Source organism: Anaerosinus sp. (assembly GCF_965318445.1).
This window is the reverse complement of sequence record NZ_CBDNNH010000025.1, coordinates 57,672-115,342: the sequence shown is the minus strand read 5'-3', so window position 1 is coordinate 115,342 and position 57,671 is coordinate 57,672. Positions and strand designations below refer to the sequence as shown.

Annotated in this window: 58 protein-coding genes, 1 tRNA gene and 2 riboswitches (2 of these 61 cut by a window edge); of the genes, 17 read left to right on the top strand and 42 right to left on the bottom strand. The window is 35.7% G+C overall.

Going from position 1 to position 57,671, the window contains the following annotated elements:
* Both ACWZFG_RS12475 and ACWZFG_RS12470 read right to left on the bottom strand, forming a co-directional pair.
* On the bottom strand, positions 1–2,984 hold the 5' portion of the coding sequence (locus tag ACWZFG_RS12475; protein WP_455577737.1) for a dynamin family protein. Its footprint begins 673 nt before the window's first position; only the first 2,984 of its 3,657 coding nucleotides appear in the window; it begins with the start codon at positions 2,982–2,984; its stop codon lies off the left edge, out of view.
* A gap of 405 nt (positions 2,985–3,389) precedes the next feature.
* Positions 3,390–3,977 carry a GNAT family N-acetyltransferase gene (locus ACWZFG_RS12470; RefSeq protein ID WP_455577736.1) on the bottom strand — a complete coding sequence of 196 codons (588 nt, stop codon included), beginning with the start codon at positions 3,975–3,977 and terminating at the stop codon, positions 3,390–3,392.
* A 329-nt stretch (positions 3,978–4,306) separates the two neighbouring features.
* On the opposite strand from ACWZFG_RS12470, the gene ACWZFG_RS12465 reads away from it, so the two are divergent.
* Positions 4,307–5,077: a GNAT family N-acetyltransferase gene (locus ACWZFG_RS12465; RefSeq protein ID WP_455577735.1), complete on the top strand. Its 771-nt coding sequence runs from the start codon at positions 4,307–4,309 to the stop codon at positions 5,075–5,077.
* Positions 5,078–5,135: 58 nt separating this feature from the next.
* Here ACWZFG_RS12465 and ACWZFG_RS12460 read toward each other — a convergent pair whose 3' ends face one another.
* From ACWZFG_RS12460 to ACWZFG_RS12450, 3 genes are all read right to left on the bottom strand, one after another.
* On the bottom strand, positions 5,136–6,023 hold the full coding sequence (locus ACWZFG_RS12460) for an AraC family transcriptional regulator (protein ID WP_177505102.1): 888 nt from the start codon (positions 6,021–6,023) through the stop codon (positions 5,136–5,138).
* A gap of 86 nt (positions 6,024–6,109) precedes the next feature.
* Positions 6,110–6,382 (bottom strand): helix-hairpin-helix domain-containing protein, encoded by a 273-nt coding sequence (locus ACWZFG_RS12455; protein ID WP_177505103.1) that lies wholly within the window; start codon positions 6,380–6,382, stop codon positions 6,110–6,112.
* Positions 6,383–6,511: 129 nt separating this feature from the next.
* The gene (locus ACWZFG_RS12450) at positions 6,512–6,925 is read right to left on the bottom strand and encodes a cupin domain-containing protein (RefSeq protein WP_455577734.1); all 414 of its coding nucleotides are present in this window, start codon (positions 6,923–6,925) and stop codon (positions 6,512–6,514) included.
* A gap of 125 nt (positions 6,926–7,050) precedes the next feature.
* Between ACWZFG_RS12450 and ACWZFG_RS12445 the strand changes: the two genes are divergently transcribed.
* Entirely contained in the window at positions 7,051–7,395 is a 345-nt protein-coding gene (locus ACWZFG_RS12445; RefSeq protein ID WP_455577733.1) for a winged helix-turn-helix transcriptional regulator, read from the top strand.
* A gap of 319 nt (positions 7,396–7,714) precedes the next feature.
* Positions 7,715–8,845 (top strand): acyltransferase family protein, encoded by a 1,131-nt coding sequence (locus ACWZFG_RS12440; RefSeq protein ID WP_455577732.1) that lies wholly within the window; start codon positions 7,715–7,717, stop codon positions 8,843–8,845.
* Positions 8,846–8,969: 124 nt separating this feature from the next.
* Here ACWZFG_RS12440 and ACWZFG_RS12435 read toward each other — a convergent pair whose 3' ends face one another.
* The 4 genes from ACWZFG_RS12435 to ACWZFG_RS12420 all read right to left on the bottom strand — a co-directional run bounded on the left by ACWZFG_RS12435 (position 8,970) and on the right by ACWZFG_RS12420 (position 12,397).
* Positions 8,970–9,689 (bottom strand): MIP/aquaporin family protein, encoded by a 720-nt coding sequence (locus tag ACWZFG_RS12435; protein WP_177505106.1) that lies wholly within the window; start codon positions 9,687–9,689, stop codon positions 8,970–8,972.
* Complete coding sequence (locus ACWZFG_RS12430) at positions 9,686–10,753, bottom strand: sigma-54 interaction domain-containing protein (RefSeq protein WP_177505107.1); 1,068 nt, start codon at positions 10,751–10,753, stop codon at positions 9,686–9,688. The genes ACWZFG_RS12435 and ACWZFG_RS12430 overlap by 4 nt, the downstream gene beginning before the upstream one ends.
* 267 nt (positions 10,754–11,020) lie before the next feature.
* Positions 11,021–11,872 (bottom strand): aldo/keto reductase, encoded by an 852-nt coding sequence (locus ACWZFG_RS12425; RefSeq protein WP_455577731.1) that lies wholly within the window; start codon positions 11,870–11,872, stop codon positions 11,021–11,023.
* A gap of 18 nt (positions 11,873–11,890) precedes the next feature.
* Complete coding sequence (locus ACWZFG_RS12420; protein ID WP_455577730.1) at positions 11,891–12,397, bottom strand: nitroreductase family protein; 507 nt, start codon at positions 12,395–12,397, stop codon at positions 11,891–11,893.
* Positions 12,398–12,547: 150 nt separating this feature from the next.
* On the opposite strand from ACWZFG_RS12420, the gene ACWZFG_RS12415 reads away from it, so the two are divergent.
* Positions 12,548–12,979, top strand: a complete 432-nt coding sequence (locus ACWZFG_RS12415; RefSeq protein ID WP_177505110.1) for a MerR family transcriptional regulator — start codon at positions 12,548–12,550, stop codon at positions 12,977–12,979.
* Between the two features lie 63 nt (positions 12,980–13,042).
* Positions 13,043–13,243: a small, acid-soluble spore protein, alpha/beta type gene (locus ACWZFG_RS12410; protein WP_147669603.1), complete on the top strand. Its 201-nt coding sequence runs from the start codon at positions 13,043–13,045 to the stop codon at positions 13,241–13,243.
* 178 nt (positions 13,244–13,421) lie between these two features.
* Here ACWZFG_RS12410 and ACWZFG_RS12405 read toward each other — a convergent pair whose 3' ends face one another.
* Positions 13,422–14,591: an iron-containing alcohol dehydrogenase gene (locus tag ACWZFG_RS12405; protein WP_455577729.1), complete on the bottom strand. Its 1,170-nt coding sequence runs from the start codon at positions 14,589–14,591 to the stop codon at positions 13,422–13,424.
* 205 nt (positions 14,592–14,796) lie between these two features.
* Entirely contained in the window at positions 14,797–16,068 is a 1,272-nt protein-coding gene (gene serS / locus ACWZFG_RS12400) for a serine--tRNA ligase (RefSeq protein ID WP_455577728.1), read from the bottom strand.
* Between the two features lie 222 nt (positions 16,069–16,290).
* On the opposite strand from serS, the gene ACWZFG_RS12395 reads away from it, so the two are divergent.
* On the top strand, positions 16,291–17,367 hold the full coding sequence (locus ACWZFG_RS12395; RefSeq protein WP_177505113.1) for a hypothetical protein: 1,077 nt from the start codon (positions 16,291–16,293) through the stop codon (positions 17,365–17,367).
* A complete protein-coding gene (locus ACWZFG_RS12390) occupies positions 17,342–17,617 on the top strand; it encodes a hypothetical protein (protein ID WP_177505114.1) in 276 nt (91 codons plus the stop codon). The genes ACWZFG_RS12395 and ACWZFG_RS12390 overlap by 26 nt, the downstream gene beginning before the upstream one ends.
* A gap of 39 nt (positions 17,618–17,656) precedes the next feature.
* Here the strand turns inward: ACWZFG_RS12390 and alr are convergent, their stop codons facing one another.
* Together alr and ACWZFG_RS12380 are read right to left on the bottom strand one after the other, a co-directional pair.
* A complete protein-coding gene (gene alr, locus ACWZFG_RS12385) occupies positions 17,657–18,763 on the bottom strand; it encodes an alanine racemase (RefSeq protein WP_177505116.1) in 1,107 nt (368 codons plus the stop codon).
* Between the two features lie 37 nt (positions 18,764–18,800).
* On the bottom strand, positions 18,801–18,977 hold the full coding sequence (locus tag ACWZFG_RS12380; protein ID WP_177505119.1) for a Spo0E family sporulation regulatory protein-aspartic acid phosphatase: 177 nt from the start codon (positions 18,975–18,977) through the stop codon (positions 18,801–18,803).
* A 245-nt stretch (positions 18,978–19,222) separates the two neighbouring features.
* Between ACWZFG_RS12380 and ACWZFG_RS12375 the strand changes: the two genes are divergently transcribed.
* Positions 19,223–19,435: a small, acid-soluble spore protein, alpha/beta type gene (locus ACWZFG_RS12375; RefSeq protein ID WP_177505120.1), complete on the top strand. Its 213-nt coding sequence runs from the start codon at positions 19,223–19,225 to the stop codon at positions 19,433–19,435.
* A 44-nt stretch (positions 19,436–19,479) separates the two neighbouring features.
* Here the strand turns inward: ACWZFG_RS12375 and ACWZFG_RS12370 are convergent, their stop codons facing one another.
* A complete protein-coding gene (locus ACWZFG_RS12370; protein WP_177505126.1) occupies positions 19,480–21,441 on the bottom strand; it encodes a penicillin-binding protein in 1,962 nt (653 codons plus the stop codon).
* 213 nt (positions 21,442–21,654) lie between these two features.
* Between ACWZFG_RS12370 and ACWZFG_RS12365 the strand changes: the two genes are divergently transcribed.
* Positions 21,655–22,101, top strand: coding sequence for an Lrp/AsnC family transcriptional regulator (locus tag ACWZFG_RS12365; protein ID WP_177505128.1), 447 nt, complete (start codon positions 21,655–21,657; stop codon positions 22,099–22,101).
* Positions 22,102–22,133: 32 nt separating this feature from the next.
* Here the strand turns inward: ACWZFG_RS12365 and ACWZFG_RS12360 are convergent, their stop codons facing one another.
* Positions 22,134–22,652, bottom strand: a complete 519-nt coding sequence (locus ACWZFG_RS12360; protein ID WP_418627432.1) for a methyl-accepting chemotaxis protein — start codon at positions 22,650–22,652, stop codon at positions 22,134–22,136.
* Between the two features lie 915 nt (positions 22,653–23,567).
* Here ACWZFG_RS12360 and ACWZFG_RS12355 point away from each other — a divergent pair.
* Positions 23,568–24,494 carry a polysaccharide deacetylase family protein gene (locus ACWZFG_RS12355; RefSeq protein ID WP_455577727.1) on the top strand — a complete coding sequence of 309 codons (927 nt, stop codon included), beginning with the start codon at positions 23,568–23,570 and terminating at the stop codon, positions 24,492–24,494.
* Positions 24,495–24,520: 26 nt separating this feature from the next.
* Here ACWZFG_RS12355 and ACWZFG_RS12350 read toward each other — a convergent pair whose 3' ends face one another.
* The 10 genes from ACWZFG_RS12350 to ACWZFG_RS12305 all read right to left on the bottom strand — a co-directional run bounded on the left by ACWZFG_RS12350 (position 24,521) and on the right by ACWZFG_RS12305 (position 36,536).
* Positions 24,521–25,222: a response regulator gene (locus ACWZFG_RS12350; RefSeq protein WP_147669591.1), complete on the bottom strand. Its 702-nt coding sequence runs from the start codon at positions 25,220–25,222 to the stop codon at positions 24,521–24,523.
* Positions 25,219–27,903, bottom strand: a complete 2,685-nt coding sequence (locus ACWZFG_RS12345; RefSeq protein WP_455577726.1) for an ATP-binding protein — start codon at positions 27,901–27,903, stop codon at positions 25,219–25,221. Before ACWZFG_RS12345 ends, ACWZFG_RS12350 begins: the two co-directional genes overlap by 4 nt.
* Positions 27,904–27,995: 92 nt before the next feature.
* A complete protein-coding gene (gene kdpC / locus ACWZFG_RS12340) occupies positions 27,996–28,592 on the bottom strand; it encodes a potassium-transporting ATPase subunit KdpC (protein WP_455577725.1) in 597 nt (198 codons plus the stop codon).
* Between the two features lie 21 nt (positions 28,593–28,613).
* Positions 28,614–30,650 carry a potassium-transporting ATPase subunit KdpB gene (kdpB, locus tag ACWZFG_RS12335; protein ID WP_455577724.1) on the bottom strand — a complete coding sequence of 679 codons (2,037 nt, stop codon included), beginning with the start codon at positions 30,648–30,650 and terminating at the stop codon, positions 28,614–28,616.
* Positions 30,651–30,663: 13 nt separating this feature from the next.
* On the bottom strand, positions 30,664–32,403 hold the full coding sequence (gene kdpA, locus ACWZFG_RS12330) for a potassium-transporting ATPase subunit KdpA (protein ID WP_455577723.1): 1,740 nt from the start codon (positions 32,401–32,403) through the stop codon (positions 30,664–30,666).
* A gap of 168 nt (positions 32,404–32,571) precedes the next feature.
* Positions 32,572–33,951: an aminopeptidase gene (locus ACWZFG_RS12325; protein ID WP_418627427.1), complete on the bottom strand. Its 1,380-nt coding sequence runs from the start codon at positions 33,949–33,951 to the stop codon at positions 32,572–32,574.
* Between the two features lie 208 nt (positions 33,952–34,159).
* On the bottom strand, positions 34,160–34,771 hold the full coding sequence (locus ACWZFG_RS12320) for a manganese catalase family protein (RefSeq protein WP_177505146.1): 612 nt from the start codon (positions 34,769–34,771) through the stop codon (positions 34,160–34,162).
* Positions 34,772–34,782: 11 nt separating this feature from the next.
* On the bottom strand, positions 34,783–35,040 hold the full coding sequence (locus ACWZFG_RS12315) for a spore coat protein CotJB (RefSeq protein WP_147669584.1): 258 nt from the start codon (positions 35,038–35,040) through the stop codon (positions 34,783–34,785).
* A 17-nt stretch (positions 35,041–35,057) separates the two neighbouring features.
* Entirely contained in the window at positions 35,058–35,240 is a 183-nt protein-coding gene (locus tag ACWZFG_RS12310; protein ID WP_147669583.1) for a spore coat associated protein CotJA, read from the bottom strand.
* Positions 35,241–35,354: 114 nt separating this feature from the next.
* Entirely contained in the window at positions 35,355–36,536 is a 1,182-nt protein-coding gene (locus tag ACWZFG_RS12305) for an FtsW/RodA/SpoVE family cell cycle protein (RefSeq protein ID WP_177505147.1), read from the bottom strand.
* 121 nt (positions 36,537–36,657) lie between these two features.
* On the opposite strand from ACWZFG_RS12305, the gene ACWZFG_RS12300 reads away from it, so the two are divergent.
* The gene (locus ACWZFG_RS12300) at positions 36,658–37,599 is read left to right on the top strand and encodes a YncE family protein (protein ID WP_455577722.1); all 942 of its coding nucleotides are present in this window, start codon (positions 36,658–36,660) and stop codon (positions 37,597–37,599) included.
* Between the two features lie 36 nt (positions 37,600–37,635).
* On the opposite strand, the gene ACWZFG_RS12295 is transcribed toward ACWZFG_RS12300, so the two are convergent.
* The 3 genes from ACWZFG_RS12295 to ACWZFG_RS12285 all read right to left on the bottom strand — a co-directional run bounded on the left by ACWZFG_RS12295 (position 37,636) and on the right by ACWZFG_RS12285 (position 41,709).
* Positions 37,636–39,069: a DUF2935 domain-containing protein gene (locus ACWZFG_RS12295; RefSeq protein ID WP_455577721.1), complete on the bottom strand. Its 1,434-nt coding sequence runs from the start codon at positions 39,067–39,069 to the stop codon at positions 37,636–37,638.
* Between the two features lie 63 nt (positions 39,070–39,132).
* The gene (trmB, locus tag ACWZFG_RS12290; RefSeq protein ID WP_455577720.1) at positions 39,133–39,783 is read right to left on the bottom strand and encodes a tRNA (guanosine(46)-N7)-methyltransferase TrmB; all 651 of its coding nucleotides are present in this window, start codon (positions 39,781–39,783) and stop codon (positions 39,133–39,135) included.
* Between the two features lie 15 nt (positions 39,784–39,798).
* Positions 39,799–41,709, bottom strand: coding sequence for a sigma 54-interacting transcriptional regulator (locus ACWZFG_RS12285; RefSeq protein ID WP_177505150.1), 1,911 nt, complete (start codon positions 41,707–41,709; stop codon positions 39,799–39,801).
* 152 nt (positions 41,710–41,861) lie between these two features.
* Between ACWZFG_RS12285 and mgsA the strand changes: the two genes are divergently transcribed.
* Both mgsA and ACWZFG_RS12275 read left to right on the top strand, forming a co-directional pair.
* Positions 41,862–42,230, top strand: coding sequence for a methylglyoxal synthase (gene mgsA / locus ACWZFG_RS12280; RefSeq protein WP_147669577.1), 369 nt, complete (start codon positions 41,862–41,864; stop codon positions 42,228–42,230).
* Positions 42,231–42,405: 175 nt separating this feature from the next.
* Positions 42,406–42,687: an FGGY family carbohydrate kinase gene (locus ACWZFG_RS12275; protein WP_455577719.1), complete on the top strand. Its 282-nt coding sequence runs from the start codon at positions 42,406–42,408 to the stop codon at positions 42,685–42,687.
* 192 nt (positions 42,688–42,879) lie between these two features.
* On the opposite strand, the gene hydE is transcribed toward ACWZFG_RS12275, so the two are convergent.
* The 3 genes from hydE to trhA all read right to left on the bottom strand — a co-directional run bounded on the left by hydE (position 42,880) and on the right by trhA (position 45,756).
* The gene (hydE, locus tag ACWZFG_RS12270; RefSeq protein WP_455577718.1) at positions 42,880–43,896 is read right to left on the bottom strand and encodes a [FeFe] hydrogenase H-cluster radical SAM maturase HydE; all 1,017 of its coding nucleotides are present in this window, start codon (positions 43,894–43,896) and stop codon (positions 42,880–42,882) included.
* A 43-nt stretch (positions 43,897–43,939) separates the two neighbouring features.
* Positions 43,940–44,878 (bottom strand): homoserine O-acetyltransferase MetA, encoded by a 939-nt coding sequence (gene metA, locus ACWZFG_RS12265; RefSeq protein ID WP_177505153.1) that lies wholly within the window; start codon positions 44,876–44,878, stop codon positions 43,940–43,942.
* Between the two features lie 75 nt (positions 44,879–44,953).
* A riboswitch (SAM riboswitch) is annotated at positions 44,954–45,055 on the bottom strand.
* Between the two features lie 56 nt (positions 45,056–45,111).
* Positions 45,112–45,756 carry a PAQR family membrane homeostasis protein TrhA gene (gene trhA, locus ACWZFG_RS12260; RefSeq protein ID WP_177505154.1) on the bottom strand — a complete coding sequence of 215 codons (645 nt, stop codon included), beginning with the start codon at positions 45,754–45,756 and terminating at the stop codon, positions 45,112–45,114.
* 386 nt (positions 45,757–46,142) lie between these two features.
* On the opposite strand from trhA, the gene ACWZFG_RS12255 reads away from it, so the two are divergent.
* The 3 genes from ACWZFG_RS12255 (at position 46,143) to ACWZFG_RS12245 (ending at position 49,873) form a co-directional block, all read left to right on the top strand.
* Positions 46,143–47,444 carry a DUF2157 domain-containing protein gene (locus ACWZFG_RS12255; RefSeq protein WP_177505155.1) on the top strand — a complete coding sequence of 434 codons (1,302 nt, stop codon included), beginning with the start codon at positions 46,143–46,145 and terminating at the stop codon, positions 47,442–47,444.
* 130 nt (positions 47,445–47,574) lie between these two features.
* Positions 47,575–47,665, top strand: a riboswitch (cyclic di-GMP riboswitch).
* A gap of 103 nt (positions 47,666–47,768) precedes the next feature.
* Complete coding sequence (locus ACWZFG_RS12250; protein ID WP_455577717.1) at positions 47,769–49,565, top strand: sensor domain-containing diguanylate cyclase; 1,797 nt, start codon at positions 47,769–47,771, stop codon at positions 49,563–49,565.
* Positions 49,566–49,797: 232 nt separating this feature from the next.
* Positions 49,798–49,873 (top strand) — tRNA-Thr (locus tag ACWZFG_RS12245).
* 141 nt (positions 49,874–50,014) lie between these two features.
* On the opposite strand, the gene ACWZFG_RS12240 is transcribed toward ACWZFG_RS12245, so the two are convergent.
* The 6 genes from ACWZFG_RS12240 to ACWZFG_RS12215 all read right to left on the bottom strand — a co-directional run bounded on the left by ACWZFG_RS12240 (position 50,015) and on the right by ACWZFG_RS12215 (position 54,422).
* Positions 50,015–51,187, bottom strand: a complete 1,173-nt coding sequence (locus ACWZFG_RS12240) for a tyrosine-type recombinase/integrase (RefSeq protein WP_455577716.1) — start codon at positions 51,185–51,187, stop codon at positions 50,015–50,017.
* 60 nt (positions 51,188–51,247) lie between these two features.
* Positions 51,248–51,451: a helix-turn-helix domain-containing protein gene (locus ACWZFG_RS12235; RefSeq protein ID WP_455577777.1), complete on the bottom strand. Its 204-nt coding sequence runs from the start codon at positions 51,449–51,451 to the stop codon at positions 51,248–51,250.
* Between the two features lie 32 nt (positions 51,452–51,483).
* On the bottom strand, positions 51,484–51,939 hold the full coding sequence (locus ACWZFG_RS12230) for a hypothetical protein (protein WP_455577715.1): 456 nt from the start codon (positions 51,937–51,939) through the stop codon (positions 51,484–51,486).
* A gap of 2 nt (positions 51,940–51,941) precedes the next feature.
* On the bottom strand, positions 51,942–52,694 hold the full coding sequence (locus ACWZFG_RS12225; protein WP_455577714.1) for a relaxase/mobilization nuclease domain-containing protein: 753 nt from the start codon (positions 52,692–52,694) through the stop codon (positions 51,942–51,944).
* Positions 52,658–52,951 (bottom strand): hypothetical protein, encoded by a 294-nt coding sequence (locus ACWZFG_RS12220; protein WP_455577713.1) that lies wholly within the window; start codon positions 52,949–52,951, stop codon positions 52,658–52,660. The genes ACWZFG_RS12225 and ACWZFG_RS12220 overlap by 37 nt, the downstream gene beginning before the upstream one ends.
* A gap of 100 nt (positions 52,952–53,051) precedes the next feature.
* The gene (locus ACWZFG_RS12215) at positions 53,052–54,422 is read right to left on the bottom strand and encodes a DNA primase family protein (protein ID WP_455577712.1); all 1,371 of its coding nucleotides are present in this window, start codon (positions 54,420–54,422) and stop codon (positions 53,052–53,054) included.
* Between the two features lie 134 nt (positions 54,423–54,556).
* Between ACWZFG_RS12215 and ACWZFG_RS12210 the strand changes: the two genes are divergently transcribed.
* Positions 54,557–55,858, top strand: a complete 1,302-nt coding sequence (locus tag ACWZFG_RS12210; protein ID WP_455577711.1) for a helix-turn-helix domain-containing protein — start codon at positions 54,557–54,559, stop codon at positions 55,856–55,858.
* A 241-nt stretch (positions 55,859–56,099) separates the two neighbouring features.
* Here ACWZFG_RS12210 and ACWZFG_RS12205 read toward each other — a convergent pair whose 3' ends face one another.
* The 5 genes from ACWZFG_RS12205 to ACWZFG_RS12185 all read right to left on the bottom strand — a co-directional run.
* A complete protein-coding gene (locus ACWZFG_RS12205; RefSeq protein WP_455577710.1) occupies positions 56,100–56,543 on the bottom strand; it encodes a hypothetical protein in 444 nt (147 codons plus the stop codon).
* A 23-nt stretch (positions 56,544–56,566) separates the two neighbouring features.
* Positions 56,567–56,764: a hypothetical protein gene (locus tag ACWZFG_RS12200; RefSeq protein WP_455577709.1), complete on the bottom strand. Its 198-nt coding sequence runs from the start codon at positions 56,762–56,764 to the stop codon at positions 56,567–56,569.
* Positions 56,765–56,799: 35 nt separating this feature from the next.
* Entirely contained in the window at positions 56,800–57,132 is a 333-nt protein-coding gene (locus ACWZFG_RS12195) for a hypothetical protein (protein WP_455577708.1), read from the bottom strand.
* A 75-nt stretch (positions 57,133–57,207) separates the two neighbouring features.
* Positions 57,208–57,414, bottom strand: a complete 207-nt coding sequence (locus tag ACWZFG_RS12190) for a helix-turn-helix domain-containing protein (RefSeq protein WP_455577776.1) — start codon at positions 57,412–57,414, stop codon at positions 57,208–57,210.
* Positions 57,415–57,597: 183 nt separating this feature from the next.
* Positions 57,598–57,671 carry the 3' end of a hypothetical protein gene (locus ACWZFG_RS12185; protein WP_455577707.1) on the bottom strand. Its footprint extends 514 nt past the window's final position, so 74 of the gene's 588 nt are visible here — the last part of the coding sequence; its start codon lies beyond the right edge, outside the window — the gene reads right to left on this strand; its stop codon occupies positions 57,598–57,600.

The window sequence follows — 57,671 nt, the reverse complement described above, 5'->3', positions numbered from 1 at the left end:
TGTTTTAAATTTTCTGCTGTTTGCTGGGCAAAAATATCATGAATCGCTAATTTCTCTGCTTTCATATTTTCGCGTTTCTGCTGCTTTACTCCAGCATCCTCTTTGGTGCTATCTATCAGCTTTTCCACTAAATGATACACGCGTTTCAATTCATTTTCAGATGCTTTCACTGCCATATTGGCTAAATCATTCGTAATAAAGTGATAAAACGCTTCTTCAAAATGCCACATTCCTGAAACAGGCAGGTTGCTTTGCGTTTGTTTTTCCTTCAGCGCAATCAAACTCGACAATGCATATAAATGAGGATTCCTAACCCCATATTTCAGCAACTGTTCATATACATAACAAGTAACCGCATTTTTTTCTTCATCATTTTCTGCCAAGTCAATCGCATTAATCATAAAGAACATTTTATCAAGCTGGAAAGAATCTTTTACACGACCAAGCTGAATCAAAAACTCGCGGTCTGCTTTTGAAAATGCATGATTATAATACGTCACAAATAAGATTGCATCAGAATTTTTGATAAAATCAAAGGCTACGCCGGTATGACGGGCATTAATAGAATCCGCCCCCGGAGTATCAACCAACGTGATATTTTTTTGCGTCAATGGACAATCATAGTAAAGGTCAATCCATTCCACAAAACAAGATTTTTCTTCTTTCGCAACATAATCGCCAAAATCTGCAATGACCGTTTCAATTACCTTCCCCAATTGTCCACAAAACGTATGATAGCCACGTTTAAACGCTTGTAAAAAAGTATAATTTGTCTTTTCAACCGCCCCTTGTGCCGTTAAATCACCACTAAGTTTTTCAACCAATTCTACTGCATCCGCAAGCGTTTGTGCATGGCAATCAAATAAGTGCAGTGCATGATTTACATCTTCTAACATAACACTTGCTACTTTCACTTGAATGACGACTGTCCCATGCGAATGCTCTTTACTTACCGGTTTAATTTTATTAATCGCCGCCGTCATCGGATTTGGCGAAACAGGCAATACACTTTCGCCGATAAGCGCATTGGCAAACGAAGATTTCCCGGCACTAAATGCACCAAATAATGCAACAGTAAAACCTTTGTTTTCTAGCCTTGCCGCTTTTTCACTAAGCTCGTCGGCAAGCTTTTTAAACCCAGGTAAATCCTGCACCAATTCTACTGTTTTCTTTAGCTTTTGTGCCGTCTCTTTCATTCGATCAGCAGATGGATTTGCCAAAACTATTGGCTTTTCTTCAAGCATCTGCTTTGTCGGCAAACTCACTTTTTCTTTGATTTCTTTCGCCTGTCCGGTTTGCCCGTCGATGACTTCAACCTCTTCTGGGAGTATCTGAAACAAACTACAAGTTGTATCGCTCATCGCTTCGGCTTGATCTATTAATCTTTCAAGCATTTCTCTTTTATTCTTACTCATCTGTTTAGCATTCTCTACCGCTTCAAAGGCAGTAATATATCGCTGAAAGCCTGCTAACTTCTTAGCGATTCTCGCTTCTAACTCGGTATTTCTTTCTTGAATCGCCGTAAGAATCTCTGCTTTTTGTACTGCTAAATAGCTTTTCGCCAATCGTTTAATTTCATTGGCTACATCAGCAGTATAATTGATAACCATCGTATCAGATAACCGTGCGCCTGGTTTTACTGCTGACATTAATAGCTCAGGCTGAAAATTCACAGTAAAGCTTTGGCTTTGTGAAAGCAGTTCTTTATTTTCAACTTTGTTTTCCTTTAAGAAAGTTACTAAAAAATTTCGCAGATGCCACTCAAGTTGCGATTTTGCTTTTTCCGTAATTGCTTCATAAAAAATATCTAATCTTTTTTGTCTTTCGGCTAAAGTTTTTTGTTTAGTAAATAAAAACCCGACTTTAAATTCGCTTTGACACGATGCAAGATAAGTTTCTGCCAAAGCTCTCGTTTCAAATGGCATTAAATAAGCATTATCAAGAATTCTTTTCACTTCTGCCTCAAACGCTTTATCTGCTTTTTCTACCCCGCCACCTAAAGATAACTTTTCTTCGGCTAAACTGTGATAATTCTCGGCTAATTTTTCGTACTCCGCCGCTGACAATTCGTTTAAGATTTCCCGATGTGGCTGCAAAGTTTGCTCACCTTTTTTCGTTTCGATGACAACGTGATCTTTGAGAATTTTTTCCAAAGAAGAAAGGATAGATGCTAATAGGAGCGTATCCTTCTTTGCCAAACGATCTGCTAAAAAGCTTTGCAAGTCAGGGAATTCATTATGCTCATGTTCATCTTCCTTTAATGAGGTATAGAAAATATTTGCCGGCTTTACACCCCAAGATTCAAAGGATTCCACTACACTTGATTGAAAGTTCGCAAAAGAAAGTTCATTTTCCGAATGTTTATCTACTTGGTTAATCACCAAATAAACTTCTTTGCCTGCCTGCGTTAATTCCTTCGTGAACATAAAATTCAATTCCGATTGTACATGGTTATAATCCATCACATAAAAAATCAAATCCGCAAGATGGATTGCCGATTCCGTCGCTATGCGATGTGCATCATCTGCCGAATCAATTCCCGGCGTATCCATAATTACCGTCTTTAATGGCAAATCAATATCAGCATGACTGATTTCAATCTCTTGAATTTGATCGCCATCTTTGCAGTAGTTTTTCACCATTTTATAATCATAAGGCGCACGATATAAGCGTGGCTTCCCATTTTTAAAAAATACCTTCGCATATTCTTCGCCCGCTTTTACTTTTACAAGATTGGCACTCGTTGGAATCGGACTTGATGGCAGTAAGTTCTCACCCACCAATCGATTAATCATTCGAGATTTTCCCGCCGAAAAATGTCCACAAAACGCAATCGCAAATTCTTCATTGACTAATTTTTTTGCCAATTGCTTTACTTTCTCAACATTTTCAAGGTCTTCCTGTTTCAATAAATATTCATAAGCAGCAAACAGCTTGCCTTTTAATCGTTGAATTGTCTTTTGGCATTCCGTCGTTTGAAGCATAAACTAAATTCCCCTTACAACAAACTTATTTATCCGATGGCTAACAGAGTCATCTAGCGAAATAAGCGATTCACACAAAATCAAAGATTTTGGTTCTCTGCTTATAATACCCCCGCTTCTTCCAGGCGGAAGTAAAGACACTGTAAGCCCCTGGATTACTTGTCTATTTTCAGCGGGAGTTAAAACTCCTACTGAAACAGCCGCGTTTTATATAAAAATACAAACTTATATTTTCATTTGATCGATTTTAATTATCACCTAAAAAACAAAATTTTTCGACACTATTGGTCATTAGGCAATATGTTTATTGTATACTAAAGAGCTATAATGGGCAATGTCTAGCCACAGTAAGATAATCCCTAAAAAACAAAAGCGAAAGTCTTCGCATCGACTTTCGCTATCTTTCTAGATATTTTTCACCCACACAGATACTACATTTTCCTCTTCACTAATCCCAGATTTTCGTTTTACAGGCCAAGAGTAAACAATCTCATTTTGCAATCGTTTGAATCCAGTTCCTTCTCTTAGTCCATTTTTATAACGATACCCCTCTGGTCTATCAGGATCATCTAAACTTCGCTCAACAGTAATGACCAAGGCATATTTATACTCTTTCTTGATTATATCAACTAACATTTTTTCTAACTGTTTGCCTATCCCTTGATTTCTATATTTTTCGATTAATATTACTTCTCCAATGTAATATATTTCATCCATAGCCATTCCCATTGTGGCAAGCTCAACTTCCACTTTAGCCGATTTCCCCTGATTATATTGATAAGGATATCCTGAAATCACCCCGATATCCTCTCCAGCCACACTACAAGTAATCAGAATGGCTCCTGGAACTTGATATTCCTTCGCATATTCTTTTTCCTCTGCCATTGAGCCTTGATAAAGATACGGAAATTTTGCAAACTCTTTTAGCCGCATTTCCGCTAGAAATTGGAACTTTTCAATCGTATTTTCATCTCTATACACTTTATATTCCATGTCATACAACTTCCCCTCTATGTTGCCTAAACTTTGCAATAATTACTCTATCATAAACCTAATAATTTTGTGAATTTTCCTAAGATAAATTTTAACTGTTTAAAGGAAAACCTTCAAGAACAAGTGCCCCCTCGGCAACAGTCAAATTAAAAGGCTCTATACCAATTCATAAAGACCACCTGAACGTTTTAATAAAAAATCAAATAAATTGCATAATTTATATGTTTTACTTATAAAAATAAATTTATTGTATTTCTTCCATTCATAAACCAATCGTTATATTATTTGTATAAAACAATTTTTAGGGATTAATGAAAGGACGTTGAAGAATGGATGCTATAATTAGGCGCATTGAAGAATTAAGCAATAATTCTTTTCCGGCAATACAAACTGAATTATTTGATGGATGGCTCTTACGTTTTTCAGATGGATATACTTATCGAGCAAACTGTATTTACCCTCTTTATTTATCCGAAAAAAAGATACAAGATAAAATTAAAATTTGTGAAGAAAAATATTTTCAAAAAAATCTTCCCACAATTTTTAAAATAACAAGTCATACTCCGCCAGAATTAGATATAGCATTAGAAAAATCTAGGTATACTTTAGTGAAAACAGTCAATCTTATGACATGCAAAATGAACGATACGAAATTTCAGATTTCAAAGGATATAAAATTGTCCTATACAATGGATGATGAATGGTTAAATAGTTCTTTGCAGTTAAGTGGCATAAGCGACAAGAAACTTCAAGAAATTCAATACAATATATTTAAAAAAATTTCTTTGCAAACCGTATATATTAAAGCGAAAAGAAACGATAAAGTTGTCGGTTGTGGGTTAGGCGTTATTGATGATGGATTTGTCGGTCTCTATGATATTCACGTAGATGAAAATTTTAGATGCCAAGGAATAGGTTCAGAAATCTGTCAAGCGATTCTACAAACCAGTCTAAATAAAGATGTAACACATGCATATTTACAAGTACATAGCTTAAATGAAAAAGCAATACGCTTATATAAAAAACTAGGGTTTTCCAGCTTGTATACCTATTGGTTCAGAGAAAAAACTGCCCCAAATTGTAGATCTATTATAGATTAGAAAGTAAAAAAACACCTAATGCAATCACTTCATTTCATTAGGTGTTTTTTTGCGTATATTATTTTTCTGTAACCGCTAACCAAACTTCACAATATGTACTGCCTGATTCATCCATATAATAAACCTCTTGTTGGTAATCCCCATGTTCGTATTTTGATGTAGGTAACCACTCCGTATAAATCTGTTTATTAATTTTTTGAATTGCCCCAGCAATCTTTTCCATTGAAACAGATTCAGAGGTAAATACCGCCCAAAGCCCAGCTTTTACTTCAAGCTGATTGTATTGCGCCAACGCTTTATTGCCAATCGGTGACGAAATCCCAATCATATAACGAAATTTCGTTCCATCGCCTACCATCGCACTACACGCCCTAATTGGATATGCGCTACCTTTCTGACATTTTACATCCGCTAAACTAATCATTTTTTCAAATTCGCCACTATTACATAACTGTGTCCAAAGTTTTGGTATTTCTTGATAACATTCTTCTTCATGTGCTAAATCAAATTTGCGCTCAACCCCTTGAATAACAAAAGCATTCCCTTTTTCAATACGATAATTCATCTCTACGTCCCCTTTAATTGAAATTTGAAAAGAGATACGCGGATATGCTTTCAATTTTGTTCCCGAAATCCGTGCCATTGTAGGTGTAACACTATGCATCGACTGAAACGTTCTTGAAAAAGCTTCTGGTGATTCATATCCATATTTCAAGGCGATATCAATCACTTTCATTTCACTGTTTTGTAAATCAAACGCTGCTAAAGTCATGCGTCTACGCCTGATGTATTCAGACATTGGCATATCGACAACAAAAGAAAATATTCTCTGAAATTGATACAGACTTGAACAAGCTTTCTTTGCAATTACGCTATAATCAATTTCTCCGCTGAGATTTTCTTCAATGTAGTTAACTGCTACATTCATTTTATCTAACCAGTTCATCCGCAATCCCCCCTCATTGATAATCTTATCTTAATTCCAAGAAAAGCACCTTGCATTTATTGCCCGATTCTGCAAGCATAGAGGATTCAACGATCTTTCCAGTTCCACCATTTCAATAAATCTTTATTACACTCTTCAGTGGATGCATAATAAACTGCACATCTAGATACATAGAGCATACACCGATCAACTCTACACTCTTGATACTTACATAGGTCTTCATATAATCTTTCGGGCTTCCTCCCTTTTAAATCTGAAATTTTCCGAATTTCTAAATTCCACAAATCGTTAGCAATCGTTTTCCCCACCCCGGGAATCTGTTGTAATTCTTTTAATGCCAACAGCTTCTCACTTTGCATTTATATCACCTATTTTAAACGTATCCATAATACATATATTACTTCTAAATCCATTGTCTATTTTTCTATAATTAGCATAAAAATCCTGCAATTTTATAGGGCAGGATTTTCTCATGTTATTATATATTTTTACATCCAAGAGGCTTTTGTTTCTACGATTATTCCATCTTTCATCGTTGCTTGTTCAAGGCTATTTGCCTGCGCTTGAATACAGATAAAATAAAGATCTTGTTCACCAGCCTTTAAAGCGCGCTGCCCATTTGGTGAAACTCGAATTAAGCTCCCTTCTTGCACAGGAAATTCTTCACCGTCTATAAAGAAAATCCCGTTACCGTCTATAATAATATAAAGTTCTTCATTTTTCTTATGCGCGTGAACAAATGGGACACTTTCCCCTGCTGGCAAGCAATTGATAGAAACTTCACATCCAGTAAGCCCAATATCTTGCCCAATAAAATATTTTCCCTTCCCCCCATTAAATTCTTTTTCAAGTAAATCTTTAAAATCTCCCATATTTACAACTTGAAAATTTTTCTTTTCCATTCATAAATCCCCCAGAGTTTATTTTCAGACTTGTTTTTCGCAGTCCGTATCTTTATAATAAAATTATAAGTTTCCTATGTAAAGTAAGCACTTTAAAGTGCTATAGTTACCTAAAAGATACTATTGTGATATATGGAGGAGTTATGACAATTAAAAATTTACCACCATGCCCTGTAGAAGTAACGCTAAGTTTAATCGGCAACCGTTGGAAATGTCTAATTTTACGCGATTTATTATCTGGAACAAAAAGATTTGGCGAATTAAAAAAATCCGTGGAGGGCATTACACAAAAGGTGCTGACAAGTAACCTGCGCGAAATGGAAGCGAATGATCTTTTGGTACGTAAAGTCTATGCTGAAGTTCCGCCTCGTGTTGAATATACCTTAACGAAAACGGGAATGAGCCTGAGGCCGATTCTGGAAGCTATGTTCACCTGGGGAAACGAATACAAAGAAAAGAATCAAGGCTAGTTTATGCTCCACCAACGTCCAACTTGAAATCATTTAAATCGTCTCATCTGAAATGACAATTGCGTTAACCGCAATAATTATTTTAGATGAGACGATTTTTACTATAAGAAAAATCTTTCTACAATCGGGGAATTATTCCCCGGTTATAAACCTTAAATTATATTTTTTTACTTTTATCTGTAGATCTATCGCTGTTTTTCGGATTGGCATGATTCTTGCATTAAAAATTAAATATAGAGCACCCAATCCTCGTTGTCTGAAATACCTTCATCTCAGACAACGCTACAAATTGCTCTATCATAAATAAGGGGGTATCCATATGCAAAAACAACGGCTCTTTTTTCTTGATAATCTACGCTCAGCAACCATTTTGTTAGTCGTAGTATTTCACGCTGCACTTGCCTATATGATTTATGTTCCAGAATGGTGGTACGTTATTGATCCAAAACGTGTATTATCCGCAGATATTCTAGTTATATGGGCCGATATCTTTATCATGCCAATCATGTTCTTTATCTCGGGATACTTTGGAATTAAATCTCTTGCCAAGAGATCAGCCAGTACATTTTGGTTAGATAAATGGAAACGAATTGGTCTTCCATGGATTTTCGGCTCAATGCTTATTGCGCCACAATTGACTTACCTCATGCTACAAAGCCGTTCTGTGTCTATGGGTTTTTGGGAATTTTATACCAATTTATTTTGGGGTGAAGCTTATCAACAAGGGCAATATTGGTATTTAGGTGCATTGATGGTTCTGTATCTACTCATGTACATTGCTTGTGTAATTTTCCCAAAGATTAAAAAGCAAAATCAAACTGCGTCAGCTCCCTCAACTGCTCTGTTTTTTATCATTGGATTAGCAGGTGCATTGGGTATCGGATGGATAACTACAATCGTACCATATGGCGATGGAACTTGGATTCATCCGTTATACCTAATCGTTTTACAACCAACTCGCGTGCCACTTTATTTAATCTATTTCGCACTAGGTATCATTGCCTATCGTAATCATTGGTTTATCGAAGGTAGGTATAATCCTTCAGCAAAAATATGGGGTCCACTATTTGCCCTAAGCTCGATCATTTATGTTATTCATAAACTCTATAGCCAGGCTACGTTTCATTTAGATCCACAGCAATATCTAATTCTAAACTCTCTCATGCATTCGTTTTTCTGCCTCTGTGCAGTCTTTGGGAGCATCGCATTATTTAAAGTCTGCTGCGATTACAGCAATTCAATCTGGGCAACATTATCAGCAATCTCTTATCCAATCTATTTTATTCATCATAACATCGCTATGGAGTTCAACTGGTTATTTCGTCCACTAGAGACGAATGCATTCATCAAATATTTTTTAGTATGTATATGTTCATTAACCGTTTGTTATTTTACTTGCAAATATATTGTATTGAAAATTCCACCGTTTAAAGTAGCACGAAAACAATAAATAAAAAAGGCTGCGTATATTCGGATGAAGCCCATCCAGTATTCGCATCCTTTTTTTATCCCACTTTCAACTTTCCCTTATAAAATCGGAGTTAAAAGCAATTAACTTTATCAATAGCAGTTCTCTAAAAACATACCTTAGCCATCAAAAAACCTACACCACCACCAATTAATGGTCCAACGATTGGAACCCATGCATAACTCCAATCAGATGCTCCCTTTCCCTTGATAGGGAGCAAAGCATGTGCTAACCTTGGTCCAAAATCACGTGCTGGATTTAAAGCATAGCAGGTAGTGCCACCTAAGCTTAATCCAATAGCCCAAATTAAAAATCCGACAATACACGGAAGTAAGTACGCTGGAATCGACCATACTTTTCCTGATGTTAACGCAAAGAATGGAAAAACTAGCATCGCCGTACCAATAATCTCCGAAATTAAGTTTGTCCAAGCGTTACGAATTGCCGGCCCAGTTGTAAATACAGCTAAAATTAACTCGCTCTCTTCAGTTTCCTTCCAATGCGGATAAAAATGTATCCATACAATGCACGCACCAACAAAAGCACCTAAAATCTGACTAGCAATAACACCAATCATTTCAAGTAGTGTATATCCGCCCATAAAGCCTCTGATTATCGTTAAGACTGGATTAATATCTGCATACCAAGCTCCCGCTGCTATAGCGCAATAAACACCAAATACAACAGCTAATGCCCAACCTACTGTAATTACCATCCAGCCTGCCCCTTCAGCTTTGCTACGCCGCAAAATAACATTGGCAAGAACGCCATTTCCTAAAATAATCAATATCATTGTTCCAATAAATTCACCTATATAAAGACTCATACTCTAGCCTCCCGTTCAAAATTAATGCCATATTTCTGCGCTTTTGCTGCTACTGTTTTATGCGTAATACCAAGAGCTTTACCAGCAGCTGTGTAGCTGCCAAATCTATCTAACGCCGCTGTTATAATCTGCTTTTCATACTCTTCTAACGTTAATAACTCCCCTTGTACAATACTTTGATAGATAGGATTTGGTTCACTTTTTTCAATCCGATTATAAGAATCAAATTCCAAATCAGATGCTTCTATACGGGAATGATCTGTCAAGACAACTGCACGCTCTACAATATTTTGCAACTCCCTTACATTTCCCGGCCAATTGTATTGCAATAAAAGGCGCATTGCTTCCTCACTAAATCCACTAAAGCTTTTATTGAAAACTTTTGCATATTTATGTAAAAAATGTTCAGCAAGCAAAAGAATATCCGTTTTGCGCTGCACTAAACTAGGTAAATAAATGGGAATTACATTGAGTCTATAATACAAATCAGCTCTAAACTCACCTTTGGCAATAAGACTGACCATATCCTGATTCGTAGCCGCAATAATTCGGACATCAACACAGATACTGTTTTCTCCTCCAACCCTATCAAATGTCTTGTTCTGCAAAACCCTCAATAATTTACACTGCATACGAATATCCATTTCCCCAATTTCATCAAGAAAAATTGTCCCTTTATCCGCCAGCTCAAATTTACCTAATTTATTTTTTATGGCTCCGGTAAATGCACCTTTTTCATGCCCAAATAATTCGCTCTCTAATAAAGTTTCTGGAATTGCTGAACAATTCACTTTGACCATAGGACCTAATGCACGTTCACCCGCTAAGTGAATCCCTTCAGCAATCACCTCTTTCCCAGTTCCACTTTCCCCACAAATCAACACTGTCGACTGTACTCGCGCCGCTTTTTCTGCCAAATTTAACACTCTTAAAATTTCAGGACTCTTGCCAATAAAACCTGTAAAAGCTGCATTGCTATATTCCTCACGCAAACGCCTGGTTTCCGATGATTCAATTTTTAATTGAGACGCACTCCAACTATTCCCATAACCATTTCTTAGCATATTAACCCCTACTCACCTTTGAATTTATAAACAAGGCCTCTTCAATAAGAGCTTTAACTTCACTGAAAGCAGACATATTAAACCCCGAATAAAACCCATAAAAATTTACCGATATTTTGGATAATTACACATAACTTTCTTTTCATCCATATTCGTCATAAAAATATCAAATCCTGTATGAATCTATGCAAAATAAATAAGAGGACAACCCTGTATCGATTATCCCCTTGAGCAGATATACGCATTAAAAATAGATTTATTTTTCTCTTAAAACTCAACTTCATCTGGATTTAAGCCTGAACCACCACAATACTTCATATCATTTATAATTTTCATATCTTCTACAGAAAGGACAAAGTCAAACACCTCTGTATTTTCTTCTATTCTAGATGGCGTCACAGATTTAGGAAGCGGAAGGACCCCATTTTGTAGGCACCAACGAATGCAAAGCTGCGCTACAGATTTTTGATATTTTTCTGCGATTGCCATTAATGTAGAATTACTTAGCATTCGCCCTGTCCCTAATGGACTCCACGCTTCAACTAGAATCTGATTTCGTTTGCAAAACTCTACAGTATTTAATTGCATTTGCCCCGGATGAAATTCAATCTGATTTATCATCGGTTCAATCTTTGCTACTGCCAATAACGGCTCTAAATGATGCACAAGGAAATTGCTTACACCGATAAATTTAATTTTCCCTTCTAAATAAAGTGTTTCCATTGCTCGCCAAGTATCTTTGTTGATTTCTTGCCAATTTTCGAACTGCTTTTCATTTGCCGGCCAATGTATTAAATATAGATCTAAATATTCTAACCCTAAATCAGCCAAAGTTTTATCAAATGCAGCTAAGGTCTTTTCATATCCACGCTCTGTATTCCATACTTTGCTTGTAACGAACAAATCTTCCCGGCAAACACCGCTTTTTCGAATACCTTCCCCGACACTTTTCTCATTCCCATAAATCGCTGCAGTATCAATATGGCGATATCCACATTGCAATGCAGTTTTTACAGCCTGCATTGCGGTTTCTCCATTGGGAGTCTGCCAGGTACCAAACCCAACTTGAGGGATTTCATAACCATTTGATAATTTAAAACACTTTGCAAGTTCTTTCATTTCACGACCTCCGGCAGATTAAAATTTTTCATAATGTACTTTCATCTCATCATATCGATCAATAAAATAGTTTGACTTTTCATCTAATGGATATCCTATACTAATTAAACCATAAGGTTGAATATGCTCCGGCAGCTCAAACAGCTCACGCAGATATTTAACCCTATCGATTGCTGGCGCAACACCTAGCCATACAGATCCTAAATTTAAATGAACAGCTTCCAGTAAAATATTTTCCGTTGCAGCTCCCATATCCTGCTCCCAATGTTCGGGAAACCTCAGATTTTTCATATTACTAAGTAAAACAAATACTAACGGTGCATCTGCACAAAGCTTTGCATACGGACTCGCCATTGATAGCTTTGCCAATCGCTCTTTGTCTTGAACGACAATAAACTCCCAAGGGCACTGGTTTCCAGCCGAAGGAGCTTGCATAGCTGCCCTTAAAAGTCTATCTATCTTTTCCTTTTCTACACTTTTATCTTTATACCGCCTTACACTCCGTCTTGTAAAAATAGCTTCCATCTCAAATCCCCCTTAGATATTATTTTACTATCTATATTTTTATATTAATCCTTCCAGTTAACTCTAGGTCAAGATTTTTTATTTACTCTTGACTTTGCGTTAGCTCAAAGTTATAAAATAAGGTAAAAAGAAATCCAAGGATGTGAAAAAATGACATATACAATTGCACAAGTCGCTGCAAGAATGGGTCTTACAACATACACACTTCGATATTATGATAAAGAAGGACTGTTGCCATTCGTTGATCGCACAAAGTCAGGAACCCGTATTTTTAAAGAAAGTGATTTTGAATGGCTGAGCTTAATCATTTGTTTAAAACATAGCGGGATGGCGATAAAAGACATCAAAATATTTATCAACTGGTGTTTAGAAGGAGATTCTACATTAGAAAAACGTCTTAATATGTTCAATGAACATAAAAAAATGGTTGCAGAAAAAATGCTTGAACTAAAAAAACATATGAATAAACTCGATGATAAAATTCAATATTATCAAATAGCAGTTGAAGCGGGAACCGAATCCATCCATGGCAAATGCGCCTGTATTCAATCGAAAATTCAACAAAAATTTTTCCAAGGATAACTTTTTTATTCCTGCAAACACTATATGCAGGCTTCCTAAAATTATCATTGGAGGTGGCTTTTTATGGGCAAAGTAATGTCTGAGCAAATGAAAAAACAATTGGCACATGATCTTGGCTTCGGAGCAAAAGTTGAAGATGGTGATTGGAGCGATGTAACCACAGGTGAAATCGGCTCTATGATACGCGAAGCGATTAAACGTGGTGAGCAAGCAATGGCGGAAGAAGCAAGCTTAAATGGAAGCATTCACCAAAACGCCGAATAATAGTAAAAGCGATTACAAGAAATTTCTTGTAATCGCTTTTTATATATTTATCCAATAGCTAATCCGCTTAAAATTCAGATATAGTAAAAACTCTGTCTAAATCACGTTCTTATTTTATCCCATGACTAACGGGGCCTGATTTCAGTAGGAGTTAAAACTCCTACTGAAACAGCCGTGCTCATCGATAAGATTCTGTAAGAATATCTATACAATCTTCCTCAGTTAGATTTACCGGGTCAAGATCAAATAATCCGCCCATCGTTCTACGTGCATTAACTGCATATTTACGTAAATTATTTTTTTCTATACTGTAATCACTCATTTTTAAATGGGCAACATGACAATCCTCTTGAAGTTTTGCAAGTGCTGCTACAAAGTCCATTGGATCTGTTGCCTCACTTTTACCAAGCGCTTTTGCCATAGCAATAAACCGATCTGGACATGCACCTTTGTCAATCATTTTTTTGTAATATGCCAAGCTAATCATAATGAGCCCTGCACCATGTGGTAATTGATGATGATACGCACTTAATGCATGTTCAAGTGAATGCTCAGAAATACAACACGACGTAGATTCTACCATACCTGATAAAGTATTCGCTAAAGCCACATCCGCTCTAGCATTTTCATTTCTCCCATCTGCTACGGCTTTCACTAAACTTTTCCCAATAAGCTCAATCGCTTTTAAAGAATAAAGTTCACTTATTGGATTTGCAACTTTTGCAATATAACCTTCAGTACTATGAAATAATGCATCAAATCCTTGATATGCAGTTAAAGTCGGCGGAACTGTCAACATTAAATCCGGATCTACAACAGCAATCACAGGGAATAGTGCATCATAACCGAATCCTATTTTTTCACTGTTGTCTTCATGTGTAGTTACCGTCCATGGGTCAATTTCCGTTCCTGTCCCTGCGGTTGTCGTAACCGCTATAATTGGCAATGGTTGATTGGGAACTGTCTTTCCTTTAGCAGTACCGCCATTCACATAATCCCAGTAATCACCTTCATTTGTTGCCATAACAGCAATTGCTTTTGCAGCATCAATACTACTTCCACCACCAAGTCCAATAACAAAATCACATTGGTTATCTCGAGCAAAAGAAGCCCCTTCCATTACATGTTTTTTTATCGGATTCGGTAAAATTTTATCAAATACACAATGTTTAATCCCAGCTAAATCAAGTTGTTCTTCTACTCGTGCTAAATACCCATTTTCTCTAGTCGATTTACCAGATGAAATTACAATTAAAGCTTTTTCCCCTGGCAATGATTGTTGATGTAATTCATTCAACTTACCTTTGCCAAATAATAGTCTTGTTGGAATATAGTAATTAAAATTCATTTTTAAAACCCCTTTATCTCAATTCTTCCTTGCTATAGATTTACCTTAGCACTTTGAGTGAACTCTATGTCAAGTTTTATTTTTCTTTTCATCCTAATATTATTGAAAAGCATTACACTAATATCAGTATATTCCCATCAAGTCTGATTGCTATTATTTCACAAAAACAAAGGAGTTTACCTAAAGGTAAACTCCTATTTTATACTTAAAGTTTAATGACGTCGGTTCCCATATATGGACGCAACGCTTCTGGAATTACTACAGAACCATCTGCCTGTTGACAATTTTCTAAAATTGCAGCAACAGTACGACCAATTGCAAGACCAGACCCATTTAATGTATGCACAAATTCAGGTTTTGATTTTGCATCACGGCGGAATTTAATATCTGCACGTCTCGCTTGATAATCTTCAAAGTTTGAACAAGAAGATATTTCACGATACATATTAAAGCTTGGCAACCAAACTTCAATATCATAAGTTTTTGCCGAACTAAAGCCCATATCGCCCGTGCAAAGCAAAATCACTCGGTATGGTAATCCTAGTAATTGCAATACACGCTCTGCATCACTCGTTAGTTTTTCTAATTCATTATAAGAATCTTCTGGTTTTACAAATTTGACTAATTCTACTTTGTTGAATTGATGTTGACGAATCAATCCACGAGTATCACGACCTGCTGAACCAGCCTCTGCTCTAAAACATGCACTATACGCACTATAATATTTCGGCAAATCCTTTCCGTCAAGGATTTCCCCTCTATGATAATTTGTCACAGGAACTTCTGCGGTTGGAATTAAATAATAATCTAACCCTTCTAATTTGAACATATCTTCGGAGAATTTCGGCAATTGACCTGTACCAGTCATACTATCTTTATTCGCAACAAAAGGAGGTAACATTTCTGTATAACCATGCTTTTCTGTATGTAAATTTAACATAAAGTTAATTACAGCACGTTCTAGTCTTGCGCCGAGCCCCTTATAGAAAGTGAATCTTGCGCCTGTTACTTTTGCCGCACGTTCTGCATCAAGGATTCCAAGCCCTTCCCCAATTTCCCAATGAGGCTTTGGCGTAAAATCAAAATTTCTCACTTCACCCCAACGACGAATTTCCGGATTATCATTTTCATCTTTTCCTACGGGAACAGCTTCGTTCGGCACATTGGGAATACTAAGCATAATATCTTTTAATTCAGATTCAACTTCTTTTAAACGTGCATCCAGTTTAGCAATATCTTCGCCGACTTTGCGCATTTCAAGCACCAAATCATCCGCATTTTCCTTATTTTTTTTCATTATGCTGATTTGTTGTGAAACTTTATTTCTTTCGCTTTTTAAAGCTTCTACTTTTCCTAAAATATCACGACGTTCTTTTTCTAATGCGATAAAACCGTCTAACGTCATAGAATTACCACGATTTTTTAACGCTTCTTGTACTTTTTCCGGATTATCTCTGACAAATTTAATATCAAGCATTTCTTTTCTCAAACCTCCAAATATTCGAAACCTAACCGATATTCTATCGCTTACGATACATCTACAAATTATTTATCTAATTAATTATATATACTATATAAAAACCTGTCAAACATGCCTTTTGTAGCATATTTTTGTTCTTCAATCATAAAAATATGCATAGATTTTAAAAGATTCAGCTTTCCCCTTATACTTCATTATCATCATGTATCGGAGGTATTTATGCCTAAACCAATATCCACTATTTTTAAAACTGCATTTTTATTTGCGGGGACTATGCTTGGTGCAGGATTTGCCTCCGGTCAGGAGCTATTATACTTTTTTATTGCATATGGTAGTATGGGGATTTATGGTATCGTTACCGCTGGCATCTTTTTTTCCTTATTAGGCTATCGCCTGCTAAAAATCAGCAATCAATTTGAAACTACAGATTATACGCTTTTTATCAATAAACTTTGTGGCAAGAGATTTGGATTCATTCTTAATTTACTACTCGGATTTTTCCTTTTTACTATTTTACAATTGATGTTAATTGCTGCGGGAACAATTTGCCGTGATTATTTCTATTTACCCTTTGCTCTTGGGTATACCTCGTTAAGTCTTCTCATCTTAGTCCTTGCACTTTTCGGAGTTCAAGGGATTATGAAAGTAAATCTAATTGCCACACCATTTCTTGCCCTTATCATCTTAATCATCTGTTTTTCTTCGCTGCATTATCATGAGTTTTCTTTCTCACTCTTTGAGCATACGGTCTCACTTTCCAATCAGCCTGCACCACATTGGCTTTTATCGTGTTTATTATATGCCTCCTATAATCTTTCAATCAGCTTGCCCTTACTTGTCCCTTTAGGAGCAAAAATCAAATGTAATCAAACGCGACTTCTAGGAAGCATTCTTGGTGCAACATTACTTATGAGTCTGGCTATTTGTATCACTTTTACGATTCTTCTTCATTGTCCTTATATTTTAAATGCCCAAATACCAATGTTAGATATTTCCTGTTCGCAAAATTTATTACATTCTTTTCTATATCTTATTATTTTTCTTTTGGCTATCTTTACAACCTCTTTATCCTGTTTATATGGCTGTGCATCACAACTAAAAAAGCACACAAATTTACCTTATCCCCTTTGCCTCATTTTTTTATTATGCATTAGTTTTTTCTTTATTAACCTTGAATTTAGCGAAATTATTCAAAGAATTTTCCCTTGGTTTGGTTATCTGGCCTTATTTATCATGATTAAATTGCTTTTGGCTAAAGATGGAGGGCGAAATGAAAAAAACAATTCTCCATATTGATTATAAAGTACCTGCGTTTGTTTTCTTTTTCAGCGGTATTTGTTTTGGTGAACTCATCGGCATTATCATTGCAATTTTAGATCGCGACTTTCTTGGCATTGTCACCGGTGCCTGCCTGGGGATTGGCCTAGGATTCGCTGGTGCAGCTTTTACGCTTCTTACACTCTGGATTTTTAATGTGTTTGCAGATAATTTGGGGGGCTGGCAAATAAAAATCAAAGATGAATACCCTAAAGAAACAAAAGAGTAAAAGGTTCATTTCCTCAGGTGAGGAAATGAACCTTTTACTTTAGCAATATACTCTTGGTACACGTTTACTTACCATGCAGACAACTTCATAATTGATTGTCCCCAACCAGTTGGCGATTTCGTCTGCTGAAAGCTTTCCATCACCAAATAAAATTACAATGTCCCCTTGCTTCACGCCTGCAATATCCGTAACATCTACCATACATTGATCCATACAAATTTTCCCCACGACTGGGGCAAGCTGATGATGAATCAAAACTTTTGCTTTGCCAGTTAATAAGCGTGACCATCCATCTGCATAACCGATTGGCAGGGTTGCAATTAGACTTTTGCGTTTCGTTCTGAAAATCTGACCATAACTAATTCCATTACCCGTTTCTAATTCCTTTACATAAGCAACTTTTGCAATCAATTTCATTACCGGACGAAGATCCGTAGAATGCTTCACTTCATCTGACGGCCATAATCCATAGAGAATTACCCCTGCGCGAACCATATCAAAATGGGCCTGCGGCATTTCAAGAATTGCTGCACTATTGGCAATATGCTTTAAAGGAATGTTAATTCCCCTTTGTTCAATATCTGCAATTGCTTGGTTAAATTTCTCTAATTGTTCACAAGCAAAAGTTTTATCTTCATAATCAGATTTTGCAAAATGAGAAAATAATCCGACGATTTCTACACCTGGAAGTGCAGCTATCGCTTCAGCAAATGCACCTGCCTGATTCGGCTGAATTCCAATTCGATGCATTCCCGTATCCACTTTAATGTGAACTCTTGCCCTTTTCCCCTGACGCACTGCCTCTTTAGATAAAGCCTCTGCCGCTTGAAGCGTAAACACAGCCTGCTCAATATCATATTCAACAAGTTGTTGCGTTTGTCTATCCGGTGTAAACCCTAAAATCAAAATTGGTTCTTTGAATCCTGCATTTCTAAGTTCTAATGCCTCATCTAATATTGCAACCGCCAAATAATCCGCACCAGCAGCAACGGCTTCTTTCGCAACAGCAATTGCTCCGTGTCCATAAGCATCTGCTTTCACAACCGCGCACATTTTCGCATTATTTTTTATGCGGCTTTTTATCAGCTTCACATTATGTCTTATTGCTGATAAATCAATTTGTGCATATACATCTCTATTTGGCATTTACTCCATCTCCTAATTAATATATAAGCATATCGTATCATTTTTCTAATAAAATTTTACACCGTGTCTGTTGTACAATCAGATCATCAAGTTCTTCGCTCAAGCCTAAGACAGTATCATCAGTCATAATCCCGCCTTTTTCTGACACAAGCTTATTAAGACTTGCTCTTGTCGACTCAATTTTTTGATTGAGCTGCTCTAATTTTTTTTTCATTGATATCCCCTCATTCTACCCATAGTCTAGATGATCATGATTAGACTTCAGCCACTAATATATTTAATGTTTCGCCATTCTTTTACAGTTCCCTTCTCGTCTAAATAAAATATAGGACAAAATGACTCCTTTTATTTTCCAAAGAAAATCTTATTTTTTATGCCACTATTTACATCTTCCTGTTTCGCATAATGCATTCAAAAAATGTAGATAATAGGATTACAACGCGATGAGGAGGTGAGAATATGTCGAGAACAAGCAAACCAGTAAACCCTGCAGCTCAAAATTCGCTTGATAAAATGAAATATGAAATTGCAAACGAATTAGGCATTGCTGACGCAGTTCGCCAAAACGGTTGGTCTACAATGACTTCCGCTGATTGCGGCCGTGTAGGTGGTCATATGGTTCGTAAAATGATCGAACAATATGAATCTTCTATGAATAAATCGCAATCCTAAGATACGATTAAAAGGGCGGCTTTTTAGCCGCCCTTTTATTATTTTTAAATTCCTGTAAAATATACAGTTATTTCAGCTCCATTATCGACAAGCGTATTGACTGGAATACTTTGCCTTTGAGCAATTCCACTGCCTTCAGGAACGAAGATAAGACTTAGAGAATCTGCCAATTCTGCAACTTGTCGCATCGTTTTTCCTGTAAAGTCAGGTACTAAAACTTTGCCTGGAGGTACTTGAATTGGTTTGGCAGGCTGCTGTAGTTGAGCCAATGGCTTTTTCACCGGCACGCCTTCTAAATCATTATTTAACGGCTTAATATTCAAATAGCGTAAAACTTGTTCAAATATTTCCCCGGCAATCGGTGCAGCAATTTGCCCACCGTAATAAATACCGTTTGGATCATCAATAATAACAAGCACCGTAATTTGAGGATCTTCAACCGGAGCAAAACCTGCAAATGAAGCGATATAATGACCACTTAAGTATCCGCTTCCATCATCTTTTAATTTTTCAGCAGTTCCTGTCTTTCCAGCTATTCGATAGCCTTTTACCGACGCTTTCGTCCCCCCACCAGAAGCAACAACTTGCTCTAACATACTAATTAATTTTGTCGCTGTATCCTCTTCAATAACCTGTCTTACTTGTGTAACTTCACTACTCTTACTTATGCTTCCATCAGAGTTTCTAAATTCTTTGATAATTGTAGGCTTTAATAACATTCCTTTATTAGCAATTGCTGAAATAGCAGTTGCTAACTGCACTGGCGTTACTGCAATACTTTGTCCAATTGACATCGTCGCAATATCTGAATCTCGCATCTGCTTAGGATCAAATAAAATTCCATACTCCTCACCAGGCAATTCAATTCCCGTCAAAGCTCCAAAGCCAAAAGCATGGGCATAATCATTAAGCTTTTGTGCTCCTACCTGCATACCGACCTGAACGAAACCTGTATTTATAGAGTTTTTAATAATATCCGTAAAACTTACATTGCCATAACTTTCACCATTCCAGTTTTGAATTCTTCGTCCAGATACCATTACATATCCCGGATCAACAAACCGTTTTTCCGGCGTAACGATACCTTCTTGTAATGCCGATGCCGCAACTACAGCCTTAAATGTAGAACCGGGCTCATATACAAAGGAAACTGCACGATTTCTCCACTCTTCTGGTGAATATTTATAATACTCATTGGGATTATACGTCGGGCGATTTGCCATCGCTAATATTTCGCCAGTCTTCGGATTCATGACGACTGCCGTAACCGCCCGTGGCTTCGTATCTACCATCGCTTTTTCAAGCGTCTGCTCAACGATAAACTGAATATTGCTATCAATCGTTAAATAAATATCCTTTCCACCTTCATAAGTGTTTTTTGAAAAAACAGAATTAAAAATTGGTCTTCCATAAGTATCTGTCGACAAAAATTGTTCCGATGACTTCGCCTTTAAAACTTCATCTTCTGCCAATTCCATCCCATCAAGGCCAACGTCATCCATTCCTACAAAGCCAAGTACCTGTGAAGCTAACGCGTCATTTGGATAATAGCGCTTACTTTCTTCTACAAAATTCAAACAATTTAGATTGTATTTTTCAATCACTGCTTTTATTCGCGCCACCACATCTGGCTCTAACATACGCTTTAACCAAACAAACCTCCCGCCATCGGCAATTCTACCTCTAATGTCTTGCTCTGACATTTTTAAAATAGGTGCCAATTCTGCCGCCAATGTTTCAGGATCTTTTACAACTTCCGGATCTACATAAAGCGATTTTACCAGAATGCTAACCGCGAGCTCACGACCATTTCTATCGTAAATCGTGCCTCGGGGCGACTGTAGCGTGCGGCTCTCTTCTACTTGCCGCTTTGCCTTCATCGCTAATAGGTCGCCCTGTACGACTTGTATCCAAGCTACACGGCCAACCAATATAAAAATTAAGCCAACCAATGCAAAAATAAATACCGCTATTCTTTTTTGCACTGGATTTCGTTTAACTGCCAATTCAGCCACCTGCCAAAATCAAAATGTAAAAAATTTTTTATTTATTTTAGAATTCGTTCAACTTAGATACATTCCTTTTTATTCAGGCAAAAAAGAAAATCTATTTTTACTTTTTTTGAAATTATTTTTTAAAATATGTTACATCCTCTATTTATCCTGTTATAATATATTAGATAATATCAAAGCATTGCTATAAAGATTGGTGGTTAAATTATGGACGTCATTGATAAAAAAATACTTAAAAATCTACAAAAAAATGCCCGTATGACCATTTCTGACTTAAGTGCCGAAATATCACTTTCAATGCCCGCAATAAGTGAACGTTTGAAAAAATTGGAAGCATCAGGCGTAATTAAACAATATACAGTTATTCTTGATCCTGCAATGCTAAACAAACATTTAATGGCTCTCATGTATGTCCAATTGGAAAATCCAACCCATGGGGATTCTTTCGCCAGTTTCGTCAAAGATGAACTCGAAATTAAAGAATGCTTCTATATAACTGGAGAATTCGACTACTCATTAAAAATTGTCACTGAAAGTACAAAAACATTAGAATTATTGTTAAATCGTATTAAAAATCAACCTGGAATTCTAAAAACGCAAACCATTGTAGTCCTATCCTCAATTACAGATAACCCTTCAATCATTCCTGATTAAAAAACCGCAGCTTTCGCTGCGGTTTTTATTATTTATTTTGTTGTGATTTTAATCCCTTGCACTAACTCTCGACGTGATTTTTCATCAGCAACTGCAGCAGTCTGTTCAATACCAACAATAATTGCTTGCATTGAAGACTCTATATTTCCTAAAATAGAATTGATTTTTTTAGTCGCTTCAACACTATCTTCAGCTAATTTACGCACCTCATTTGCAACAACGGCAAATCCACGACCTTGCTCTCCAGCCCGTGCCGCCTCAATTGCTGCATTTAACCCAAGCAAATTCGTTTGCTGCGATACTTTATTGATAAAACCAATAACTTCATGTGTATTATTAATATGCCCTTTTGCTTCATTCACTGCTTCTGATAAAGTATCTACCTTTGTTTTTAATTCTTCATTAATCAAGGCTTGAGACTTAATCAAGTGATAAATTATATTTGTTAAATAAGTCTCTACTACTTTCACATTTTCTGGTACATATGTATTGATAATCTTGTTGACTTCCACATTACCTGTAACATTTAATATAACATCTAGTCCCGGCATTTTTACCGCTTCAGAAATGTCTTGAAACGTTCTAAGCCCCATTTTTTGCGCTAAGCGAATCGCAACCGCATCTGCCTTTACATCCGCTACAGCAACTATTTTTACATCAGGAATCTTTGTCGATAATTCTAATATACCGGCTCCACCTCTACCGCCGCCAACCAATAATATATTTAACATTTTTACCCCTCCAATTTAATAAACTGGTTCCCCTATAAATTTTCTTAAATAATACTCACCACAATAAAACTTCGTGTCGAACGGTTTTATAATTACGTCAATTAAGTTCTATTTTCCCCTACATAAATCCTGCACATTTTTAGAAATATTATCAGATAAAAATTAAGTAAAATTAAGGGTTTAAAGCTATTTTTACTATTAATTTCATGTTATTACCTGACTATTTTAAACCATTCTAAGAAAAGCTATCAATATTTCCTCTTTTTGCTTTAAATTATATAGTATTTCATCTGCAAACTTTGACAAACTGTCGTAGATTTCCTTAAGAAGCTATTACAACCACTATATCGACACTACTCAATAATCCTACTTATTTTACTCCGTCATTGCTCTTAAACTGCATTTTTTAATTACTAACCCAACATTTCTTTCAATGCGTCTTTTTTTATCACCTTAAATAATACATAAAATTCAACGCTGAAAAATCCGACACCGAAACTTTTTCCGAAATATCTTTTTTCGTTTTTTCAATACTCCTTACATTATCAAAATGAATATTTTTTGATAAAATTTATTATTTTAATTATATACTGAATATATTTTAGTTAAAAGAACTTTTTCGATAAAAACATCTACTTTTACCAGCAAGTAAACAATTTCATCTATGAATCAACATGCAATCATGCTAAAATGATAATGTTTTGTCATATACAAATTAATACCTAGGAGCGGACTATGCAAAATCATTTTAAAAAACATCTATTTGCAATTCTTTCAATTATTATTTTTATTATTATCACAATTCCACTTTATTTCATAAACGAAGGCCCCACCCCAGCTGGAGCTTCTGAATATACAGATGATAAAATTTTAGGTGAAGGGAAAAAAGAATCTGATAAAACTCCCTTTATTATTACTGGTGATTTATCTGATTTTAAAACCCAAGACCCATTCCAACCTGTATATGACAATTTCACAATCTCCCAGCGCCGAAACCAAGGATTATCTACAGCGCTTCCAAAAATCGAACCTTATTATCATGAAAAAACTGTATATCTAACTTTTGATGACGGACCTAATGACGATATTGAAATCGCTATTTTAGATATACTAAAACAAGAGCAAGTAAAGGCGACTTTCTTTTTATTAGGCAATAAACTACATGATTATCCAGATGTAGTAAAGCGAATCTATAATGAAAATCATGCAATTGGAAATCACAGTTATACACACATTTATGAAAAATTATACGATTCTCCAGACAGTTACATCAAAGAATTACAACAAGCAGATGATATTTTTAAAGAAATCTTGGGCGTTCGTCCACTTATTACAAGAGCCCCTGGAGGCATCGTTGGAAACTTTACCGATGAATATTGGTTAGAGCTAGAACGACTCGGATATATCGAAGTGGGCTGGAATATTAGCGCCGGAGATGCTTCAGATGGAACAGCAAAAGATTTAATTGACAATATTATTCATCAACTCGATAACTTTCAAATTTTGCAAGACCATGCAATTATATTGATGCATTCCTCACCAGGTCACGAAGAAACTATTAAAGCATTGCCACAAATTATTAAAATCTTAAAAGAACGTGGTTTTACTTTTGGCGTAATTACACCTTCGACACCAGGCGCTTGGGAAAATAAAAAATCCTGATTCAAAATGAATCAGGATTTTTTATTTTACTCAATCCGAAGCATTCGATACCCTATTCCAATATGTGTCTGAATATATTCTACACCACTTTCACTCTTACAGAGTTTTTTTCTAAGCGATGTCATATAAACGCGCAGCGAGCCTAAATCACTTTCAATTGCATTTTTCCATACTTGATCTAATATGTAGTGATGTGTAAGTACCTTGCCTACATTTTTCGCCAATAAGCAAAGTAATTTATACTCAATTGGCATTAACTTTACCTCAGTATCGTTTACTTTTACTACCGCCGCGGTAAAATCTATGACAAGTGCCCCATTATGAAAAACTTCCTCCACCTTACCATTTAGCGTTGACAAGTAGTTTAATCTTCGCCATACAACTCTTAGTCTTGCCAAAAGCTCCTCGACACTAAACGGCTTTGTTAAATAATCATCGGCACCGCTATCAAGCGCCTCTATTTTATCTCGTTCATCACTTCTGGCACTAATCACGATAATCGGAATATCCGACCAAGAACGAATTTTTCGAATCACTTCGATTCCATCTATATCCGGCAACCCTAAATCAAGTAGAATAACATCAGGTTTTACCGATGCCGTTGTTAGTAATGCCTGGGTTCCGTTTTCCGCTGTGTAATATTTGTAATCCTGCGTTTCTAATGTCGTTGTAATCAAATTTCTAACGGGAATATCATCTTCTATAACTAGAATTGTCTGATGGATCATAACCTCACTTCTTCCACTTTTAAATTAAATTGAAATATCGTCCCCTGCGGTTTATTATCAGCAACTGTCAGCTCACCGCCATGCGCATTGATAATCGACTTACATAAAGCCAAACCTAATCCCATGCCACGTTTCCCGTCAGCAGCATTGGTTTTAGCAGAATAAAACATATCAAACAATTTACTTTTAGCTTCATCCGTAATTCCTAAGCCATCATCAGCAATCTGTACAATTGCTTCATCATTTACTTGCCTCGTGGTAATGGTAACTTGCGTTCCTTGCGGCGTATATTTTAATGCATTATCTACGATATTGGTAATGACTTGAATAATCATCCTGCCATCGGCTTTTACCATTAATAAATCATTCTCATGCTCTACGTAAATTGGATGATGATTCAGCTTACGCTTTATGTGTTTTAAGGCTTCATCCACAATATCACTTAAACTTTCAATATTCAGTTGCAATTTCATTGTACCATTTTCTATCCTTGTTACCGATAACAAGTTTTCTACTAAATTAATTAACCAAATGGATTCATCATAAATATCCTCACAAAGTTTTTGTGCTTTTTCCTGCTTCATTTGATTTAAATTGTGAAGTAATACTTCTGCATTGCCAGAAATACAAGTTAAAGGTGTCCTTAAATCATGAGAAATAGAACGCAATAAATTTGCCCGCAGCTGTTCCTGTTTAAGTTGCAAACTCGCATTTTCTTGATCTTTTAACAGCTCATCCTTTTCCAGCGCAAATGCACATTCATTTAGAATTGCTACCATAATACCTTCTTCGTACGCAGGAATTCGCTGATTTTCCATATCAATCGCCACTACACCAAATACCTTTTCTCCATTACGAATCGCTAAATACAAGCACTTTTCCCCCGGTAAAGTCGTCGTAGAAAATCCAGCATGACGATTATTTTTAAATGTCCATTCTGCTACAGCCACCCAGCGTTGATTATCAAAATTGTTTTGCAGCGCTTCATTACAAATATACGTAAATGGTAACGGATTTAAACGTGGATTCCCTAAATAAAAGTAGATATTCTTTTCTAGTAATGTGCCCAATTGTGCTACCGTCTGTTCGACAATTTCATATTTATCCGCGGCTTTTTGTAACTTACGACTTGTCGCCAAAAGAATTTCCAATCGATATGCTTTCTGTGCGGATAACTTTGCATATTCTTTCACCTTATGTGTTAACCCTGCACAAATCATAGCAATAATAAACATAACGACAAATAAAATTATATGGCGAATATCCACGATTTCAAAGGTATACACAGGTCTAGTAAAACAAAAATTAAACAAAAGAACACTCAAAAAGCTAGCAATAATTCCATAAATTTTTCCTTTAGTAATAAATGTAGTAAAAAATACACCGATAATATAACTAGCTACGATAGATACATCACCAAAGTTCCAATGTGATAACATATAGCCAAAAATCGTAGATACAGATAAAACACCAAACATCCACATACTGTCGCTATAATCTTGTGTATAGCGTTGCAAGCCGATAGGCTTTACATACTTCTTATCATAATTATCTGGAATAAGAAAAATTTCCAATTGAGGTGATAAATCAGTCAAACGCTCGGAAAAACTCTCCTGTACAGAGAACAGTTTACGCTTCGTATACGATCTTCCCAAAACAATTTTAGAAACTCGCGCAACCTTTGCGTATTCCGCAATCTGCTCTACAATATCACTGCCATAGGAAGTCACTGTATTAGCACCCAGTTCTCGTGCCAATCGTGTATTATTTTGCAACCGTTCCTTGTCCTTTTGCAGCATATTATTGAAGTCAGGTGTTTCTACATAGATGGCTGTAAATTTTGCATGAAATGCCGCTGCCATCCGTGCCGCTTGACGAATTACTTTTGGATTCGAAGGCGATGACGATAAACAAATCAAAATATGCTCTGCTGTAACTACAGATGTTAAAGATTTTTCCCGATCCGCTTGTAGCTGCAAAGAATTAATATGATCAGCCATCCGCCTCAATGCAATTTCACGTAGAGAAATAAGGTTTTCCACCGTAAAAAAGTTTCCCAATGCTTTATTGGCCTGCTTTTCCCGATAGATTTTCCCCTGCTTCAGCCGCTCTAATAAATCATCAGGATCAATATCCACGAGCTCGACTTGTGAATTATCATCAAAAACACTGTCGGGTATTCTTTCACGAACAATAATACCAGTAATTTGCGCAACGACATCATTTAGACTTTCTAAATGTTGTACATTTACCGTTGTATAAACATCAATCCCTGCATTTAATAACTCCTGCACATCCTGATACCGTTTTGCATGCCGACAAGTATTTGCATTCGTATGGGCAAATTCATCTACTAAGATAAGCTTTGGCTTGCGCTCTAACGCTTTATCTAAATCAAATTCTTTTAATGTTACCCCATGATAAGCTACCTCAAGCGGCGGCAACACCTCAAGCCCCGTCAAAAGTGCCATTGTATCAGGCCTTGCATGCGGCTCAATATAGCCAACAACTACATCAATTCCATCTTTTTGAGCATCATGTGCATCCGATAACATCGCATAGGTTTTTCCCGTTCCAGCAGCGTAACCGAAAAATATTTTGAGTTTCCCCTTCTTTTTTTTCTTTTCTTCCTGCATAGCTGCTTCAAGAAACTTATGCGGATCGCGTTCATCTTCATGCATGTTATTCACCCTCTTTGCGTATTTAAATCTACTTTAACCGACAAAAATCTATACTGTATCGCAAGATACAGTATAGACCTATCTAACTATCTTTATTTTAACAAACCATCTAAAGCTAAATTTACTTGAAGAACATTCACCACCGGCTCGCCGAAAATGCCAAGGAATTTATCTGTCGTATAAGTATCAATAATCTTCTGAATTTCAGCTTCTGACATTTGACGTTCTTTTGCTAACCGCGGAATTTGATACTCTGCCGCCGCCAAGCTGATATGCGGGTCAAGCCCACTGCCAGAATTCGTAACCAAGTCAACGGGAATACTGTCAATTCTTGCATCCGGGTTAGATTCTTTTATTTTTTGTACGCGCTGTGCCACTAAAGAATCATAATCATTACTGGCTGGACTTATATTATCAGGTGCTGCATAAAAGTAACTATTTCCATTTTTATCGATAAAAGATTCTGTATCTAATCTCATAATCCTTCCCCACATATATTGTTTGCCAGTAAATTGTTGTGCTAAAAATTTTGTTCCATAAGCTTTATTATCTATTTTAATGATACTGCCATTTGCTTCCCCTGGAAAAGCCGCTTGCGAAATTGCTGTTACTGCAAGTGGATAAATCCCTCCACATAGAAAAGTCATTACGCATAACATCCCAAACGCGCGGTAGATTAAACTTTTCATCTCATCAAATCCTTTCTTGCTCTATACAAATAATGCAATAAATAAATCTAGAACTTTTATTGCAATAAACGGTACAATGATCCCACCCAAGCCGTAAACAAGCAAATTATGTTTTAATAAATCCTCTGCCGGAACTTCTTTATAGGCTACACCGCGTAAAGCTAATGGAATCAACGCTACAATGATAACTGCATTGTAGATAATCGCTGATAAGATTGCACTTTCACTGCTATGCAAGCCCATAATATTTAGCATTCCTAATTGGGGGTATAGCGACATAAATAATGCAGGAATAATCGCAAAATACTTAGCCAGGTCATTGGCGATACTAAATGTTGTCAAACTGCCACGCGTCATTAACAACTGTTTCCCAATGCGCACAATTTCAATTAGTTTTGTTGGTGAAGAATCTAAATCAACCATATTCCCAGCATCCTTTGCCGCTTGCGTTCCCGTATTCATCGCAACAGCAACATCCGCTTGCGCGAGTGCCGGCGCATCATTTGTCCCGTCACCTGTCATTGCTACCATATGCCCCTTACTTTGCAACTCGCGAATCATCGCGAGTTTCCCTTCTGGTGTTGCCTCCGCAAGAAAATCATCTACTCCAGCCTCTGCTGCAATTGCCGCGGCAGTTAACGGATTATCTCCCGTAATCATCACTGTCTTGATTCCCATTTTCCGAAGATCAGCAAATTTTTCTTTCACTCCGGATTTAATAATATCTTTTAAATAAATGACGCCCAAAATGCTATCATCTTTTGCCACAACGAGCGGCGTTCCGCCTATATTTGCAATTTTTCTTACCGCTTCATCGCACTCATCACTATAAGTGCCCCCACGATTTTCTACATAAGCTTTGATTGATTCAGCCGCCCCTTTTCTTATTTCAGTTCCATTCATATTTACGCCACTCAATCGAGTCCGCGCAGAAAACGGAATAAATTCAATATTTAAATCATTAAGCGTTCTTTCACGAATATCAAATTTTTCTTTCGCTAAAATGACAATACTTCTGCCTTCTGGTGTTTCATCAGGTAATGATGCAATTTGTGCAGCGTCGGCAAGGTCTCTTTCCGTATGATCATCTACAGGAACAAATGCACTTGCTTGGCGATTTCCAAGCGTAATTGTCCCTGTTTTATCTAATAACAACGTATCTACATCACCGGCAGCTTCAATTGCGCGTCCGCTTTTCGCCAATACATTTGCTTCATTTAAACGACTCATGCCTGAAATTCCGATTGCTGATAACAATGCTCCAATCGTTGTTGGCGCTAAACATACCAATAATGCAATTAGCGCTGTCATTGAGGTTGGATTTTCTACGAAAAGCTGTTTTGCTGAAAAATCAGCGTAAGCATACAAAGTTATTGTCACCAGAATAAAGATAAGTGTCAAAGCGATCAATAAAATTTGCAATGCAATTTCATTTGGTGTCTTGCGCCGCGATGCTCCCTCAACCATAGCAATCATTTTATCTAAAAAACTTTCTCCAGCCTCATTGACGACTTCAATCACCAACCAGTCGGAAACTACCGTCGTTCCTCCCGTTACCGCACTACGATCCCCGCCGGCTTCACGAATTACTGGCGCTGACTCTCCGGTGATCGCACTTTCATCTACCGATGCAACACCTTCAATGACTTCTCCATCCGCTGGAATTTGTTCACCGGCACTCACAATAACAATATCACCTTTACGGAGGTTAATCGATGAAATATCGGTATATATTTTTTTATCATTACGATTTTTCAATTTATGCGCAGCTACTGTCCTTTTTGCATTTCTTAAAGCATCTGCCTGTGCTTTGCCACGCCCCTCAGCCAAAGCTTCAGCAAAATTGGCAAATAAAATCGTAAACCAAAGAATAATTGAAATACAAGCAGTAAAGCCAATTGACGCATCTTTAATTCCGAAAATTGATAGACCACACAATCCTGTAGTAACAATTGCTGAAAGATATACAACAAACATTACCGGATTTTGTAATTGTACTGTGAAGGATAATTTAGTAAAAGAATCCTTTAAGGCACGTTTTATTATTTTTTCATCCATTTATCTGCACCTCCTAATGAATCATCTGACAATATTCAGCAATCGGTCCCAAAGATAAAGCTGGGAAAAAGCTCAAAGCACCGACTAACAAAACAATTAAAATCAACATAAATACAAACATTGTATTGCAAGTTGAAAGTGTTCCTGGTGTTACCGCAAGGCGTTTTTTCTCTACTAAACTGCCTGCCATTGCAACAATTGCGATAATTGGTACAAACCGTGCAAACAACATACAGATACCCAAACTAACATTTAAAAACACTGTATTAGCACTAAAGCCAGCAAATGCTGAACCGTTGTTTCCACCTACGGAAGAATATGCATAAAGAATTTCCGATAAACCATGCGTCCCCGTATTGTTAAGACTATCTAACACACTTGGAACAACTACTGCAATCCCACTGCCAATTAAAATAGCAACCGGCGTTGCCAAACAGACAATGACGGAAAGTTTCATTTCTCGCGGCTCTATTTTTTTCCCTAAATACTCTGGTGTTCTGCCTACCATAAGTCCTGCGATAAAGACTGTGAGAATGACAAAGCTAATCATCCCATATAAGCCACAACCGACACCACCAAAGACAACTTCACCTAATTGCATAAGCACCATGGTAATCATTCCACCGAGTGGCGTATAAGAATCATGCATTGAATTGACCGAACCATTGGATGCTGCCGTTGTAAAAGCAGCCCAAGTCGAAGACCCTATAATGCCAAAACGCGCTTCTTTTCCCTCCATGTTGCCGCCTGCTTGATTTTCCATTCCAATATTTACAGCACCATTCTGTGCTAACTGTGGCGTAGCGATTTGTTCATTTACAGCAATACCACCAAGAGCAAGAACTAATAAAATAAACATCGCTGCAAAAATTGCTTTTCCTTGTCTTTTATCACCAATATTTTTCCCAAAAGTAAAACAAAGGGCTGCTGGAATTAACAATATAGATAAGACTTCAATTAAATTAGATAATGCAGTGGGATTTTCCAATGGATAAGCGGAGTTCGTACCGAAATAGCCCCCACCGTTTGTGCCTAACTGTTTGATTGCAATTTGACTTGCACCAGGTCCCATCGGAACAATCTGCTCAGTCACTTGGCTACCGTCTTCTAAGGCAACCGGCTCAACAAGATTTACAATTTCATATGGACTAAAATTTTGTACTACGCCTTGTGAAACAAGCGCAATTGAAACGATCATGGATAACGGAATTAACACATATAAAACAATCCGCGTAATATCCACCCAAAAATTGCCTAGCCCGCTTTCTTTTACTTTCACAAAGGCACGAATTAAAACAAATAAAACGGCAATTCCAGTCGCTGCTGACACAAAGTTTTGTACAGTTAAACCAAACATTTGTGTAAAATAAGATAATGTAGATTCACCGCTATAAGCTTGCCAATTTGTATTTGTAACAAAACTAATTGCATTATTAAAGGCTAAATGCCAACTTGTTCCATCTATATTTTGCGGATTTAACGGCAACAAATTTTGGCATATATGTATAAAAAATAATACCAAAAAGCCAAAACCATTGAAAAATAATACACTCCACAAATACGACTTCCAATGCATTTCCTCCGTTTTATCAATACAAAGAATTTTATAAATCAGGGTTTCAACAGGTTCTACCACCCTTGTCAGAAAAACTTTTTCTCCATTCATTACTTTACCAATATACGCACCTAACGGAACAGCAAATATAATCAGTATTACTAAGTACAGGCTGTACTGTAAGATCAAATTCATCATTATTCTAACCTCCATTACTTGTTGATACTTTTATTATAAAATCCCTCATCTTAAATCGGTGTTAAAAGATAAGTCCCTATATTAAAATTGCATTAAAATTGCTTTTAACGTACAAAAAGGACTTTCCATCGTATTAGACAGAAAGTCCTTCATTCTATGAAAACAATATTACGCTTGTTTCAAAAATGCGACATAGCCCTTTTTCGCTTCGTATAAGTCAGCCTTACTCGTAATCTCCCATGGTGCGTGCATATTTAATACCGCTACACCACAATCAATAACTTCCATCCCATAAAGTGACATAATATAGGCGATTGTTCCACCACCCCCAACATCAACCTTACCCAATTCAGCAGTTTGATAGGCGATTTTATTATCGTCCATAATTTTACGAATTTGTCCAAAATACTCTGCATTTGCATCATTCGATCCTGATTTACCACGTGAACCGGTGAATTTATTAAATACAATTCCTTTTCCTAAATAAGCCACATTTTTCTTGTCAAATACAGATTCATATAACGGATCAAAGCCTGCACTTACATCAGAGGATAACATTTTAGAGTTTGCCAAACATCTTCTTAATTTTAAATCAGAATATTCACCTTGCAAAGCCAAGAGCTCCGCAGTCATATTTTCAAAAAATTTCGATTGCATTCCAGTTGCACCGACACTACCAATTTCTTCTTTATCAACGAGTAAGCAACAAGTCGTTTTATCCACTTTATCAACTTCAAGCATTGCAACAAGGGATGTATAGGCACATACGCGGTCATCTTGTCCATATGCCATAATCATACTGCGATCAAGCCCAGCATCTCTTGCTTTACCCGCTGGTACGACTTCTAATTCAGCTGATAGCAAATCTTCTTCAGTAAAATCATATGTGGATTGCAATATTGCCATGATTTTTTTGCTCACGGCTTCTTTTTCTTTATCATCTAACGGAATACTTCCAATTAAAACGTCAAGGTCTTCACCATCAATAACTTTATTTGCTTTTAACTCCTGTTGTTTCTGTGCTAAATGCACGAGTAAATCAGTCACGCAAAAAACTGGGTCGCCGTCCTTTTCACCAATCGTCAAATTGATTAAACTTCCGTCTTTTTTTGCAATCACACCATGAATCGCAAGTGGTAATGTAACCCATTGATATTTTTTAATACCACCATAGTAATGGGTATCGAAATAAGCCAAGCCACCCTTTTCATATAAAGGATTTTGCTTGATATCTAAACGCGGTGAATCAATATGTGCACCTAGAATATTCATGCCTTCATCCAATGGTTCTTTCCCAATATTAAATAGCACTATCGCTTTGTCCATATTGACAGCATAAACTTTATCGCCTGCTTTTAGTTGCGTTTTATCTTTTATGCACTGCCCTAAATCACGATAACCGGCCTGTTTTGCAAATGCAACGCTCTGTTTTATGCATTCACGTTCCGTTTTCCCATTATCCAAAAATTCTCGATAATTTTTACTTAAAATCTCTAATTGCAACTTATCTTCTTCCATATAATCTAACCAAGCAATTTTTCTTTCCATAACTATTACCTCACCATCCACTTTATTAGTTATATTTTCCTGATCTATTGTAACACTATACATAACTTAGAACAAAATTATTGTAGCTAAAAATCAATGAAGTTATACAAATAATAAAGTGGCCACGATCCAGGCGAGGTTTTTACTCCACCTGAATCCTAGCCCCTGGATAAAAATCCACCCTAATGATGGACCTTTTATTGCCTATTTACTGTTCTTTTGTTTCCTCTTGCGGTTCTACACCGGTCCAAACACGTTTGCATTTCGCCATCCATTCTTCTACGTCGTTTAATGCCTCACCAAATCTCTGAAGATGTACAACTTCTCGTTGCCAAAGGAAACGAAGCATATCTTTTACCAAAGGATCACACGTCTGGGAAATCAAATGCTCATAAGTCACCCGCGCCCTTTGCTCCGCAGCCATATTCGAAGTTAAATCAGCAATTGGCTCACCAACACAGGAAACATTATTTGCAATCCAAGGTACACCGTTTGCATCCATCCAGAACATGCCCGGACCATTTTGCGCCCATTTCGCACTCCAACCTGCTTTTTCAAAATCTTTTGGCCCCGCACCACAAGTTAGTTTATACACGAGAGAAGCAATCATTTCCTGATGTGCGAGTTCCTCCGTGCCGATATCAGTCAATACGGCTTTCGCCATATTTGTTGGCATCGAATAACGTTGGTTAAGATATTGAAGTGATGCTGAAAGTTCTCCATTGGGGCCACCATATTGCGTAATAACCAGTTTTGCGAAAGCTACATCTGGACAACTTACACAAATTGGATGTTGTAATTTCTTTTCATAAATCCACATGCCAAAACCTCCTACAATTCCCATGGCCACGGACTATTTATCCATCGCCACTCATCTTCCGTCTCTATACTTATCCCAAAGTTATATAGCGGTCCATATTTTTCTTCATACTTTTGAACCAATTTACAAGCAGCTTCCACCGCACAATTAAAATCGTTGATTGCATCTTGATCACATGGATGTGTATCAAGATATAAGTTTAACTCAAGCGCAACGAATTCCAACTCTTGAATTTTTACTAGCATCGCAGCTTGATGTTCACATCCCATAGCTTAGCACCTCCAATTTATTTGGGGATTCGATAAACACCCCATAATTCAGGGAATAATGTTCCTTTTGATAAAGCTTCGCATGGCGAAAACGCCTTTTCATACCGCTGCCAAGGCACATAAGCATGCGCTAACATATAGCACTGGTTTTTCATCATTTTACTTTCATGATCATGCGCTCGATTCGTTTCTTCTTCCATGTAAACCCCCTCCTTCTACTCTATATACTACAGTTTATGTGAACTGCATAAAAAGGTTACAATATAAAAAAAGAGTAAGAGTAACGATACATAATATCGTTATTCCTACTCCTTTTATGCGCCACGTTTTACCACATCAGTCGCGATATACCTCTGACTTTTCGGCAATGGCATTTTTCCTTTTGGCGGACGTGTTGGTACCTTACTACAATGTTTTTTCCCAACACTCGCTAAAATCCCCATACTTAACATATTCACAATCAGTGAAGTGCCTCCATAACTGATAAATGGTAATGGCACCCCAATAACGGGTAAGATTCCAATAACCATAGCAATATTTGCAACGCCTTGTCCAACAACAAGAATGGCTATGCCGATGACTAGCATTTTCCCAAATCCATCCGTCGTTTCTTTTGCAATTCGCCCACAATACCATGCCATAGCAGCTAATAAAATCAGCACAAGAAATGCGCCAATAAACCCCATCTCTTGACACAAAATAGAAAAAGCAAAATCGGTATGTGCCTCTGGCAAATATGCAAATTTACTTGTTCCCATACCCAAGCCTAAACCAGAAAATCCACCCGAACCAATCGCAATCAAAGACTGCACCGTTTGATATCCAGATGTCGATTCATAAGACCAGGGATCAAACCATGCCTTGACACGATCAATTCGATAATCTGCTGAAAAGGTTAATATTCCTGCGCCTCCCAGTGCAATTGCACCTAATACAACAACTTCTCCTAGCGGTAATCCCGCCATAATATACAACAAAAAAGCAATCCCGACAATAATTGCAGCCGTACCTAAATCCGGTTGCTTATATACCAACCCACCCATGAGCAAAATCGGCAGCCACACCTTATTTCCAATACTAATCCGTAAATTTTTATCTATCTTAGGTCCAAGGTAGCTTGCCATCAACAAAAGCGACGCTAGCTTTGCTACTTCAGATGGCTGAAAAGTCATTCCTATTTGAATCCATCTTTTTGAACCATTTACTTCTATTCCAATGAAAAAAACGGCAATCAGGCAAAATACTGCAAAAACTGTAATAATAAAAGAAAGCTTCCGCCAAACACGGTAATCCAGTCGCATTGCAAAAACTAAGGCAAAGATTCCTAGCAGTAAAGAAATTAAATGCTTATTAACAAAATAATATCCATTATCGAATTCATTACCGGCCATTACAAAGCTAGAACTAAATACATTTATCGTTCCAATAATAATCAAAATAGCCATAATAAATAGCACGGCTTCCACGTTATTTATCCATAATCTTTTTTTTGGCATATATACGCCTCCATATGAAATCTATTGTTAATTATACCAAAAAAAAATGTATTATTACAGTAAACCATGTACAAGTTTTATGAATATACTATATTGTTACTAAAATAAAGGAGGGATCTATATGGAGTTGACAAATGCAAAATTATTGGCAATCGACCTTGGCACTTCAGAGGTGCTTAGTATTGATTTAACAAGCCAAGCAATATTATCTAGAATCCCTTATTTAAATACATATACCCCAGCTGGACTTTTTATAAATGCAACGAGAACAAAAGCTTGCCTTGCAGCGACAACAAGTCATGAAGGGGCATTGTTTATTATTGATATTGCAACAAATTCATTATATAAACTCCCAACTCCCCTACCCCATTTGTCACAAATTACATTAACTGATGATTTTAAAAATGCATATTTTGTTGATCAGACTGCCACTTTGCATCATTTAGATACGACGACAATGAAAACTACCCCACTTGTTAATCCCGATATTACAACTTGTCGATGTAATGGCATATGCATCTTGAATAATACGATTTATACCATTTGGGAAAATGACGATCAGGGAATTGTCGCAGGGTTTTCTCCGCAAGGTCAAGTTGTTTTTGAACGATTCATCGGTGGAATTCCAACGAATCTTTTTGCCCTCCCCGATAAAGTGATGACGACTTTTACAAGAAATAAGCTTCACGGAGAAGGGTTGGCGATATTTCCACTAGACGAAATGGAAGCGCCAAACTACCTAGTAATTAATCCCGCAGATAATTGCGCAATTAATGCGTACCCCTGCCATATTACCTTAAATGATGAACAAACAATAGCTTATGTTACGAATGAAGACAGTGGTTCTATCAGCGTCATCGGCCTTGAAACAATGCAAATCATAAATTCTATTCAAATCGGTCGTTCTATTACTACTTTATCCCTTTTGTCAGATAGCCGATTTGCTATTGCAGGAAGCAATATGTTTGCTGATTTATCTTTAATTGATACTGTAAACCGTCGCTTAATGGCAGTCAGCGAAACTAGCGGTGAGCTAAGTAGCTGGTTTTGCCTATACAACTAAAAAGGTGTGAGTAATGATTCCATTACTCACACCTTTTTAGTTTTTCCTTTCTTTTCCTAAAGTGCGCGGCATTCGCGCAACTGGCGCTTTCATCGCCCTACTAATCCCTTGGATATTCGCAGCGGGGCCATCTGCCATTAATTGAATTGGCACTGATTTATTTTCTGCAGCCTTTTGCAAAAGCTCCGCCTTCACATCACGCGCAAAAGCTTTTGCCGGCGTAGAAACTGGCAATATATCCTCAACTTTTGCACTTTGCTGAGCCTTCTTTTCTTCTTTTACAGACTCTTTTTTCGGCTCTTCTTTAACTACTACTTCTATTTCTTTAAGTTCCTCTTTAACTTCTTTTATTTTGCTGCGTTTCATCGCTGGCTCTATCTTCACCACTTCTATTGGCTCAGGTATTTCTTCAACCACATGGACAGTTACCGGTTTTACCGGCTCTCGCATTTCTTCCGTTTGCTCTTTTACTGCTATTGCCACCTCGGGTTCAGTATATTCATGATAGACATCCTCACCATCTAATTCATCATAGGGATCATAAGCAGTATTTCCGGAATAATACAAGATATCTTCCGGCTCTTGATGCACAACACATTCAGATTCTTCTTCATCAATTCTCCCTGGCAGATTCCAAGCAAATTCATCAATATCATCATCGAATACAGGCGCACAATGTTTTGCCAAACCTTTTTCCAGCATCGCAATCACAGCGAAACAATGTTTTGCCTCTCGTCTCAAATGATCTGCCAATTGTGGTGTCATAATCGTCAATAATCTACATTCATCAATCAACTCTTTTGCCATTTTATTAAAATCGCAAAATCTTTGTACATCACTCCTCACATCTTGTAAAAATCGTGAAAAAGCCTTCATTTCACCTTTATGACAATATAGCATCGCAGCAAAATCGCGCCCTTCTAAGCACAAATCATCAAAAAGTTCTGCAAAACCTCTAGCCTCTTTTTGCATCTGCCGTTCAGCAGGATCGATATACTGACCAATCAAGCGCGTATGATCTGCCATAAATCTAAGCCAAGTAACAACTTCTTGCGTCTGCGAGCACGTATGTAGCATATTTTCTTTATTCGGTAAATTTAATAATTGCAAAAAATAATTTGCTTCACGCGCCAGATGTTCTAAAAACGACGGAAAATGAGAACCACCTAGCTTACCTGTAATACGTAATGAGAGTAAATTTCGTTTATATTGATAGAAAGCCTCCATAACTTGGCACGTTTCTTGATGAAAGGTCTCACATTGTTTTGGATTTTTTAATTTATCTAATTTTGATTGCAAGCTGGAAAATGCCTTTGCAAATTCTTTTGCCTCATCGCGAAATTCAACGCATTCAGCCGGCAATCCAGCTTTAATAAATACCGTGTGATCCTTCATAATCATGAGCCAATATTTCATTTCTTCTTTGTTTACAGCCTCATAATAAGGCAAAGAAACCCTTGCTTGACGCATTTCTAGCACACTCCTTTAAGAATTAGCTATTAACATCATATGCAAGGGTTTCAAAAAATTCACCTATTCAAAAGAAACTTCACAACGATTAATTTTTTCGCCAAGGCCACTGAATTTCTTCTCATACTCCGTCATAATATTGTCTTCCATTCCACTATTATGCAAATCATAAGTTAGATTATTTACCTTCAAGCCAGCTTCCTCAAATTGTTCTAGCGAAAAATCAAACAATGGCCTGTTATCGGTTTTAAAGAACAGTTGCCCTTTAGGCGCTAATAAATGACGATATTTTTCTAAGAAGCTAACATGCGTTAAGCGACGCTTTGCATGACGCGCTTTTGGCCACGGATCACAAAAATTAATAAAAAATCGATCCACTTCATGCTCAGCAAACAATTCACTGATATTATTAATATCGAAACGAAGTAGTTTCAAGTTTTTCAGTCCCAATTCTTTCGCTTTCAAACCAGCATAATAAATTACATCTTTCTGCACTTCAATACCGATAAAATTAACTTCTGGATAACGCGCTGCCATCTGTGTAATAAAGCGCCCTTTTCCCGTACCAAGTTCTACATATAACGGAGCTTGTCTCCCAAATTCTTTTGCCCATTCACCTTTTTTGATCTGTTCGATTTGTGCAGTCTCTGTATATAAAAAATCACTAAATTCTAAAATTGCTTCTTCTATCCAAGGTTTCTTTCTTAAACGCATCTGCTTCCTCCGCTATTATGATTTTTCTAAACCGTATTTTTTCAAGTATCTGTATAAAGTCACTCGGCTAACGCTGAGTAAGTTCGCTAATCTGCTTACATTTCCGCCCGCAGCCTGCCAAGCCTTTACAAAGACGTCCTTATCTTCTTTCCAGCTGTTATCTGGTTTAATATCTCCCATAAGATTGATATCTTCCGGTCTGATTTCATTGCTCTTCGTATTAAAGAAGGCATATTCAATCACACCCTGCAATTGTTTAATGTTGCCTGGCCAGTCATAATCTTTTAATACTTCTGCAGTCTCTGGTAAAATAACCTTTTCTTCAATTTGATGCTGCGCAGCTAACTCACAAACAATATGTTTAGCCAACTGTGGAATATCTTCACGACGACTTCTTAATGAAGGTACACGAATCACACTTTTAGAAATAATTTCATAGAGTTGATGATCAAACGCTCCGCGTTCTGTCAATCGTTTTAAATCACTATCACATGCACTGATAATTCTAACATCAATTGGACGCTCTACAGTTTCACCAATACGGTGCATTTTCTGCGTAGTCAAGGCCTTCGCCAAGGAAGCAGTCAATGCCATCGGCAATTTTTCTATTTCATCCATAAACAGCGTACCGCCGTTCGCAAGTTCCAACTTGCCCGGATGACTAATTTCAGCACTCGTTGATACACCAAATAATTCTTGCTCTAAGAGTTCAGGCGCTAAATCACCGCACCGAACAGAAATCAATGGTCCTGCAGCCCTAGAGCTTGCTTGATGAATCCCATGCGCCATGCGCTGTTTCCCCGTTCCAGATTCCCCTTGCAATAGGATATGGTTATGATTTCTCGCAATGCGCGCCGCTTTGTCTTTAGTTGTAGCAAAAGTTGATCCTTCACCAACCATAGAGGCAAGATTATACCGCGCTGTATAACCAGCTGCATGTGCGACAAGCGTGCGCAAATCTTCAATTGGCATAGACACAGCAACAACACTATTTACCGTTTGATCACTATCGCGCTCTAACGGAACAACAGTTGTAATATCTTCATATGTTTTCGCCTGTGTAATCCAAGTAACCTCTTTATTGTATGATGGTACGCCATTAAATCCTTTGTATATCGGTGTATGACGATAATTTAATACTACATCATTCAAATTAATCGGATGCTCGTTCACATGTTTACCACCAATGCCTTCTAAACGGCTAAGCCCAAGCTTATTTGCATACGCAATTTCCCCTCCCGGCATCACATGATATACAGCAAATGGTGTCGCATCTAAGATTGCTTCTTCCGCCTTAATTCTAAGTGATGCGCTCAAATGTTTTTCCATTGCGTATTTCATCGTCAACATCAAAGATACAACAGCATTATGCGGTAACATCTCTTGGTCTACAGAAACCAATGTCAATATGTACTGCAACTCTCCATTTACAATTACGGGTGCTGAACACGCATCACCTTGCTGACATTCTTCAATCCACATTTCCGGCCCGAATAATAAAAATGGGGTCTTATGTTCATGCACTATACTGATACTAGATGTCCCAATATCCGCTACCCCGACGCGAACACCCTCAATTTCTCCCGGTGTTTTTTGATAAAACGGTAAAGAATAACTTTTTAATACATAGCAATCCGAATCACTTAAAAGCAAGCTCAAATTATACATTTGGAAGAACTCATGAATTTCCTTCGTTAATTCTTCTAAATAAGAAATTGCATTTTTATGATGTTCCTGATGCTCTTTCAAGGCCTCACTTGACAAGCTTACGCCGAGCGGCATTGTTTTCGTATCTACATTATGCATTTTACTTTTTTGCCAAGACTCTGCAACCCAAGGGTGTACATTAGGATCAATAATCCCCTCCTCTATATACTTATGATAGTAATTCTCTAATTTGTTTCTGCTCCGTTGCTCTCTAATCATTTTTTACTTCTACCTCCTATAGTCATTCTATTTCGTTGTGCTTTGTTAACATTTAATTAATACTTCTAATATGTTGTTTACCAATCCAGTAAAATACTATATACTTGAACTTGTAATTGGGAAATTTTAAAAAGATAGGACAGGTGTTTATTATGAAAACAATAGCTTTAATTGCTCACGATCGCAAAAAAGAAGAAATGCTTGAATTCGTCAATGCACATAAGGAAATGCTGTCTAATTATAAATTAATTGCAACAGCAACAACAGGACGATTAATAGGAGAAAAATGTGGTTTAGAAATAACTTCACTTATGTCTGGTCCCCTCGGCGGAGACCAACAAATCGGTGCATTAGTTGCAACTGAGCAAGTCGACTTAGTAATCTTCCTTCGCGACCCGCTCACAGCACAACCACACGAACCTGATATCAATGCCCTCCTTAGAATTTGCGATGTACATAGAATTCCACTTGCTACCAATGCAAATTCTGCACATATTCTTCTTCAATATTTCAACGAATAATTCATATTTTACATTCTACCTTAGTTTGTACATTTTTTCCACAGAAAATGTAACTTTGTTTTTATAAATACAAAAAGGAACTGTTCTTAGTGTAAAAAACTAGGCTACGGTTTCTTTTTTATTTGAATTTAAATTTTATGTTAACTAAATTCAATATTCTACTTGAATTATTAATATGAGATTAACGTTTAGAGTTGATAGCTCATATCCACCAACAAAAGTATCATTTATATCTTTTGATTCCCCCACTCTAACAAGAATGGGGGCAACCACGAAAACTTTTGGTGCTATTGGAATTACGAATCAACGTGATACTATTATCTTCTGGAACAAAACCACGGGAATTTCTTTCGGCAATGCAATCGATTGGCAAGATCGCCGTAACTTAAATATCATAGAACGTTTTTCGAAAAATTTGGTATCGAAATTGCCAATTCCGTTGAAAATACCTGCTTAGGTACAGCTTATTTAGCCAGTCTAGCAATTGGCTATGGGATTCATTAGAACAGCTTTCAAGCCAATGGCAATTAGACCGTTGTTTTGAACCAAAAATATCATCAGATCATCGCCAAACATTATGTAATCAATGGGAAAAAGCAATTCGTCTCTTTTCAAAGGGCTAAAATAAATAGAGGTGACTAAGTCACCTCTATTTATTTTTTCTAAAGCCATATCCTTCGGAAATTTTCCTACCAAGAGCCAACACCTTTTCACAAATTACCGCTCTGCTCTTTTGCGGTGTATCATCTATGCCGCTTTTCCCTGGATAGAGCTGATATTTTTTTCTATATGATAAAGAGGTAACATTTGGCATGATGACATTTGCACCACCTTGCAATGCGCGGAATCTTGCTGTCTTATCCAATGTTTCCATTGCTGTCGTTGCTGGAATATTAATGTCTGGCATTAACAAACGAATGAGTGCAATCACTTTTAGACTCAATTCCAAATTGCCACTTTCACAATCAGCCAGCGGCGTTGCAGGATTTGGTATGAACGGCCCTAGTCCAACCATATCTAAAGGAAATTCTTTAAAAAACAAAATATCCTCTGCGATGGATTCTAGCGTTTGTCCTGGCAATCCAATTAAACAACCTGAACCAACTTCATACCCAAGCCTTTGCAAATCTTCCAAACAACGCACACGATTTTCAAAGCGCATTCCTGGATTCAATTTATGATATAACGATTGATCTGTCGTCTCAATGCGAAGTAAATAACGATCAGCACCAGCCTCTTTATAAGCTTTATATTCTTCATAAGTTTTCTCGCCAATGCTAAGGGTTATCGCTACATCCATTGCTTTTATCTGCTTTAATATCGCTGTCATTTTATCTACTGAAAAGCTGTCATCTTCACCAGATTGCATTACAATCGTTCTATATCCTAACTCCTTTGCCAATTTTGCTTCCGCAACAATTTCTTCTGGAGATAATCGATACCGATCTACCTCTCTATTTGCACATCTTAATCCACAGTAACAGCAATTCTGCTTACAGTGGTTAGAGAACTCAATCAGACCACGTAAATGCACTTCATCGCCAACGTACCTTTTCCGTACAGCATCTGCGGCATTTGCAAGTCCGCTATAATCACCTAAAAGAATCTCTACTATTTCCGCTTTATTTAACTGCTGGCTTTGCATCACTTTTTCGATTAAATTCATGTTTTCATCTCCATGACTGCATCATTGGCCAATTTAAATATAATTAGCCAATTCCATTATTATAGAAAAGTTTCGTTAAGTCAAATGGTGTTTCTTGATATACATAATAATTTAACCAGTTTCCAAACAATAGATTAGCTACGCTGCGCCATTTTACTAATGGCACTTGCGTCGGATCGTTATTCGGATAATAATTGCATGGAATATGCATATCCATTCCAGCTTTAATATCGCGATCATATTCCGCTTTTAGCGTCATTGGATCATATTCGGCATGACCTGTAATAAAAAACTGCCGTTTCTCCAGATTTGCCACTGCATAAATTCCTGCTTCTCCTTCTGCCTCAGAAAGGATTGTAAGTTCCGGAATTTTTTCAATGTCTTCTTTGCGAACTTCAGTATGCCTGGAATGAGGCACATAAAACTCATCATCAAAGCCTCTAAATAATGGCTCGTAATCTACATTTCTCTTATGTTTATATACGCCAAACACCTTGGGGCTTACCGGATACTTTTTAATTCCATAATGATAGTATAATCCCGCCTGTGAGCCCCAACAAATATGAAATGTCGAATATGCATGCGTTTTACTCCATTCCATAATCCCACAGACTTCTTCCCAATAGTCAACTTCCTCAAAGTCCATTTGTTCTACCGGAGCGCCGGTAATAATAAAACCATCATAATTTTTATGCTTTACATCAGCAAAAGTCCCATAGAATTGCGTCAAATGCTCTTGGGATGTATTTTGTGGTGTATAGCTTGCAGTATAAATAAAATCAACTTCTACTTGAAGCGGAGAATTTCCTAAAAGCCGTAATAATTGTGTTTCAGTTACAGATTTTATCGGCATTAAGTTTAAAATTAAAATTTTTAATGGACGAATATCCTGACTGTACGCTCTATCATCATACATCACAAAAATATTTTCCTTTTCTAAAATACTTGTCGCCGGTAAATTATTGGGAATCTTAATTGGCATAACTAAAACACTCCTTTATTCTCGTATAAAAAATCAAGTCCCTTTCTCAGAGAAAGGGACTTTTATTGCCACACAATCTCATCTTTCAGGAATTCTCCTGCTGGAATTAGCACCACTGCACCACGTGCCGGTTGCTGGGTTTCATCGGGCCAGTCCCTCAACCTCTCTTGATAAGAAATTTATTTAATTTTTGATGAATATATTACCACAATCTAAACCGCTCGTCAATGATATTATCTTGTAATTGATAAAGGTAAAACATAGCCAATAACAGCGATAAAATGCATCGCACTTCCAGCCAGAACAAACATATGCCAAATCGCATGATTATAAGGAACTCGTTTTGCCAGATAAAAGCCTGCACCTGCAGTGTAAGCAAGTCCACCAGCAACTAACCAATAAATCGTCTCAATCGGTACACTTTCCATTAATGGGCGAATAATGATTAAAGCAAACCACCCCATTAAAAGGTAACAAACCGTCGAGAAGATTTTAAAGCGTTTCACAAAGAAAGCTTTAAAAATAATTCCTGTCACAGCTAGTCCCCACATAAGTCCAAAAACAATCCAACCTAAAGTCCCATGAAGTGGAATTAATGCAAAGGGTGTATAATTTCCCGCAATTAGCACATAGATTGCAGAGTGATCAAGGAATTTAAAGAAAGCTTTCTTTTTCTCATTGGTAAAACTATGATACAAAGTAGATGCTAAATACAATAAAATTAAAGATACTCCATAAATCGTACCACTTACTAAGTGCCACAAACCACCATAGTTACCCGCAACAACAATCATTGCAATCAAAGCAGCTACAGATAATACAGCTCCAACACCATGCGTAATGGCATTAATTAGCTCCTCACATTTTGCTCTTAACATGCTACCTCCAAATAATTTATTTATGATATATATTATACCTCCCTTATAAAAAAATTGAAACAGTATTCGGCTTGAAATCCAAGCCGAATACTGTTTCTTTTTGAGCTAGCTCTCTATTCTTTAGCAGCCCCAGCCGCCGCCACAACAGCAGCATAACAATATTATAACGATAATAATAAACCAAACCCAATAGCAATTTCCACCGCCATTAAAGCCCATAATAAAACGCCTCCTTGAAAGATAATGCAGCTCTTAGCTACTGTATACTATGAACCCAGACGCTTTTTTGCTACTATTACAATCATTACCTTCATAAAATTAAAGGAAACTAAAAAACAATAGCGAAAAAATAGTTGTTAAGCTATATCTATTGGAGGTAATCACTCATGAATCAGTCGCATTATGAATGGCTAAAATCACAAGTTCCCATATTAATAGATAAAAAAATAATTTCATCAGATACAGCGCAAAATATCCTTAAACATTATGATATTGAACAAGAGGAAAATGACGATAAGTTCAATCGTATTGTAACTTTCATTGGCGTTATCTTTATCGGGCTTGGGTTGCTCCTTGTTTTAGCCTATAATTGGGATAACCTAACTCGGGCATCTAGACTTTCAATCGCAGTAGGACTGTTATTCATTTCTCAAATCGCAATGTTTCTCGGAATCGTTTACAATAAACTAACAAATACCTATAAGGAATCATTAGCCGCCTTCCAATCTTTAATGATTGGCGCTTCAATCTCTCTCGTTGGGCAAAATTATGAAATTGCACTACACCTGGATACAGTACTACTCATCTGGATGTTTTTAATTTTACCACTTGCATATCTAACCAGAACCGTTTCACCGGCTATTTTATATAGCATTCTCAACATGATTTGGCTCATTGATAATTTCAGTACACCCCAAGCGATCAGCGTTTGGTTATTTATCATACTGCTTATTCCAATTTATCGTCACTTTGATAAAAATATGATCATTTCCTCAACCCCTTTAGCTTGGTTAATCGTAATTAATTCATTAGCTGCATTTATTCTTACCTTTGAAAAATATTTCAACGATTTAATGATGCAATGTTTAACTTTGTTTTTCTGCTTTCTTTTTGTTATCGGTAGTCACCTCGAAGTAAAGACAGCCGTATCTCGCCGCCCATTAACAACCATTGGTGTTTTTGGGCTCATCACTTCCTGCTATTCACTTGTTTTTTCAATATGTTGGCAAAACGTTCCTCAAAATTTCACAAATCCAGTATGGTCTATTATTCTAATCCTCAGCATATTATCTTTAGGATTTAGTTATAAACTCTTCCAAGTCAGCAGCAATTTATTAACAAAACTTCTTTTAGCCTCACCTATTATAATTATCACTGCCTGTCTTCTCGCAGTATTTACAATGCAAGAAATTTATTCGGTTTCTTTAGCTAGTATTTATTTGTTGGCAATTGGACTTTTATTAATGGAAAAAGGATTTCGTCAAGCAAATTCTGCTCTATTAAATATGGGTATGCTTTTAGTTAGTTTTCTAGTAACAGCAAAATTCTTTGATTCTACAATTAGTTTCTGGAATCGAGGCATCGCATTTATTATCATTGGGTTCATATTTATTTTAATAAATTTCCAGATGATAAGACAAAAGAAAAATATTGAAGGTAAAACATCTTTTTCCTCAAAAACAAAATAATTCAATGGTAATTAACCATATAAATCCATGTTTTTATGTTTTTTACCACTAAATCCATTGCTTTTTGTGTTTTTCCCTAGTATAATAGTCCTACGAGTATAAACACAGAATGAAGAGGGTTTAATATAATTAAATAAACGGGCAAACTTTTCGAAAGATTAGGACGCAAAGCTACGGGTCTAATATACATGTTATTGTATGACGACGGCTGAGTTGCATTTATTTAGGAACATGTTTTAATGTTTCTCGCTAGCATTTGCAGGCATTATCTTTTGATAATGCCTTTTATTTTTTATTATTAAAACCAGTAAAAGAGGTTGGGCTATGGAAAATGTTGCGATATTTAAATATTTATCCACATTCATCTTAGTAGCTTTGATTTTTCTCCTATATAGGAAGAGCAAAGAAATAGAGAGATTAGAGTCCGCGAAAGATGAATTATCAAATATCCAAAAAGACATGGGGCTATACTGTCAAAGAATTAGTGATGATTTATCTTTAACTTTACAACCCTCGGATGGACTTCTGTCTTTGACTGTTTATACCCCCGAAGATATTCTTCTTAAATTCAACAACCAATTTGCTGAATTAATCCACACCAATGATAGACCTAAAGTCCTATCAGCATTTATTGAAGCAAAATCAACCAATCAAAATATCGAGATCAACTTTCGGTTGCGTCATAGAAAACTTAATATTATATGGATAAAAAGCATCATTTCTTACTCATTGCAAGAAAAATTTTTTTGTTGTTTGATGGAAGATATTACAAGCTACGTGGAATCAAATCAGCGTTTAAAACAAGCTGAAGCGGATATCGAAACTATCACAAATAATATTAGTGGTGGCGTTGCAACTTTTAAATTTGATGATGATTTAACAATCCTGTATGCAAATGATCGCTACTATAAAACGATTGGGTATTCCCAAGATGAAGTTTCGGCTATTTACAAGAATAAATCTATTTATTTTATTGCTCCAGATACCATTGAACAACAACGTTACGTCATTAAAGAACAAATTAAAGAGAATAAACAACTTACTTTTGAAATGAAAATCTGTAAAAAAGACGGCTCATATCTTTGGCTTAGAGCTACTGGGCATCTAAAATACAATGCTAACAATGAAGCAATTTTCCCTTGCGTATTAATGGATATTACAAACCTAAAAAAAGCGGAAAATCAATGGCAATTAGAAAATGAACGCTATCGCGTTGCAACAGAACTAACTAATGATACAGTCTTTGATTACAACATCATTACAGACACTCTAGTGCATACAAAACAAGATAATAATGCTTATCCCTGCACTCCAATTATTCCGAACTTTTCTGATAATATTTTCAATCTTCCGCTTATCCATCCAGATGATAAGTCAATTTTAAAAAGTTTTTGTTCCGATTTACAATCTGGAAAATCGACTCTGCTTGCCGAACTTAGGCTTTTAGGCGAAAATAATCATTACATCTGGTGTAATATTAAAGGAAAAACGATTTATTCTGATGACAATATCCCAATTCGAGTGATTGGGAAAATTATTAATATTGATTCACAAAAAAAACAATTAGAGTATTTACGGCAAAAATCACAAAGTGACTCTTTAACAAACTTGTATAATAAAGCTACAACTCAGGAATTAATTGACCGTTACATCGCCACACATTCACAGAAACAAAATCATGCATTAATGATTATTGACATTGATGATTTTAAAGCAATTAATGATACTTGCGGACATTTATTTGGTGATGAAGTTCTAATGCAAGTAACAACACAATTGAAATCCTTATTTGGTAAGGAAGATATTGTAGGTCGCATTGGTGGAGATGAGTTTGTTGTCTTTATGGGGAGTATCCAATCAATGAGAGATATTCAAGCTAAAGCATCTACCATTAGCCGCATCTTTAGAGATACTTGCTATAAAGAAATGCAGCCACTCTCAATCTCTTGCAGCATTGGCATTTCCCTTTATCCAAATGATGGAATGACCTATGTTGAACTTCTCAATAATGCGGATAAAGCACTTTATAGCACTAAGCACAGCGGGAAAAACAGTTTTTCCGTATTTGATTCACAGGACAATATTGATTATTTTCTTGCCAGAGATAAAATGAGCTTCTAGCTTTTCTCTCCCAGATCATTTAAAGCATAATAGGAGTTGCCTGCCTTGAAAAAATATTTATCCGACCCCCTAAATCTTCTATATACAATGATTATCGTTCTACTTCTCGTTTTCACTTTTAATGAGTATGTATATAATGGATTTATTGATATAAATTTTATCTATTGGTTTAAGTGATGTCCCATTATAGTTGACATTTTATGAGAACAGGAATAAAATATATATTGTAATTGCTGATATAGCTCAGTTGGTAGAGCAGCTCATTCGTAATGAGCAGGTCGTAGGTTCGAATCCTATTATCAGCTCCATAGGTAAATCAAGGCTTCCGAGTGTTTCGGAAGCCTTTTTGTTTTGCTAAATAAGCATGTTTTGTCCCTTATTTGTCCCTTATCGCTTAAAAATACTGCAAAATATGCACAATGAATGGCAATCATTAAACAAATTTTATTCTATTTTTTATCGGCAACATCACCTAATATTACATCCATTGTATCCGCTAATTTTCGATCAACCGATTGTAAAGCATGTCCATATATGTTTCCTGTCGTTCTAATATCAGCATGTCCCAACCGACTGCTGATATTTTTTAACGGTGCACCTTGAGCGATAAGTAAGGTCGCTGATGTATGCCTTAATCCATGAAACGGAATATGCGGTAGCTTATTTCGCTTTAAAAACTCCCTAAACCACTTAGATGGAGTTGTGGGATACATAGAAGTTCCGTTCCACGTTGTAAATATCCAATCACTATCATTCCATAGATTTCCTAATAACAATCGTTGTTCATTTTGCCACTTTTTATATCGCTTTAAAATTTCAATCGTTCGCTTTGGCAAAGTTAAACTTCTTGCTGATGAATCGTTTTTAGGACTTTTCGTTATAATACCTTTTCCTTTTATAACCTGATTTGTTCTACTTACAGTTAATGTATCTACACTAAAATCAATATCAGACCATTGCAAACCCATGATTTCACCCAACCGCATTCCCGTAGAAACCGCAATAATAATAATTGCTTGATACTTTATCGGTTCATTTTCCAAACAATTTAGCATCATTCGTGTCTCTTCTTCATTTAAAACAGCTGCTTGATGTTTTGCCACCTTCGGTGGTTTTACTCTTCCACAAGGACTGGAAGGTATTACCTGCCACTGTACAGCATCTTTTAACATTGATGATAGTACCCGAAAACAATATCGAATTGTTTCATCAGATATATTACCTTCTTTGCCATCTAATCGTTTTCCATGCTCTTTCATTTCATTGATAAAACGAATAATATGGCGTGGGTTCAACTTATTTAAATCCAAATGACCAAGTAAAGGAATAATTCTCTGTTCCAAATAATTTTTATACGTCTGTTGCGTTTTGGGCGCTAAATTTTTTTCGCAATAATCATGATACCACTGCCAAGCAAAATCTACTAATTTCAGCTTTTTTGTAGTAATGATTTCTCCTCTTTGAATTGCTGCTGCAAAAACAATATACTCTTTTTCCGCTTCCCGATCACTTGTTGCACGAATCGTTTTTGTATAAGACTTTTGTTTTCCCTGATTGTCATATCCACCTGCAACTGTAAGCAAATATGTATTATTGCTTCTTTTTTTAATTTTTGATGGCATATTATCCTCTCCTTTAAAATAATGGAGTACGTGGTTTCGTATCACGTACTCCATTTAAAATTATATAATTTTTGATTTACTTTCCGTTACTTCTTGCCGATTTGCTTGTTCTTCCTCTTCCATCCATTTTTCAACAGATTCTAATCGATAGAAAATTCGCCCAGCTGTTTTTATATGAGGAAGTCCCAATTGCAATCGCCATCCTCTGATAGTCCAATAGGATAATCCTAATTTTTGGGCCAATTTTTTTTCCGTAAGAATCATCACGATAAACCAACTCCTTTTCTTTTATAAAATTAATAGCTTGTACATCTTTGAAAATTATTTTTTGCATAATACATCCAGTTAGTATCAAAATTTTTTGGTAATAAATTCGCATAAAGTCCATTAATTTTTGTCATTTCATTTCTAAGATAATTTTCCGCATCTTGAACATTATCAAATAACTGCTCCGTCCAATTCACCCCATACTTTTTACTCTGACTTAATTTTTCTACATCTACAAAAATCCCACATGAACCTTCATTGAATACTGCGTAATACCCTGTTGCTACTGGTTGTAATACAGCATTTATTGGTTCTTGGTTTATACAATTTTGTTGTTGATTTAACAGTCTCTCTTGTAAACCCATTTGATAAGCCGCTATCATACCTTCGGTTTGAGCACGTAAAATTTCAGCAATATTAATTACATATACTGCATTGCCTTGTTGTACATAGCCACCAAAATTATTGTTATAATAACCGTTCATATTTACATTACCCCTTTCCCTCTTAGGTACCATTCATACATATTTTTATTACACTCATTAGTTAATGTAATTAAATCAAGATTACCATTAATCGCCTGTTCAGCTTTTCCCATTTGATTATAATTGCATGTTGGCAAAATTATTGTTTGCTCAGGATAAAATCTATTTTCACAGTTGCTAACTATATCCAATTTATTCAACGGCTCATCACAATTAATAGCTTCTGTATTTTTACCTTCAACAAAATTTTTAGGAAGCGAAATATTTACATAATTTTTTAAGGCAGGTAATCCATAAGATGTGACAACTTCGTTAAAATGCTTTTTAAAAGCATTTAATTCTTGTATACTCTGATTAAACTTTTTACCAGTACGAATATCAACCATTCCCATAATAAAATGCGAATGAATTCTCCTTGGAATATTCGTATGTATAGAATAAATTATAGGATATCTATCACTATAAAAAGCTAATATTTCATCCGTAACTTGCATTGCTTTTTTAGGGTCTAAATTTGGTTTGCCAAATGAAAATATACCATGCTTATAAAGACGAGTTCCTTTTGGATTCCATCTATTATTTATGACTTCTATACCACGCCATGAATTATCCAAGCCTATATTAAAATTTTTTTGATACTCGGGAGAAGAACTTTCTTTCCGAGTAATATATTTTAATGATTTATTAAAACTCGCTTCATTAGTTTCTTTATAATTAATCATTCTAAAAATTGCTTGCCGTTTACCATATCCCATAACCTTAAAATCTCCTTCTCTAAAAGCCGTTTATTTTTTTCTAAATTACTATTTAGCACTAAATTTAAAATGAATTCTATTGCATAAATGATTTCTTTCGGAACATTATTTATTTTTTTTTGTCGATTATCAATTAATTCCGCCAAGGCGCTTCTAATACATGCACTTTTATCTCCATTGTAATAATCATCTATAATTGGTTGCAATTTAGCTAAAAACTCTTCCTCTAATTTAACAGAATTTTGTTTCATTCCCATAAATAAAACCTCCGTATTACATTTCGGTATCCTGAGTAGATGTATTACTAATCCTCTTAAGACCTTAAATTTATAAATCATAATCTAAATAATTATCGCGTCAAACGCGTCGTTCAGATTTATTTTCTAAACTCTCATTACAAAGACTTTGTTTTAATCCAATTCCTTTAAAACCATATAGAGATCCACTCCCATTGACCCTAAAGCGGTCTACTGTTATTGAAGGATAATTCTCCAAAAGCAATTGTTTTATCATCCTATCTGCAATTGTTTCTAAAATATTTTTACGACAATATATATGATAAAATTTCATAAAGTCACATTTATGGATTTTCAAATCATTCTCTATTTCACAACAATCCTCAATAAATAATTTTAATGAATCTTGATCAGCTTGATATTGCTCAATAAAAGCTTTCGATTCTTTTGGTTGCTTGAAAACCATCTGATTGTCTATAAGGCTGTTTAAAGATTTCAATGCTACAGAAAAAATGACATTTACTTCTTTTTTCATTTTTTCTAATAATCCAATATCCCGGTTATTTACATCTATTTTTTTATTAAATAATAAAACACATAGACGTTCACTAATTCCTTGATTATCATATTCACCTAATTTCGGCATTGAATTAGCACAAAACACCAATTTAGTCTTCACCGTAATTTCTTTAGGATCTTTTCCTTTTTGCTCAACCAAAATTGGTTCATTTGCCACCATCTTTTTTAAAATATCTAATGATTTAATATTTGCATTGCGAACTTCATGGGATAGGTTTACTATAGAATTAGTTAGTTTAAACAATTTAAATCTTTCACTAATTTCATGAATACCAATAATAGATCTATTGTCTTTTCCAACTGCATACTCAATTAAATTTAATATTAATGATTTGCCTGTATTAGGCAAACCTACGAAGAAGAACATTTTCTTTGCACCACTTAAAGGAGATATACAATACCCCATAATTTGTAATAACATCTTTTCTTTTAGGACATCATTTTCCACATTAAGCGATGATTGTAGAAACCGATAAAAATTTGGTGCATCTTCTTGAATTTTTATTTTATTTTCAATATACTCAAAATTGAGCTGATATCGAAAATAATACTCTTTTTTATATTCATTTAACTTTTTATCCATTAAAGAATACACTCCATTAATCAGATTAATAAGTTGATTATTTTCTTTAAAATCAACTTGAAGTACAGGATGTTCTATCAAATCCTTAACTATACTTTCTGTCATTCTTGATGATAATTGCGATTGATATTGAGCTGATGGCAATAACGATTTTATTTTTGTATTAGCGTATTCTGTTATATCTTGCCAATAATGTTTATTGTCTGCATGAAAATAAAGTTTTTCACCATCAGATCTAAAGCAATCTAATTCTATTAACTCCTGAAGTATTTTGTTTTTTATAAACTTTCCTTTATCATCAATACAATTTTCAATATGTATTACCAACATAAAACCTCCATTTAGCTTTGAATTTTCCGGAATGATTTTATTTTAGCAGCTTATTCTTACAGTACTATATAATTATTTGCGGCTACCCATAGGGTACTCACATATAAATCTAATTAGCAGGAGATGTAAAACATATGACACTAACTAAAGAATCTTTAATAAAACTACTTTCTTTTTGTGAATCTTGGAATAATAATTCTGTATATAAATCTTGCAGTGATAAAATTTGCCAAAATAATATAGCATATCTTGAAAAAACAACTAATAAGGATTTAATGTTTTTTATGAAGTGCTTTTATAACATGAAATTTTATAGTGCGGATATGGAAAAAAGTTATAATTCTCTATTAGGTGATAACTATAAACTATATACAAAATTTGACGAAATAATAATGAATTTACAAACATTTTTATATTGTGTTATAGCTAGGTTTGATGTAGATAAACTTGAAATATTAATGGATAATAATTACGAAAATCGGACCATCAACGCTAAATTGCAAAAAAATTTTTATTCATTTGCTAATTTAGAAAAAGAAAAAGAACGTATTTCTATTAAAGAAAATCAATTAATTCCTTTTATAAAAAGAGATACTTCATTAAGTACTAATATAGATACATTACAATTATTTCTTCCTATTCAATTTTTATATTGGTTTAACATACTTTTTTCTTTTAGGGAATTCAATACGGATCTTAGCGATTTGACAATACTCAATAATAGGAAAAAAATTAAAAAGTACATTGAAACAAAAAGAGCTGAAATAAAATTATTCCAAGAGAAACATGATTTTCATAAAGAGCGAATAGAGATTACCGACAAAATAAATTCTCTTTTTGATTTATATAAACAATTAGTCCTTTCCGATACCTCCATTACACTAATTGCAGAAGCAGAATTATTTAGCTACTATCAAGATAACTTTAAAAAGAAAGATAGATACTACTATTTTAAAGATTCAACGCATTTTAGTAAGTTTAGACACAATTTAAATCACTTTATGGAATTAAGAAATTTAAACAATCAATCATTAGAACGATTTTCAGGAGTAAGTCGTAAGAAAATACATGATTATCTAAAAAAAGATGATTATTTACAATCAGAACAGCCTATAAAAATATACCGAGATACCATAAATAAATTAGCTTCAGCATTAAATATTACATTTGATTTTTTAGTTTCAGACACATCCCACCCTATAGAATTTATAGGAAGTAATTCACATGTTATGATTGCACCTGTTACAAGAATTTCACCTTATAAAACTAATTTAGATTTATACAATGGTGGAAGAGACCTTTGTAAATCTACATTAAATTTAATAACTAAAAAAGAAAATTTTTTAACTGATGAAGACTTTAAAAAATTACAAAAGTATATTAATGAATTAGCAAATAATTTTGAATTGAAAAATCTAGATAATGAAAAATCCTAGCATTTTTAAAATTTCTATTTACCGTCACATTGAAACGTCGCTTTGTTTTGTGAAGTGAAAGGCGTTAGACTTTCACTTCACAAAACAAAGCGACGAAAAAATAGTATGGCTCCCGCCATACTATTTGCTTTTAGTATTTATTATAATGTTAGTTCTTTATTAATTAAAAATAATTTAAACAAGCCTTTATTCATGGATTTTAACTTTATCTAATCTTTATTTGTAAAAGCCCATTTTTTATTTAAGACCATCCATAACCAAATGCTTCAGCAAAACCATATCTAAAACCAGTAACAACAACTGCCATTGCACCAGTAAAATCATTAACTTTAAACCTTCTCCAATTTTTCCCGTCATTGCTAACAAATGCTTCAAAATCGTCATCACTGTTCCTAGCTTGATAGTACCAATATGTTTTTGTATCTGTAATATTCCCATCAGCCACTGTAACAACGTTTTGTGCAAAAGCATGCGCTACACTATCTTGTTGCTTTGCTACAACAGAACTTAAATCTAGGTAATAGGAAACGCCTTGATGTCCATATAAAAGCACATAGTTTGTATCACCATTAAGATACCTGTCATACGCATAAGTTACTGAACTATTAGTAGTAATACCTATACCCGATACCAAAGTTAATACCACCACAAAACACACAGCCATTTTTAATAAAGATTTCTTCATCTCAAACCACTCCTTCTATTTTTCTAAAATTTTGCAAAAATAATTGTAATTAAAAGTATCGGAACTCCTAATATAAGCAACTTACCAAGTGAACCGCACGTATTACCTTTCCATAGTAACTGAACTTCTTTACTCCAAGGGCCTGTAGCTTTTGAAGCCGTCGCTGTATAAATTAGCTTTGCACTAAATCCAACAACAATAATTAATAAAATAAGTTTCATTATAAATACCTCCAAAATAAATTTAGTTAACTTAATTATTCTGTCTTATCTTCTATTGGTTTTTCGGCCACTATTTGATCTTGGGAGTCTTTACTTCCCCAATAGCCAATACCTAAAAGAACTATAATGCCTCCTATAATATAAATATAATACTCTGTAACGAAATTAATCGCCCATGAAACCACCCCAAAGAACATTGATGCAACGAGATAAAGCACAACCCCCGTACCAACAACACAACTCATCCACCAACTAAGAAATCCCATTCCACTAGGATTTATAATAATGCTATTTTTCATTAATACCCCAAATACCAAACTCCCTATAATAACAGCTACACCAATAAATAAAATACCTAAAAAGTCCATTGTTTTCTCCTAGCAGTTAAAGATCTTTCTGCCACTTGACCTATTTCTTATGAAATACTTTTCCTATAAAAACTTTTAAAATAAGTTTTTTTCTCTTACATCAAACTTCACCAATAAATCAATATCTATATCCAACCCTTCAGCAATTAACATAAGCAGTGTTAAGGAAACACTATTGTTATAGCACCCACATTCTATTTTCCCTAGAGAACTTTTACTAATATTAATTTTTTCCGATAATTCTTCTTGTGTTAAATTGCGCAATTTTCGATAGTATGCAATTTTTCTACCTATTTGTTTATATCTAAATTCAAAAATCTAGAACACCTCCTGCCAAAAGCCCCCTATAAAAAATTATCTCATAATTTTACTGCTACTAAATTCATAGATGATGAAGGAAAAGTCATAGATAATGAATCTTTATAAAATTTTAACACCCAGTCAAAAGCCGACTGGGCATTTATGCTAAGCAACATGCCTTTCCTTTCTACTTTTCTGGCACTTCATACACAAGGGAAAACCATATTTATTTAACGAGT

Coding starts and splice junctions, on each gene's coding strand:
- ACWZFG_RS12470 (WP_455577736.1), bottom strand. CDS start 3,977: ATGGAATATAAAGTGTATAGAGATGAAAATACGATTGAAAAGTTCCAA.
- ACWZFG_RS12465 (WP_455577735.1), top strand. CDS start 4,307: ATGGATGCTATAATTAGGCGCATTGAAGAATTAAGCAATAATTCTTTT.
- ACWZFG_RS12460 (WP_177505102.1), bottom strand. CDS start 6,023: ATGAACTGGTTAGATAAAATGAATGTAGCAGTTAACTACATTGAAGAA.
- ACWZFG_RS12455 (WP_177505103.1), bottom strand. CDS start 6,382: ATGCAAAGTGAGAAGCTGTTGGCATTAAAAGAATTACAACAGATTCCC.
- ACWZFG_RS12450 (WP_455577734.1), bottom strand. CDS start 6,925: ATGGAAAAGAAAAATTTTCAAGTTGTAAATATGGGAGATTTTAAAGAT.
- ACWZFG_RS12440 (WP_455577732.1), top strand. CDS start 7,715: ATGCAAAAACAACGGCTCTTTTTTCTTGATAATCTACGCTCAGCAACC.
- ACWZFG_RS12435 (WP_177505106.1), bottom strand. CDS start 9,689: ATGAGTCTTTATATAGGTGAATTTATTGGAACAATGATATTGATTATT.
- ACWZFG_RS12430 (WP_177505107.1), bottom strand. CDS start 10,753: ATGCTAAGAAATGGTTATGGGAATAGTTGGAGTGCGTCTCAATTAAAA.
- ACWZFG_RS12425 (WP_455577731.1), bottom strand. CDS start 11,872: ATGAAAGAACTTGCAAAGTGTTTTAAATTATCAAATGGTTATGAAATC.
- ACWZFG_RS12420 (WP_455577730.1), bottom strand. CDS start 12,397: ATGGAAGCTATTTTTACAAGACGGAGTGTAAGGCGGTATAAAGATAAA.
- ACWZFG_RS12415 (WP_177505110.1), top strand. CDS start 12,548: ATGACATATACAATTGCACAAGTCGCTGCAAGAATGGGTCTTACAACA.
- ACWZFG_RS12410 (WP_147669603.1), top strand. CDS start 13,043: ATGGGCAAAGTAATGTCTGAGCAAATGAAAAAACAATTGGCACATGAT.
- ACWZFG_RS12405 (WP_455577729.1), bottom strand. CDS start 14,591: ATGAATTTTAATTACTATATTCCAACAAGACTATTATTTGGCAAAGGT.
- serS (WP_455577728.1), bottom strand. CDS start 16,068: ATGCTTGATATTAAATTTGTCAGAGATAATCCGGAAAAAGTACAAGAA.
- ACWZFG_RS12395 (WP_177505113.1), top strand. CDS start 16,291: ATGCCTAAACCAATATCCACTATTTTTAAAACTGCATTTTTATTTGCG.
- ACWZFG_RS12390 (WP_177505114.1), top strand. CDS start 17,342: ATGAAAAAAACAATTCTCCATATTGATTATAAAGTACCTGCGTTTGTT.
- alr (WP_177505116.1), bottom strand. CDS start 18,763: ATGCCAAATAGAGATGTATATGCACAAATTGATTTATCAGCAATAAGA.
- ACWZFG_RS12380 (WP_177505119.1), bottom strand. CDS start 18,977: ATGAAAAAAAAATTAGAGCAGCTCAATCAAAAAATTGAGTCGACAAGA.
- ACWZFG_RS12375 (WP_177505120.1), top strand. CDS start 19,223: ATGTCGAGAACAAGCAAACCAGTAAACCCTGCAGCTCAAAATTCGCTT.
- ACWZFG_RS12365 (WP_177505128.1), top strand. CDS start 21,655: ATGGACGTCATTGATAAAAAAATACTTAAAAATCTACAAAAAAATGCC.
- ACWZFG_RS12360 (WP_418627432.1), bottom strand. CDS start 22,652: ATGCCGGGACTAGATGTTATATTAAATGTTACAGGTAATGTGGAAGTC.
- ACWZFG_RS12355 (WP_455577727.1), top strand. CDS start 23,568: ATGCAAAATCATTTTAAAAAACATCTATTTGCAATTCTTTCAATTATT.
- ACWZFG_RS12350 (WP_147669591.1), bottom strand. CDS start 25,222: ATGATCCATCAGACAATTCTAGTTATAGAAGATGATATTCCCGTTAGA.
- ACWZFG_RS12345 (WP_455577726.1), bottom strand. CDS start 27,903: ATGCATGAAGATGAACGCGATCCGCATAAGTTTCTTGAAGCAGCTATG.
- kdpC (WP_455577725.1), bottom strand. CDS start 28,592: ATGAAAAGTTTAATCTACCGCGCGTTTGGGATGTTATGCGTAATGACT.
- kdpB (WP_455577724.1), bottom strand. CDS start 30,650: ATGGATGAAAAAATAATAAAACGTGCCTTAAAGGATTCTTTTACTAAA.
- kdpA (WP_455577723.1), bottom strand. CDS start 32,403: ATGATGAATTTGATCTTACAGTACAGCCTGTACTTAGTAATACTGATT.
- ACWZFG_RS12325 (WP_418627427.1), bottom strand. CDS start 33,951: ATGGAAAGAAAAATTGCTTGGTTAGATTATATGGAAGAAGATAAGTTG.
- ACWZFG_RS12320 (WP_177505146.1), bottom strand. CDS start 34,771: ATGTGGATTTATGAAAAGAAATTACAACATCCAATTTGTGTAAGTTGT.
- ACWZFG_RS12315 (WP_147669584.1), bottom strand. CDS start 35,040: ATGGGATGTGAACATCAAGCTGCGATGCTAGTAAAAATTCAAGAGTTG.
- ACWZFG_RS12310 (WP_147669583.1), bottom strand. CDS start 35,240: ATGGAAGAAGAAACGAATCGAGCGCATGATCATGAAAGTAAAATGATG.
- ACWZFG_RS12305 (WP_177505147.1), bottom strand. CDS start 36,536: ATGCCAAAAAAAAGATTATGGATAAATAACGTGGAAGCCGTGCTATTT.
- ACWZFG_RS12300 (WP_455577722.1), top strand. CDS start 36,658: ATGGAGTTGACAAATGCAAAATTATTGGCAATCGACCTTGGCACTTCA.
- ACWZFG_RS12295 (WP_455577721.1), bottom strand. CDS start 39,069: ATGCGTCAAGCAAGGGTTTCTTTGCCTTATTATGAGGCTGTAAACAAA.
- trmB (WP_455577720.1), bottom strand. CDS start 39,783: ATGCGTTTAAGAAAGAAACCTTGGATAGAAGAAGCAATTTTAGAATTT.
- ACWZFG_RS12285 (WP_177505150.1), bottom strand. CDS start 41,709: ATGATTAGAGAGCAACGGAGCAGAAACAAATTAGAGAATTACTATCAT.
- mgsA (WP_147669577.1), top strand. CDS start 41,862: ATGAAAACAATAGCTTTAATTGCTCACGATCGCAAAAAAGAAGAAATG.
- ACWZFG_RS12275 (WP_455577719.1), top strand. CDS start 42,406: ATGAGATTAACGTTTAGAGTTGATAGCTCATATCCACCAACAAAAGTA.
- hydE (WP_455577718.1), bottom strand. CDS start 43,896: ATGAATTTAATCGAAAAAGTGATGCAAAGCCAGCAGTTAAATAAAGCG.
- metA (WP_177505153.1), bottom strand. CDS start 44,878: ATGCCAATTAAGATTCCCAATAATTTACCGGCGACAAGTATTTTAGAA.
- trhA (WP_177505154.1), bottom strand. CDS start 45,756: ATGTTAAGAGCAAAATGTGAGGAGCTAATTAATGCCATTACGCATGGT.
- ACWZFG_RS12255 (WP_177505155.1), top strand. CDS start 46,143: ATGAATCAGTCGCATTATGAATGGCTAAAATCACAAGTTCCCATATTA.
- ACWZFG_RS12250 (WP_455577717.1), top strand. CDS start 47,769: ATGGAAAATGTTGCGATATTTAAATATTTATCCACATTCATCTTAGTA.
- ACWZFG_RS12240 (WP_455577716.1), bottom strand. CDS start 51,187: ATGCCATCAAAAATTAAAAAAAGAAGCAATAATACATATTTGCTTACA.
- ACWZFG_RS12235 (WP_455577777.1), bottom strand. CDS start 51,451: ATGATTCTTACGGAAAAAAAATTGGCCCAAAAATTAGGATTATCCTAT.
- ACWZFG_RS12230 (WP_455577715.1), bottom strand. CDS start 51,939: ATGAACGGTTATTATAACAATAATTTTGGTGGCTATGTACAACAAGGC.
- ACWZFG_RS12225 (WP_455577714.1), bottom strand. CDS start 52,694: ATGGGATATGGTAAACGGCAAGCAATTTTTAGAATGATTAATTATAAA.
- ACWZFG_RS12220 (WP_455577713.1), bottom strand. CDS start 52,951: ATGGGAATGAAACAAAATTCTGTTAAATTAGAGGAAGAGTTTTTAGCT.
- ACWZFG_RS12215 (WP_455577712.1), bottom strand. CDS start 54,422: ATGTTGGTAATACATATTGAAAATTGTATTGATGATAAAGGAAAGTTT.
- ACWZFG_RS12210 (WP_455577711.1), top strand. CDS start 54,557: ATGACACTAACTAAAGAATCTTTAATAAAACTACTTTCTTTTTGTGAA.
- ACWZFG_RS12205 (WP_455577710.1), bottom strand. CDS start 56,543: ATGAAGAAATCTTTATTAAAAATGGCTGTGTGTTTTGTGGTGGTATTA.
- ACWZFG_RS12200 (WP_455577709.1), bottom strand. CDS start 56,764: ATGAAACTTATTTTATTAATTATTGTTGTTGGATTTAGTGCAAAGCTA.
- ACWZFG_RS12195 (WP_455577708.1), bottom strand. CDS start 57,132: ATGGACTTTTTAGGTATTTTATTTATTGGTGTAGCTGTTATTATAGGG.